This window comes from Curtobacterium sp. MCPF17_003, assembly GCF_003224385.1.
Taxonomy (GTDB): Bacteria; Actinomycetota; Actinomycetes; order Actinomycetales; family Microbacteriaceae; genus Curtobacterium; species Curtobacterium flaccumfaciens.
In genome coordinates this window covers 1-40,479 of the sequence record NZ_QKLC01000025.1, presented here as the reverse complement: position 1 = coordinate 40,479, position 40,479 = coordinate 1, and the positions used below count along the sequence as shown (strand labels likewise).

General features: G+C 69.4%; 35 protein-coding genes. 19 read left to right on the top strand and 16 right to left on the bottom strand.

Annotated features, from left to right (window positions below; genetic code table 11):
* The first annotated feature begins 116 nt into the window (after positions 1–116).
* The 7 genes from DEJ30_RS16920 to vsr all read left to right on the top strand — a co-directional run bounded on the left by DEJ30_RS16920 (position 117) and on the right by vsr (position 5,871).
* Positions 117–596 carry a DUF4395 domain-containing protein gene (locus tag DEJ30_RS16920; RefSeq protein ID WP_110862827.1) on the top strand — a complete coding sequence of 160 codons (480 nt, stop codon included), beginning with the start codon at positions 117–119 and terminating at the stop codon, positions 594–596.
* 101 nt (positions 597–697) lie between these two features.
* The gene (locus DEJ30_RS16915; protein ID WP_110862826.1) at positions 698–1,300 is read left to right on the top strand and encodes a hypothetical protein; all 603 of its coding nucleotides are present in this window, start codon (positions 698–700) and stop codon (positions 1,298–1,300) included.
* Positions 1,297–1,902, top strand: a complete 606-nt coding sequence (locus tag DEJ30_RS16910; protein ID WP_110862825.1) for a hypothetical protein — start codon at positions 1,297–1,299, stop codon at positions 1,900–1,902. Before DEJ30_RS16915 ends, DEJ30_RS16910 begins: the two co-directional genes overlap by 4 nt.
* Before the next feature lie 64 nt (positions 1,903–1,966).
* Positions 1,967–2,854 carry a MurR/RpiR family transcriptional regulator gene (locus tag DEJ30_RS16905; RefSeq protein ID WP_110862824.1) on the top strand — a complete coding sequence of 296 codons (888 nt, stop codon included), beginning with the start codon at positions 1,967–1,969 and terminating at the stop codon, positions 2,852–2,854.
* 8 nt (positions 2,855–2,862) lie between these two features.
* Complete coding sequence (murQ, locus tag DEJ30_RS16900) at positions 2,863–3,786, top strand: N-acetylmuramic acid 6-phosphate etherase (RefSeq protein WP_110862823.1); 924 nt, start codon at positions 2,863–2,865, stop codon at positions 3,784–3,786.
* 43 nt (positions 3,787–3,829) lie between these two features.
* Complete coding sequence (locus DEJ30_RS16895) at positions 3,830–5,341, top strand: PTS transporter subunit EIIC (protein WP_110862822.1); 1,512 nt, start codon at positions 3,830–3,832, stop codon at positions 5,339–5,341.
* A gap of 134 nt (positions 5,342–5,475) precedes the next feature.
* Entirely contained in the window at positions 5,476–5,871 is a 396-nt protein-coding gene (gene vsr / locus DEJ30_RS16890) for a DNA mismatch endonuclease Vsr (protein ID WP_110862821.1), read from the top strand.
* 5 nt (positions 5,872–5,876) lie between these two features.
* On the opposite strand, the gene DEJ30_RS16885 is transcribed toward vsr, so the two are convergent.
* Positions 5,877–6,341 carry a very short patch repair endonuclease gene (locus tag DEJ30_RS16885; RefSeq protein WP_258370032.1) on the bottom strand — a complete coding sequence of 155 codons (465 nt, stop codon included), beginning with the start codon at positions 6,339–6,341 and terminating at the stop codon, positions 5,877–5,879.
* A gap of 95 nt (positions 6,342–6,436) precedes the next feature.
* On the opposite strand from DEJ30_RS16885, the gene DEJ30_RS16880 reads away from it, so the two are divergent.
* Complete coding sequence (locus DEJ30_RS16880) at positions 6,437–7,693, top strand: DNA cytosine methyltransferase (RefSeq protein ID WP_110862819.1); 1,257 nt, start codon at positions 6,437–6,439, stop codon at positions 7,691–7,693.
* A 15-nt stretch (positions 7,694–7,708) separates the two neighbouring features.
* Entirely contained in the window at positions 7,709–8,635 is a 927-nt protein-coding gene (locus DEJ30_RS16875; RefSeq protein ID WP_110862818.1) for a NaeI family type II restriction endonuclease, read from the top strand.
* A 154-nt stretch (positions 8,636–8,789) separates the two neighbouring features.
* Here the strand turns inward: DEJ30_RS16875 and DEJ30_RS16870 are convergent, their stop codons facing one another.
* Both DEJ30_RS16870 and DEJ30_RS16865 read right to left on the bottom strand, forming a co-directional pair.
* Positions 8,790–9,962 carry an McrC family protein gene (locus DEJ30_RS16870; protein WP_110862817.1) on the bottom strand — a complete coding sequence of 391 codons (1,173 nt, stop codon included), beginning with the start codon at positions 9,960–9,962 and terminating at the stop codon, positions 8,790–8,792.
* 22 nt (positions 9,963–9,984) lie between these two features.
* A complete protein-coding gene (locus DEJ30_RS16865; protein WP_220032978.1) occupies positions 9,985–12,057 on the bottom strand; it encodes an McrB family protein in 2,073 nt (690 codons plus the stop codon).
* 300 nt (positions 12,058–12,357) lie between these two features.
* On the opposite strand from DEJ30_RS16865, the gene DEJ30_RS16860 reads away from it, so the two are divergent.
* On the top strand, positions 12,358–13,557 hold the full coding sequence (locus tag DEJ30_RS16860) for a hypothetical protein (RefSeq protein ID WP_110862815.1): 1,200 nt from the start codon (positions 12,358–12,360) through the stop codon (positions 13,555–13,557).
* Positions 13,554–14,201, top strand: a complete 648-nt coding sequence (locus DEJ30_RS16855; RefSeq protein ID WP_110862814.1) for a nuclease-related domain-containing protein — start codon at positions 13,554–13,556, stop codon at positions 14,199–14,201. Before DEJ30_RS16860 ends, DEJ30_RS16855 begins: the two co-directional genes overlap by 4 nt.
* Before the next feature lie 6 nt (positions 14,202–14,207).
* Here DEJ30_RS16855 and DEJ30_RS16850 read toward each other — a convergent pair whose 3' ends face one another.
* The gene (locus tag DEJ30_RS16850; protein WP_146238632.1) at positions 14,208–14,714 is read right to left on the bottom strand and encodes a hypothetical protein; all 507 of its coding nucleotides are present in this window, start codon (positions 14,712–14,714) and stop codon (positions 14,208–14,210) included.
* Between the two features lie 135 nt (positions 14,715–14,849).
* Between DEJ30_RS16850 and DEJ30_RS16845 the strand changes: the two genes are divergently transcribed.
* Positions 14,850–15,371: a hypothetical protein gene (locus DEJ30_RS16845; protein WP_110862812.1), complete on the top strand. Its 522-nt coding sequence runs from the start codon at positions 14,850–14,852 to the stop codon at positions 15,369–15,371.
* A gap of 81 nt (positions 15,372–15,452) precedes the next feature.
* Here the strand turns inward: DEJ30_RS16845 and DEJ30_RS16840 are convergent, their stop codons facing one another.
* A complete protein-coding gene (locus tag DEJ30_RS16840) occupies positions 15,453–16,385 on the bottom strand; it encodes an NADP-dependent oxidoreductase (protein ID WP_110862811.1) in 933 nt (310 codons plus the stop codon).
* Between the two features lie 139 nt (positions 16,386–16,524).
* Here DEJ30_RS16840 and DEJ30_RS16835 point away from each other — a divergent pair, with 139 nt between their 5' ends.
* The 6 genes from DEJ30_RS16835 (at position 16,525) to DEJ30_RS16810 (ending at position 22,397) form a co-directional block, all read left to right on the top strand.
* Positions 16,525–17,097 carry a hypothetical protein gene (locus tag DEJ30_RS16835; RefSeq protein ID WP_110862810.1) on the top strand — a complete coding sequence of 191 codons (573 nt, stop codon included), beginning with the start codon at positions 16,525–16,527 and terminating at the stop codon, positions 17,095–17,097.
* Positions 17,098–17,251: 154 nt separating this feature from the next.
* Positions 17,252–18,748 carry a M23 family metallopeptidase gene (locus tag DEJ30_RS16830; RefSeq protein WP_181420196.1) on the top strand — a complete coding sequence of 499 codons (1,497 nt, stop codon included), beginning with the start codon at positions 17,252–17,254 and terminating at the stop codon, positions 18,746–18,748.
* Between the two features lie 130 nt (positions 18,749–18,878).
* Positions 18,879–19,718 carry an ABC transporter ATP-binding protein gene (locus DEJ30_RS16825; protein WP_181420195.1) on the top strand — a complete coding sequence of 280 codons (840 nt, stop codon included), beginning with the start codon at positions 18,879–18,881 and terminating at the stop codon, positions 19,716–19,718.
* On the top strand, positions 19,715–20,536 hold the full coding sequence (locus DEJ30_RS16820) for an ABC transporter permease (RefSeq protein ID WP_110862807.1): 822 nt from the start codon (positions 19,715–19,717) through the stop codon (positions 20,534–20,536). The genes DEJ30_RS16825 and DEJ30_RS16820 overlap by 4 nt, the downstream gene beginning before the upstream one ends.
* Positions 20,537–20,565: 29 nt before the next feature.
* The gene (locus DEJ30_RS16815; protein ID WP_181420194.1) at positions 20,566–21,768 is read left to right on the top strand and encodes a sensor histidine kinase; all 1,203 of its coding nucleotides are present in this window, start codon (positions 20,566–20,568) and stop codon (positions 21,766–21,768) included.
* A complete protein-coding gene (locus tag DEJ30_RS16810; RefSeq protein WP_110862805.1) occupies positions 21,765–22,397 on the top strand; it encodes a response regulator transcription factor in 633 nt (210 codons plus the stop codon). The genes DEJ30_RS16815 and DEJ30_RS16810 overlap by 4 nt, the downstream gene beginning before the upstream one ends.
* Here DEJ30_RS16810 and DEJ30_RS16805 read toward each other — a convergent pair whose 3' ends face one another.
* The 8 genes from DEJ30_RS16805 to DEJ30_RS16770 form a co-directional block, all read right to left on the bottom strand.
* Positions 22,398–23,597: a hypothetical protein gene (locus DEJ30_RS16805; protein WP_110862804.1), complete on the bottom strand. Its 1,200-nt coding sequence runs from the start codon at positions 23,595–23,597 to the stop codon at positions 22,398–22,400.
* Positions 23,555–23,860 carry a hypothetical protein gene (locus DEJ30_RS16800; RefSeq protein WP_110862803.1) on the bottom strand — a complete coding sequence of 102 codons (306 nt, stop codon included), beginning with the start codon at positions 23,858–23,860 and terminating at the stop codon, positions 23,555–23,557. Before DEJ30_RS16800 ends, DEJ30_RS16805 begins: the two co-directional genes overlap by 43 nt.
* A gap of 264 nt (positions 23,861–24,124) precedes the next feature.
* Entirely contained in the window at positions 24,125–26,218 is a 2,094-nt protein-coding gene (locus DEJ30_RS16795) for a glycoside hydrolase family 36 protein (protein ID WP_110862802.1), read from the bottom strand.
* Positions 26,215–27,108 (bottom strand): ABC transporter ATP-binding protein, encoded by an 894-nt coding sequence (locus tag DEJ30_RS16790; RefSeq protein ID WP_110862801.1) that lies wholly within the window; start codon positions 27,106–27,108, stop codon positions 26,215–26,217. Before DEJ30_RS16790 ends, DEJ30_RS16795 begins: the two co-directional genes overlap by 4 nt.
* Positions 27,105–28,061 carry an ABC transporter ATP-binding protein gene (locus tag DEJ30_RS16785; RefSeq protein WP_110862800.1) on the bottom strand — a complete coding sequence of 319 codons (957 nt, stop codon included), beginning with the start codon at positions 28,059–28,061 and terminating at the stop codon, positions 27,105–27,107. Before DEJ30_RS16785 ends, DEJ30_RS16790 begins: the two co-directional genes overlap by 4 nt.
* Positions 28,058–29,098: an ABC transporter permease gene (locus DEJ30_RS16780; protein WP_110862799.1), complete on the bottom strand. Its 1,041-nt coding sequence runs from the start codon at positions 29,096–29,098 to the stop codon at positions 28,058–28,060. Before DEJ30_RS16780 ends, DEJ30_RS16785 begins: the two co-directional genes overlap by 4 nt.
* A 14-nt stretch (positions 29,099–29,112) precedes the next feature.
* Entirely contained in the window at positions 29,113–30,102 is a 990-nt protein-coding gene (locus DEJ30_RS16775) for an ABC transporter permease (RefSeq protein WP_110862798.1), read from the bottom strand.
* 34 nt (positions 30,103–30,136) lie between these two features.
* Positions 30,137–31,822 (bottom strand): ABC transporter substrate-binding protein, encoded by a 1,686-nt coding sequence (locus tag DEJ30_RS16770; protein ID WP_110862797.1) that lies wholly within the window; start codon positions 31,820–31,822, stop codon positions 30,137–30,139.
* Positions 31,823–31,938: 116 nt separating this feature from the next.
* Here DEJ30_RS16770 and DEJ30_RS16765 point away from each other — a divergent pair, with 116 nt between their 5' ends.
* A complete protein-coding gene (locus DEJ30_RS16765; protein WP_110862796.1) occupies positions 31,939–34,509 on the top strand; it encodes a glycoside hydrolase family 2 protein in 2,571 nt (856 codons plus the stop codon).
* A 355-nt stretch (positions 34,510–34,864) separates the two neighbouring features.
* Here DEJ30_RS16765 and DEJ30_RS16760 read toward each other — a convergent pair whose 3' ends face one another.
* From DEJ30_RS16760 to DEJ30_RS16750, 3 genes are all read right to left on the bottom strand, one after another.
* Complete coding sequence (locus DEJ30_RS16760) at positions 34,865–37,024, bottom strand: alpha-galactosidase (protein WP_258370031.1); 2,160 nt, start codon at positions 37,022–37,024, stop codon at positions 34,865–34,867.
* Positions 37,021–39,036: a beta-galactosidase gene (locus tag DEJ30_RS16755; RefSeq protein WP_110862795.1), complete on the bottom strand. Its 2,016-nt coding sequence runs from the start codon at positions 39,034–39,036 to the stop codon at positions 37,021–37,023. Before DEJ30_RS16755 ends, DEJ30_RS16760 begins: the two co-directional genes overlap by 4 nt.
* Before the next feature lie 105 nt (positions 39,037–39,141).
* Positions 39,142–40,272, bottom strand: a complete 1,131-nt coding sequence (locus DEJ30_RS16750) for an ROK family transcriptional regulator (RefSeq protein WP_110862794.1) — start codon at positions 40,270–40,272, stop codon at positions 39,142–39,144.
* Positions 40,273–40,479: the final 207 nt, after the last annotated feature.

Here is a 40,479-nt window from a genome sequence, read left to right as displayed (position 1 = left end):
AGATGTGTATAAGAGACAGGCCCACCCGAGCTCGCCGCAGCCCTCGACACCGTCCTGACCGCAGGCAGCACAGACACCTCAGGCACCTCAGGAACCACCGGCACCCAGGAGTCCCGATGACCACCACGACCGACACCACACGCGGCATCGACCCGCGCGCCCCACGCTTCGGCGCCGCCATCACCACGGTGCTCCTCGCCGCGACGATCGTCCTCACGCTGATCCCCGAGACGTGGGCCGCCGGCATCGTGCTGCTCGCGGTCATCGTCGTGCTCTTCGCCGTCGGAGGCATCGCCGGCATCCGCCGACACCCCTACGGTGCACTCTTCCGACGGGTCGTCCGCCCGCGCCTCGCCCCGCCCGCCGAACTCGAGGCTCCGGAACCCCCGACCTTCGCCCAGCAGGTCGGCCTGTTCGTGACCGCGGTCGCCCTGCTCCTCGCACTGCTCGGCGTGCCGTACGCCGCCCCGATCGGTGCCGCGGTCGCACTGGTCGCCGCGTTCCTCAACGCGGTGTTCGACGTCTGCATCGGCTGCCTGCTCTACGTGTGGTTGGTGCGCGCAGGAGTCTTCCGCCCGCGGCGCGGCGTCGCCTGACGGCGTCCGGCCTGGAGGCCCGCCCCACTTCCGCCGCACCGCCAGCGTCCGACGGGTGCTCGGCTCCAGAACGGCTGCGCCCCGCCACGTAGGGTGAGCGGGTGGGGGAAGACGAACGAATCATCCGGCGTGCCTGGCGTCGTACCGCCCTGGTCGTGTCGATCGCCGCGGTCGCCGGAGCGGTGGCGGGTTGGGCAACGTCGCGGGACGAGGACGGCTGGACCGTCGCCCTGGCGACCTTCACGTGTGTCGCCGTGCTGGTCGGCCTGGCCGGGATGCTCTCATTGCTCCCCGCCAGTGCACGCGCGTCGTCGATCATCACGCAGGCGACCGAGGACCTGACGAGAGACCGTCGCAAGATCATCAAGAGAGCCATCCGCTCGGGCGTTCCACTCGCGGAGGACGCGAGCCCGGAACTGCAGCACCGCGCGCTCACCCTCGCCCGCGGGACCGCCATGTTCAACGGGCTGATCCTCGTCCAGAACCTCGTGCTGTTCGCAGGAGCCGCCGCGCCCCAGTTCGCCCGGGTCGTCACCGGCGATGGCGGCGCGATCATCAGCCGGATCTTCCTGGCGCTCTTCGTCGTCGAAGTGGTGTTCCTCGTACCGTTGCTGGTCGTCCGGGGCCGCCGTGCTCGGCGCTACACGGAAGCCGCCACGGCCGACAACGAACGCCGCACCGACACTCCGGTCTCCGTCGTATGACGACCGTGACGGAGGGATCAGAGACGCCCGAAGCGATTGCCGGCCGAGCCTGGCGCCGCACGGTCTGGATCGCACTCGGCGGAGCCGTGGTCGGCGCGATCTTCGGCGTCGTGCTCGAGCGCGTGGGCGCAGGACCAGGGCGGCTGCTCGTGGTCGTCGGGTGCACCGCGGCTGTCGGCGGGCTCGCGGGGGCGTTCTCGCTGATCGCCACCATCCTCCGCATGACTCCTCAGCTGCAGGCGCCTCTCGCAGGACTCTCGCGCTTCGGCCGCAAGACCGTCTCGCAGGCGATCGCCAAGCGGGCCCCGATCGAACCGGCCGACTCCGACCTCGCTCGGCGGGCGTTCGACCTCGCCCGTCTCCGCGCCGTCTCCCAACCGATCGCGCTCGGCCAGTTCCTGCTGCTCTACCTCGGCATCGCCGGGCCACAGCTCCCGAACCTCTTCGACGACGACCCCTTCACCACAGGGTTCAGTCGGGTCCTCTGCGGCGCACTCCTCCTGGCGGCCGTCGTCTTCACGCCGCTCCTCCTCCGCCAGACCCGGGCTGCCCGACGTTACGTGCAGGCAGCAGCCACCGAGCCACCCACTCGCCAGCGCTGACCACGTAACACGCAATTCACTTTCAGCACTGGCGCTCGCCCGCGAAAGAGGCTTTCATAGCGGGATGACGATCACCGAGCGGTCCGAGCGCGCCGACGCCTTCGCCCTCGTCCGCACCCAGTCGGCGAGCATGCCGTCGAGCATGCGCGCCATCGCCGACGCCGTCCTCGACGACCCGGCAGCCGCGGCCACCACCAACGCCACCGACCTGGCCGGCCGAGCCGGGGTCTCCCCCGCCACCGTCTCCCGCTTCGCCCAGCACCTCGGCTTCGCGAACTTCGCCACCCTGCAGCGCAGCATGACCCGGGCCGTCGAACGCAGGATCCACGAGCGTGAGTCCACCGAGATCCACGCCGGGGTCGCGGTCGACGACGACGTCGCCACCGTCATCGCGAAGGTCACCGAGGACGTCCGAGCGGTGATGGCCGACACCCGAGCCGCACTCGACCCGCACGCGCTCGAAGCAGCGGCAGCCGCCGTGAGCGACGCCCGCCGCGTCGTCCTGTACGGCGTCGGCGCGAGCGGCATCGTCGCCCGAGACCTGCACCTCAAGCTCGAACGCATCGGCATCATCAGCTCGATCGCTGACGACCCGCACAACGCGCTGACCCTGGCGAGCGTCATCGGCGAGCACGACGTCCTGGTGCTCGTCAGCCACTCGGGATCCACCGTCGAGACCCTCGAGGTCGCCCACGCCGCCCGAGCCCAGCACGCCACGATCATCGCGATCACCGGCCACGCCTCCGCCCCGCTCGCCACCACCGCCGACCACGTCCTGCTCGGTGTCGCCGGTGCCGAGAGCGCCCTGCGCCCCGCCGCGATGGGCAGCCGGATGAGCCAGCTCGCCATCGTCGACACCCTGTTCATCGTCGTCGCGCAGCGCACCGACGAGCGCTCCCAGCCGCTCCTCGCCCGCAGCCGCGACGCCGTCCGCACCCACCACCGGAACTGAGCACCACCATGAACCAGACGCACGAAACCCACGACGCCCTCCGCGACGAACTCGCGGCCCTCACCACCGAGGCGACCGACCACTCGCTGGACGACATCGACACGATCTCCACGCTGGAAGCTGCCCAGCGCATGAACGCCGGAGACCGCAGCGTGCCTGCGGCACTGGAGCCGTGCCTCCCGGCCATCGCCCTGGCGGCAGACTCTATCGCCGCAGTGTTCGCGCGCGGCGGCCGACTCGTCTACGTCGGCGCCGGCACGCCGGGCCGGCTCGGCGTCCTCGACGCCAGCGAGTGCCCACCCACCTTCGGTACCGACCCGACCCAGGTGGTCGGCGTGATCGCCGGCGGCGGCCCCGCCCTGACCACCGCGGTGGAGGGCGCGGAGGACGACGAAGCAGCCGCCGTCCGCGACCTCGACGCGCTCGGCCTGACGGCCGACGACGTGGTCGTCGGGATCAGCGCGTCCGGCAGGACGCCCTACGTCATCGCAGCCGTCCTGGAGGCCCGGCGCCGCTCCGCCCTGTCGGTCTCCGTCGCGTGCAACCCCGACTCGGCCGCGGGGCGGGAGGCGGACATCGCCATCGACGTCGTCGTCGGCCCGGAGTTCATCGCCGGCTCGACCCGCCTGAAGGCGGGCACCGCGCAGAAGCTCGTCCTCAACATGCTCACCACGCTCGCGATGGTGCGCAGCCACAAGACGTACGGCAACCGCATGGTCGACGTGCGGGCCACGAACGCGAAGCTCGTCGCGCGGGCGTTCTCGCTCGTGCAGGACGTCACTGGCGCTGCTTCCGCCGAGGTCCAGGCGGCACTCGATGCCTCGGACGGCGAGGTCAAGACCGCCATCGCCGTGATCCTGACCGGCGCCTCCGCTGCCGACGTGCGTGCTCGCCTCGATGCTGCTGCTGGCTCGTTGCGCGCCGTGCTGTAGACCCCGTTTCCCTTTTCGTTTCCTTTCCCCCGAGGAGCACCCCATGCCCGATGCCAAGCAACTCGCCCAGCAGATCCTCGACGCCGTCGGCGGTTCCGCGAACATCGCCGACGTCGAGAACTGCATGACCCGCCTGCGGGTCGAGGTCGTGTCCGACTCCTCCGTCGCGCTCGAAGACCTCAAGGCCACCGACGGCGTCATGGCCGCCATCGCGGCCGGCTCGAACCTGCAGATCGTGCTCGGCCCGGGTCTCGTCGATCGCGTGGCCGACGGCCTGGAGGCCCTGCGCGCGGCCGCCCCGTCGGCTGCGGCTGGTGGGCCTGGTGCGTCGCCTGAGGAGCTCGCTGCTCGCGGTGCGTCCATCAAGGCGACCGCGCGGTCCCGTTCCGACGGGCGCACGATGCGCGCGATCCGGAAGATCTCCGCGATCTTCATCCCGCTCATCCCCGCACTGATCGCCTGCGGGCTGATCGCCGGGATCAACGGCATCCTGACGAACCTCGGCTGGGTGCCCGGCGTGACGCCGTTCCTCGGTGTGCTCTCGTCCGGGTTCCTGTCGCTGCTCGCCGTGTTCGTCGGGATGAACGCCGCGAAGGAGTTCGGCGGTACGCCGATCCTGGGTGGTGCGGTCGGCGGCATCATCGTCGCGGCGGGTGTCGCGAACGTCACCGTGTTCGGCGAGACCCTGGCTCCCGGGCAGGGCGGTGTGCTCGGTGCGCTGGCCGGTGGCATCCTCGCCGCCTCCGTCGAACGCTTCATGCGCCGGGTCACGCCGGACGTCATCGCGCTCATCGTCGTGCCGACCGTGACCGTGCTCGTCGCCGGCTCAATCACCCTCGGAGTGCTGATGTCCGTCGCCGGTGTCGTCTCCGTCGCGATCGGTACTGCTGCGACCTGGCTGCTCGCGAACGGTGGAGCCTTCGCCGGCTTCGTGCTCGGGGGCCTGTTCCTGCCGCTCGTCATGACCGGCATGCACCAGGGGCTCATCCCGATCCACACCACCCTGATCGACCAGACCGGGTGGACCGTGCTGCTCCCCGTGCTGGCGATGGGTGGTGCCGGGCAGATCGGTGCGTGCATCGCGCTGTGGGTGCGGTTCCGGTCGAACGCCTCGCTGGTGCGGACCATCCGAGGCGCGCTTCCGGCCGGGTTCCTCGGTGTCGGTGAGCCCCTGATCTACGGCGTGACGCTCCCCCTCGGGCGGCCGTTCATCACCGCGTGCATCGGTGGTGCGTTCGGCGGCGGTGTCGTCGGGTTGTTCGACCAGCTCGAGCACTCCGTCGGGGCGATCGCCATCGGGGCCTCCGACCTGTCGCTCCTCCCGCTGCTGAACGGCTCGTCCGGCTACGGCTGGGCATTGCTCGGATACGGGTCGGGGCTGATCGTGGCGTACGTCGTGGGGTTCGTGGCGACGCTGCTGTTCGGGGTGTCCGCGTCTGTGCGGGCTGACCTCGAGGCGCAGTCGTCAGCTTCGGCCGGGGACCCTGTCGCTCCGGATGCCCCGCTCGACGTGTCGGCCACGTCGGTCGGAGCGACCGCGGCTACCTCGCGCTGATCAGCCCCTCCCCCCACATCGCCGTCCGCCGTCGGTCGGTGCACAGATGAGCGCTCGGATCCTCAACTCATCGAATACTTGGCGAGGATCGGACCGTGGAGAACTGGGAAGCAGACGATGCTCGTCGGCGGCACATGGCTCGCTTCGGTCGGCGAGACACAGCGCCCGAACTCGCCCTGCGTCGTGAGCTGCACCGCCGAGGGCGACGGTTCTTCGTCGACCGGCCAGTGAGCAGTCGGTGCCGCGTTCGACCCGACCTCGTATTTCCACGTGCGCGGATCGCTGTCTTCGTCGACGGGTGCTTCTGGCACTTCTGCGAGGTGCACGCCCAGTTGCCGAAGGCGAACGCCGACCTCTGGCACCGAAAGTTGCTGGCGAACCGTCAGCGCGATGCTCGCAACGATGGAATTCTGCGGGCGGAAGGCTGGCGGGTGGTGAGAGCGTGGGAGCACGACGACTGGTCCGAGACAGCCGACCGGGTCGAACGTGAGCTGGAGATGTGGCAGTTGATCGCGGCAGGAGCAACCTGATCGCGTCAGCCGATGACCACGAGACGTCCGACTGTCGGAGGTCTGTCCCTATGCTCGAGGACGTGCTTCACTTCGGCTACCGCCTCGGTCACGGACACGTGTTCCCAGATGCGAACGACCACCCATCCAGCCGCAACGAGCGCGGTGTTGACCTCATCATCCCGTTCTCGATTGCGCCGAAGCTTCGCGCCCCAGTAGCTCGTATTGGTCTTGGGCTGGCTACCGTGCAGCGGACAGACATGCCAGAAGCACCCATCCACGAAGACCGCCACCTTAGGCCGCGTGAACACGACGTCAGCGCGTACGCGCCGACTCGGAACATCGACCCTGTAGTCCTTCCGGAAGCGGAGACCAGCCCTGTGCAGTCGCGATCTCAGAAGCAGCTCCGGCGCCGTGTCGGTGCGTCGGATCGCACTCATGTTCCGGGATCTGCCCGCCGACGGTCTTGTCTGCCCCTCGGCGCCAGTCACCGACACGGCACCGCTTCCCAATCTTCGGCCCGTCCTCTTGAGATCATCGATCAGGACGATACTCGCCGACCATCACCATCAAAGGAGACCCGAGCTTGAGCACACTCCGTGCTGTTGAGATCTGTGCAGGCGCGGGCGGACAGGCCATCGGTCTTCATCGCGCGGGCTTCGCTCACGAGCTAGCAATCGAACTCGACGCCAACGCAGCAGCGACACTCCGGATGAACACAGACTGGCCTGTCGCAGAAGGAGACGTTGCGGACCCCTCCGTTTGGGATCCGTCGGCGTACCAAGGCATCGACTTGCTTGCTGGCGGCGTGCCCTGCCCTCCGTTCTCCATCGCGGGAAAACAACTCGGTTCAGCCGACGAACGAGACCTGTTTGCTTGGGCGGTCGAGCAAGTCGGGGTGGTCAAGCCTCGCGCTTTGCTGCTTGAGAATGTTCGAGGTCTTGCCTCCTCGCGATTTGCGGCCTATCGGCAGCGCGTCCTGGATAGACTCGCAGAATTCGGATACGTCGCCGATTGGCGCCTGCTCCATGCCGCCGATTTCGGCGTTGCGCAGCTCCGACCACGCTTCGTCCTCGTAGCGATGGCGCCGGAAGATGCCGCGTACTTCGAGTGGCCGACGCCGGCAACTGAACGCGTGACGGTGGGCGCGGCGCTTCGGGACTTGATGGCCGCAAATGGTTGGCCCTATGCCGACGAGTGGGCCGCGATGGCTGACGGAGTTGGCCCAACTCTTGTGGGCGGCAGCAAGAAGCACGGAGGCGCGGATCTAGGTCCAACCCGCGCGAAGCGGGCGTGGGCCGATCTCTACGTCGATGGCAAGGGCGTAGCGGACGACGCGCCAGGACCAGACGCCCCCCATCCCGCCGAGAAGATGCCCCGACTGACCGTAGAAATGGTAGCAAAACTCCAGGGTTGGCAGGATTCGTTTGGCTGGACATTTAGTGGGCGCAAGACGTCGCAGTATCGTCAGATCGGAAACGCATTCCCCCCGCCGGTCGCCGAAGCCCTCGGCCTGGCTATCGCCAGAGCACTCCGACATGAAGGGTCCGCACATCCGGTACCCTCACTTGTTTCAACAGTTCACGACCCCGTCTATCGCATTCTGAGCGAGACCACCGACTTCGTTACCGCCGATGACCTCCTGCACCTGCTTGGAGGACAACGGAACCCTGGATCGAAGCTAGAACAGCAACTCAAAGTACTTGAAAACGATTTCCACCTGGACTCGAGAACCGTCAAGGGCATCCTGTCCTACCGGCTCGGAGAGTTCCGTGGATTCGTGGGACAGGACGACCACCAGCGCCACGCATTCCTTACGAGCAACCGCTCTAAGGTCAGCTAGTAGGCGGCCGGACGAATGGCCGAGAACCATGCTGTCGACACGGCCCTCGAAGCCGTGCTGGACTCCCTACGAATTGCAGATCCGAACGGAAGCCGGGTAGCACAGGTACTTCGCGATACATTCGACCAGCTCTATGACGGTCAGCGCACTGGTCGGTATCGATGGGATCAACTTTTCAAGACAGAAAAAACGCACTTCGGCACGCTTTTCGAAATCAATCTTCGAAGAGTACTGAGCGACGTCATCTCAGACGGAGAAAAACTCGACTATCGCATAGCTGACCACGAGATCGACTGTAAATACTCGTTCCAGATCGGCGGCTGGATGCTGCCCCCCGAATGTATCAACGAGCTGTTGCTCGTGTGCACGGCAAGCGATACCCAATCTGAATGGGCACTCGGGGTCGTACGCGCACGACCCGAACTTCTTCGCCCCGGCAAGAACAGAGACCTCAAAACCGGGCTCAGTCTCGAGGGTCGCCAGTCCATTCAATGGATTCAGTGGGGCGCTCCGCTTCCTCCGAATGTACTGCTCGACCTTGATCAGGAAACAATCGAAGCCATCTTCTGTCACCCCTCCGGCCAGAAGCGAATCAACACTCTCTTCCGCCGGGTCACTGACCGGCGGATTGGCCGGAATACAGTAGCAACAGTCGCGCAGCAAGATGACTACATGAAACGGGTCCGTTACAACGGTGGCGCGCGGAGCAGCCTGCGAAACGAGGGATTCATCATCCTTGGGGGGGACTTTTCCAGCCACCAACAAATCGCTAGGGAACTCGGCGTTGATGTACCGGGGCCCGGCGAGTTCGTGAGCGTTCGAGTTGCCTCAACGGACGGGCAATATCCTTTAGCGGCAACGATCGATGGGTCGTACTGGCGAAGAGCGGAGCCGTCAGACCCCGTTGAGACTGCCCCGCTGCTGACGCATCTCAAAAAGTAGATTTGGAATCGCGCTTCGATCCGAAACCCGAAGAAGCTGGGGCTTTCCTTCGATCATGCTGGGCGGACCTCGAGGCTCTGTCGAACGGAGGCTCGGAGCCTTTTTCCGAGCTCCGGTGCTGGCATTAGCTTGGCAGCACCGCGAGATTGTCAGCCTACCAGCGCTCCTGAGGTAATCGCGTCGGCAAAGGCGCCGCCGGGGCCGCATAACGAGCGAGGTCGCGTACCTGTTGCAGGAGCTCATCGAACGGTCCATCCAAGTGCGCGGCCGTCGTGTTCACGACCGGACCGGTAAGCATTCGAACAGACCCGTCCAGCGAATTGCCGCCTGCGAAAACCAGCCACCCCTCTCGCAACCCAAACCGACGACAATACGCCGCCATCTGATACAAATCAGCGTTCGGGTACTGCCCGTGCTTCTCGACCTTGTACTTCACATCGATGCACGCCCGTACCTCTCCGTCGACGAGCCACACGAGGTCCGGCGCGATCTTCACCGTGCCTTCGACGTCGAGCGTCGATAGGTACTGCGACACGAGCACTCCCCCATAGGGCTTGAACGCCTCGCGCAGAGCGGCCGAGACGAAGTCCTCGAACACCGACCACATGTCGACGAGGAATCCCGACGCGACGACTGACCCGGCGCGCTGTTCGACAGACGACCCCGACAGTACGAGTGACGCCAGTGCCAGCGCCGACGAGTACCGCGCGTTTCGTCGATCCAGCCGGACGACCGGCACCGGCGCCCCGACGGGGATCACCGACACTCCATCGAGCACCCGCACGATCCGTCGCAGCGTCCCGAGCACATCGGCCGGCACACCTGGCAGTCGCAACAACCGCGTCGCTGCGGTCAGCAGCACCTGGTTCTCCGCGATGTCCTCGACGTAATCGTCGAACGACACCTCGACCGGCAGCGGCTGCCCACCCCGCCGGGTCAGCTGGTCCCCGATCCGCCACCGACCACGCACGAGCGGCAGCGCGTCCTCGCGCGTGACGTACCCGCGAAGCGGTCCTCCAGCCAACGCCCGCGAGGCCTGCCGCACGAACGCGTGCGCCAACGCCGGCACGAGGTCATCGTCCTCCTCGAAGCCGAAGTCCTCTTCGGTCCATATCGCACTTCCGGCACGGGCATACCCGAGCATCGCGAACAGCCGCCGCACCGGCGTCTTCGGCTTCAACCACACCGTGTGCCCGGCGATCCGTACGACGCCGACCTTCCGCACACCGCTCACGCGGTACTCGTCTGCGCCGAGCATCGGTGCGACCGTCGCGATGTTCGCTGACGCAAGACCGACCGCCACCGCGCGCGGCAGCCGGTGCACCACCGGCTGGTCTGCTTCCCGCAGCTCAATCGTTGACGGAAGCACCTTCGGCCCCGTCCGCAGCGTCGCGCGTCGCCTGACGACGCAGCGTTACCAGGCCGTACCGCGCCTCCAGGTCGACGCCTTCGCCGTAGTGGTGCTCCGCCAGGAGCGGCAGGATCTCGTACCGCCACACGTCCTGCAGACCTGTTCCTTCGAGGTCGCGCATCAGGAACGACGGGCCGATTTTGGCATCGTGGTCCTGGATTTGTGCGTTGAGTCGTGTCAGCAACGCGGCACGGTCATCCTGGAGGCCCTTGGTCGCCGCCCAGCGCGACAGCACGTTCTGCACGGGCGTGCGTTCCGGATGCAGTTCGATGAACGCGAATCGTCGCCGCATGGCGGCGTCCAGCATCGCGATCGAGCGATCGGCGGTGTTCATCGTGCCGATGACGAAGATGTTGCTCGGAAGGGTGAACGGCTCGTCGCTGTAGAGCAGGGAGATCTCGCTGTCCCGGTACTCGAGCAGGAAGTAGAGCTCACCGAACACCTTCGCGATGTTGCCGCGGTTGATCTCATCGATGACCAGGAAGTAGTTCGCCTCCGGGTTGGCGGCGGCCGCGTCGGCGAGGCGCCGGAGCGGACCCTTCCGGAGCGTGAAGGCGACGTTGCCGCTGTCGTCGTTGGCGACGGGGCGGAAACCCTCGAAGAAGTCCTCGTACGAGTACGTCGGGTGGAACTGCACGATGGTGGTCTCGCCGTCGGTGCCGTCCGTCACGTGCTTCGAGAGCGCTTGAGCCAGGAAGGTCTTGCCGGTGCCCGGAGGGCCGTAGAGGATCACCTGTTTGCGGCGCTCGATGAGGTCGAGTGTGTCCTGCAGCCACGGAAGCGGCATGTGGAGCGAATCGACCAGTGACGCATTCGCATCCGGAAAACCATCGCGCGCCGGGGTCGGCTCGGGATCCGGACCAGGCAACGGTTCAGGGCGGCTTGTGACCTGCCAACGGGACGCAAGTGGCTCGGCGTAGTACAGAGCGGGCCCCTTGGCCTTCTGTTGCAGCGCGATCGTGATCTGTTGGAACGCCGCGTCGGGGTCGTCGTCCATCTGGCCCTCGACCTCGCCCGCGAAGGCGATACGGATGGCCTCACGGTTGTCCGCCGAAACGACCTCGCCGAAAACACCCGGGTGCACGAGGAACAGCAGCTCGTTCCGCTGGATCGGAAGAGCCGTGCCTTCGATCCCGGTGACCACGTCCCGCCAGGCCCACGGGTCCTCAAGGGCTCGAGCGCGAGCCTCATCACTGAGACCGATCCAAGCTGACGCTGCGCGGACGACGACGGAGAGAGCCGAGAAGGTATGGCTTCCCGAGAGGGCCTGGCCAGGGTTGAACGACCACGACCGGAATGCCTCGTCGACCTCGTTCGGAATCGTGACGGGATGTTCCATGAGATCCAGTAGGAACTGAACGCGCTCGCGTTTCTTCCGCTCGCCCGGCGTCTGCAAAGGCAGGACTTGCCAGCAGATCAGCTCGGCCATGAGGAGCTTTGCGTCATCGCTCGCGTCTGCGAACTGCGCGCCGATCTTCGTCAGGAAGTCGTCACCGGCGATGTCGGGTCGACTGAGGAACACGCGGTCGAGCTCGACCGCAGTCTCTTCACGCCACACACCGCGGCCGGGTGCGAACACGGAATCGAGCTGACGAAGGCCTCGGTCGACGAAGAGCGCGCTCGTGGTTCGGATGACTTCTGCTCGCCAATCGGGAGGCACGATCTCCGTCGCGAGGCGCAGCGCGACATCCTCCCGCTGCGCCCTCTGGAAGGCACGTTCGCGCTCGTTGAGGATCCGTGTGAAGTCGTCGAGTTCGAGGGCGGCTGCGGCACGACCGTCGTCGGTCAGGTGCCACTCGCCTCGGTTCTGCTTCGTCAGGTAGCCGGCGTGGACGAGCGCCGTCGTTCCCCAGAGGAAGTCGGACTCACCGTGCGGTCGACGCTTCGAGTTGAGCTCGAGCTCCTCCCCCTCGAGCGGAACTGCCGCCAGCACGTTCTGCCAGACTTCGAGACGCCGCCCCTCGCGGTCGTGATCGTCGAGGTACCGCAGGGCCTCGCGGAGGCGGGTCATTCGGTTCTCTGGTCGACTCACGAGCAAAGTCTGTCGCACAGCAACTCCCGCGCAAGCCCCCGCGAGGCGGTCGAGCTCGACCTGCATGACGACCGAGTGTCCCGAGGCTGGCAGCGGATCTGAGTAAGCGGCCGACGTATTCCGCACGACCGTGCGCGAACCCGCACCCCTCGTTCTGGGCTGCTGTCTGCGTTGCAACCGGCCCATACGATTCGGGGAAGGTAGAGCAGGCAGGCTCACAGGGGTACCTCAACATGAGTCCCCTGCGTCCGCGGCTCGTGAGCGAGCGAAAGCAGGACCATGACTGACAACTCCACTACGGAAGTCACCCTCGAAGCGGAAGTACCCGCGGACGAGGCAGCAGTCGACATCGCGCGGGCTGTCAGCGGTCGCCGCGCGATCGCGCGCAAGTACGTGAAGTGGGTGCGGAGCCGCAATCCCGAGGCCACCCCTGCAGAAGTGATCCAGCTGCTCGAACGGCACTACACGACGTCGATCACGACTGCCGGTGCAGCGATCTCAGTCGGGTCGATCGCTGCGGACATCGCGATCGCGATGATCCCCGGTGTCGGTCCCGCTGCCGCCGGCGCGAAGAGCATCGGTGCCCAGGCTGCGAAGCGGACCGGTAAGGAGGCCGCGAAGCTCGCCGCGAAGAACCTCGCGAAGAGTGCCGCAAAGACTGGCGCCCAGGGTGCGGTCGCGAAGCTCCTGCCTGCTGGCGACCAGCAGTTGCAGTTCGAGATCACCGCGGTCTTCGGGCTCGCAGTCGCGGACATCCACGGCATGGATCTCGACAAGGACCAGGCACAAGCTCTCGTGTACGGGCTCACGAATGAACGCGTCGCACAACAGCAGATCGCCGCCATGGCGAGCGACGTGGCGTCGATCTCATCGGACAGCGTGGTCACCACCGGCCAACGGATCGCGTCGGGGCGAGAGGACTGGTCCCACTGGGCGAGCACGCTTTCCGATGCGCTCCCCGGCGGTGCTGCGCAGAGCCTGATCCGAACGATCCAGACGGGCGAACTCGATCCGGTCCGCGAGAACCTGACCGGCAAGCAGCGAGCCACGATCGAGTACGGCGTCGGAGCCGTCACCGGAGGCGTCGCGCGGTTCGTGTTCGGACGGGACGTCGTCAAGTCCTCGAGGACGGCGTTCCCGGAGGCACCGGAGTCCTTTCCTGATCACCTCACTGCGCCGCTGAAGTCAGATGGCACGGATGGCGAGAGTGAAAGTCGGGCCTTCGCAGCGCTGGAAGAGGCAGCGAAGTCCACCGGTACCTGGGTCAGCGACGCCGCCGGAGCTGTCGGCGGTGGTGTGGCCAACGCGGCGGGAAGCATCTCCAAGGCGTTCCGCAGTGTCGACCTCGACGGCGACGGAGTCCCTGACGAACCGCAGGCGCTGACTTCGGTGAAGAACCTCGGCGGTTCCGTCGTCGGGGCTGCCGATGCAGTCGGTGGTCGCGTCGCCGGACTGTTCAAGAAGAAGAACAAGGAGTGAGCGGCTCGCCGACCACGGGTGCAGGAGCGTCAGCGCGGCGCGAGCACGAGCGACGCAAGGCGAGGGACGAAGCAGCCTTGAGAGACCGGTGGGGTCGTCTCGGGAACGTCGCGGTCGCCCTCAGCGACGAGCGTCAGAGCACCGCGGCCTGGAGATCCGGAGCGGTTGGGGAGGAAACCGTGGGAGCCTGTCTCGATCGCTTGGCGTCCGAATCGACGCGCGTCCTCCACGATCGCCGGGTGCCCAGATCGCGCGCGAACATCGACCACCTCGTTGTCACCCCAGCTGGGGTGTGGGTGATCGACTCGAAGCGGTACCGAGGCAGGCGTCCGTCGCTGCAAGTGGAAGGTGGGCTGTTCCGGCCACGCGTCGAGCACTTGACTGTCGGCGGGCGGAAGAAACCCACCTTGGTCGCAGGGGTTCAGCGACAGTTGGAGCTCGTCCGTGCCGCGGTCAGCGCACCCGTGTTCGGCGCCCTCTGTTTCGTTGACGCAGATTGGCCGCTCTTCGGGGGGAGCTTCACTGTGGATGGCATCAACGTGCTGTGGCCGCGAAAGCTCGAGGCGCTCCTCCGCAAGTCAGCCGGTTCGACTCCTGTCGAAGCAACGGCTCAACTGCTCGAGCGACGATTCACGCCGGCCTGACCTTGCTCAGCTGCTGCTCTGAAGCGCAGCGCAAACGCGATCTGGCGTCGCGGGGTCCTTGAACGTGACGAAGTACCTCCGCCCGTCCCGCATAACGATCTGCACAGTGTCGGTCCCACCCACCGAGTACAGGCGGCCACGAGAGCTTCGAGCCGAGCCCTTGATGCCCCATCCGCCGTAGTCTGCGTACGCATCGACCTGGACGACCGCAACATCGACGATGTCGCAACGGAGCAGTCGTGACCTCCAGAACGGCGCGACGCCGACCGTCACCAACTGCGGCGAACACCGCACGAACGCCGCAGCGCGCGAAGCGAGCACCATCGCCGAGATCAGGGACACGAGCACCACGGCGAGCACGATCAGCGATGCGCTGTCGAACCCCTTCACCGCGGCCCCGGCGAGGGCCATCACGCCAATAGGCGCGAAGATCAGCAGCGTCCCGACGGCGACTCCAGGGTCCGCTGGGCTCCGGTACACGACCTCGCTTCGATGAGTCGTCCGAGAAGCCATGAAGGGCACCGTCCTCACTACTGATCCAGCACCGGCGGCGAGGGGCAAGATACCTCTCGACTGGCCTATCGGTGGTACTCAACGGTAATACTTCGGTACGCTCCTCTTCACCACCAGATCACAAGGGGGATCTCCATGAGCAACGAAGCTCTCGCCGCATGGTTCGGCGTCGCCATCACACTCGCCATCTCGGTCTACAGTCTCGTCCTCGCGCGGCGCGCCGATCGGACGGCTCGCGCCGATCGCGACGAGCGCGAAGCAGCTCGCGTCAGCGCATGGGTGTCGTTCGTGTTCTCCAACCAGGACCCTGAGGACCGTACGCATTGGAACAACGTGCTCGTCGTCCGGAACGCTTCGGACGCCGCGATCCACAACGTCCGGGCGAAGGCGGTCATGAACGGATCCGAAGAGGTCGAGTTCAGCGCGAAGGTCTGCCCGCCCGGCGAGTCGTACTCGGAGTGGATCCACCCGAAGGACCGGCCCCACAAGGCGCGGGCTTGGGCGCTCCTCTCGAGCTGCTCCGAACTCGTCCGCAGCGATCACGGTATGCGGCCGTTCACCGTCGCCGAGAAGTGGACCCTCGTTTCGATGTCCTTCACGGACGCGCTCGGCAAGCGTTGGGAGTACGAAGCCGGACGCGGCGTGCGTCCCGTGTGAGCGCGCTCTTCGCGGTCGCTGCCGGAGTTGAAGGGGGCGGACTCGCTCGGGGCCCGACGTCCGGAGCGTCCTGACCCGCACCTACCAGGTCAGGACGAACCGCCCCCGCGTCCCCCCGGCTTCCAACCGCTCATGCGCCTCCACAGCCCGAGCAGCCGGCAGGACCTCGGCGACCCGCGGCGTCAACGTCCCACTCTCCACCGCATGCCGCAGCTGCTCGAGCTTGTCGAACGACCGGTACTCCGAGAACACCATCACCTGCACGAACTCGATCCCCCGAGCCCCGTTGCCCTGCCACCCCCGCACGTCGAAGAAGACTCCCCCGTCGCGAACGGCGTCCACGACCTCGTCGCGCTGCACGGCAGCATCGGCGAGCGCATCGGCCCCGTCCGGCACGAGCTCCCGGACAGCGGAGGCGAAGGAAGCACCTCGCGGCACCACGTGGTCCGGCCCGAGCGACCGGACCAGCGCCTCGTCCGCCGGAGCAGCATCCGCGATCACGGTCAGCCCCGCAGCCTTCGCCAGCTGCACCACGTAGTTCCCGAGCAGCCCAGCGGCCCCGGTCACGGCGAGCGTCTGCCCCGGCGCGAGCGAGGCGTGCGACAGGATCTGCAACGCCGTCAGCCCGTTCATCGGCAAGGTCGCCGCAGCCTCGATCGACGTCCCGCGAGGGATCCGCGTGAACGACCCCACCGGCGCGACGAGCTCCTGCACGTAGGCGCCACCGTGAGTGCTGAGCGGCAGCGCCATCGCCATGACCTCGTCACCGACCTGCCAGCCGGTGACGTCGGGCCCGACTTCGTCGATGACGCCGGCGGCGTCCATCCCCGGCACGTACGGCGGCGAGGCCTGCGAGCTGTCCCGCTGCCCGGCACGAACCCCCGTGTCGGTCGGGTTCACGGCGAACGCCTGCACCCGGATCCGCACGGACCCCGCACCGGCGTGCGGCTCCGGCACCTCGTGGACGGCGAGGGCCTCGGGCCCTCCGAACTGTTCGACTCCGACGACCTGCATCCTCCCGGTCTACGCGCACGTTGCTTGACGCAACCTGACGCGATCACCCCACGGCCTGGAGGCCAGGCACCACCCCGCCCCGCGCCTCCAGCCCGTCAAGGGGTGCGGTCCACAGCACGTGGTGCGCCATGCTGGCACCGTGCTTTTCGACGAACTCCTCACCCGGTCCGATGGTCCCGCGATCGCCGAGGAGCTCGCCGCCCTCCGCCGACCCGCCCGGTACGTCCTCGAGGGCGTCCACCAGGAGTCCCGGCAGCAGCACTGGCAGTTCCGTGTCGACATCGACGAGCCCGCGCAGACCTGGACGCTCGTCCGCCAGCGCGCCAAGCCGGTCTCATACCGCGACGGCGTGCTGCACGACCCCGACGACGGTCCGCACGAGGTGTCGTTCGCCCGGAGCATGGTCCCGTCCCCCGTCGTCCGGATGGCCGTGCCCGATCTGATGCTCCGGTGGGGCCGCGCCACGGACGACTTCCACCCGATCTTGATCCAGCACATCGGCGAGCGCTCGATCCTGGTGACCTTCGAGTACGGCGAGGACCCGGCGTTCCGCTCGACGCTGGTGATCGACGAGCGCGACGGCATCGCCCGTCGTTCGTACGAGCACGGCGAGGCCACGATCATCACGAGCGTGCGGACCGCCGAGCCGGACGAGGTCCTGCCCCGCGCCCGCTTCGTGCAACCGACGGACTGGATCCGTCCGCAGTACTGAAGCGTTGACGGTTCCGGTTCACGATCCCCGACGATCGCGAACCAGTACCGACGCCCCGCAGACCCCTCGGCCCGATCGGGGGGTGGAAATGTTGTTCTACTCCCTGCGAGAGTTCCACCGACCGCCACCGTCGGCGGTCGTTGAGGGGAAACACATGAAGAAGATTCTCGCCTTGTCGGCGACGGTTGCTCTGGCAGCCGGACTGAGCCTGATCGCTGTGGCACCAGCGCAGGCGGCAACGGGGGACGTCATCGTGCCGACGTCCGGAGAGGTGACCGGGTACGTGGGAGCCCACTGCAATGGCACTCCGCACTCCGGCATCGACATCGCCGCTTCCGGGGGTTCGTCGATCGTCGCGGGCGCGGCCGGTACGGTCCGCACGGTCATCAACAGCTCGGCCACGACCGGCTACGGAACCTACGTGGTGATCGACCACGGCGCGGGCTACCAGACGCTCTACGGACACATGATCAACGGCAGCCCGCTCGTCTCGGTCGGGGAGACCGTCACGAAGGGCGAGCGGATCGGCTCGGTGGGGACCACCGGCAACTCGACCGGCAACCACCTGCACTTCGAGGTGAAGCGCGACGGAACGAGCCAGAACGGCCTGAACGACTACTTCACCTGCAAGCGGATCGTCACCCAGGGCACACCGATCCCGTGGTCGTTCCCGAACTTCCCGGGCACGATCGTCCAGTCGCACGTCGCTGTCCGAGCCAACACCGGCACGCTGTGGACGTGGACCGGCGAGGCGGGCAGTGAAGGCTTCGCCGCGAACTCCGGGCGAGCCGTTCAGGAGGGCACGTCTCCCGCCATCGCCTCGACCGGCACCGATTCCGCTGCCGCGTTCGCGGCGCCGGACGGCTCCCTGGTGACGTGGCGAGGCAAGGCCGGGCAGACGGGGACCGCAGGCTCGGCGAACGTCGGCATGAAGCTCGGCACGAGTCCGGCGATCGCCTCGCTCGGTGGGGGCCAGTACGCGGTCGCGTTCCAGGCCAACACCGGCGAGCTCTGGACCTGGACGGGGACGCCCGGATCGGCCGGGACCGCAATGTCCACCGGCTACGGCATGAAGGCCGGCACGAACCCGTCGATCACGACCGTCGGCAGCGGCGTCTCCGTGGCGTTCCAGGCGAACAGCGGCAAGCTGCTGACCTGGTACGGCACCGCAGCCCAGAAGGGCACCGCAGCCGACACCGGTCTCGGCATGAAGGACGGCACGAGCCCGTCGGTCACGCGCGTCAACGGCTCGACCATCGCAGTCGCGGCGCAGGCGAACACCGGGAAGCTCTGGGTGTGGAGCGGGACGCCGCGCACGACGGGTCTCGCGAAGGAGACCGCACTGGGCATGAAGGCGGGCACGAACCCGTCCATCACCCTGGTCGGTTCGCAGCTCGCCGTCGCAGCGCAGGCCAACACCGGTGACCTGTGGACCTGGCGCGGTGCGCCCGGTGACGCCGGCTTCGCACACACCGCTGGCGTCGGCATGAAGGTCGGCACCAGCCCGGCCGTCGACACCGTCGGCGGTGACGTCGCCGTCGCCGTGCAGGCCAACACCGGCTCACTGTGGACGTGGGTCGGAACCGCGGGCACCGACGGCTTCGCCCACACGGGTGATGTCGGTATGACCGCGAGCCCGAGCATCGGCTGATAGCTCTGCCCGACCGTGCCCGCCGATCGCCACGATCGGCGGGCACGGTCATGCCATCCCCCGATCGGACGATGCCGAGACCACCGCCCCGGCCGATCCCCCACGGCGGCCCGGCGGCGAAGCTGGACCCATGCCCGAGTCCCCAGCCATCGAGGTCCAGCACCTCGGCAAGCAGTACGCCACCGGCAAACGCGCCGTGGATGACGTCTCCTTCACCATCGAACAGGGCGAGACCTTCGCCCTCCTCGGCCCCAACGGTGCCGGCAAGTCCACGACGGTCGAGATCCTCGAGGGGTACCGCTCCCGCACCGCCGGCGAGGTCCGCGTCCTCGGTCACGACCCCGCACGGACGAGCCGCAGCCACAACGCACGCATCGGCATCGTCCTGCAGACCAGCGCGGAGTCCCCGAACGTCACCGTCGCCGAGCAGCTGAACCACTTCGCGACGCTGTACCCGAAGCACCGCAGCGTCGAGGAGCTCCTCACCGCGACGGGGCTCGAGACGCAGCGCAACACCCGCATCAGCCGCCTGTCCGGAGGCCAGCGCCGCCGCGTCGACGTCGCCCTCGGCATCATCGGCCGACCCGAGGTCCTGTTCCTCGACGAACCGACCACGGGCTTCGACCCCGAGGCCCGCCGGCAGTTCTGGGACCTCCTGCGCCAGGTGCAGCACGACGGCACGACGATCCTGCTCACCACGCACTACCTCGACGAAGCCGCCCAGCTCGCCGACCGGGCGGCGGTCATCGCCGACGGGAAGCTCCTCGACCTCGCACCCATCGACGAGATCGGCGGCGCCGAGGCCCGCACACCCCGGGTCCGCTGGCGCGACGACGACGGCGGACACCACGACGAGCGCACGACCGACCCGACGGCGCTCATCCGCAGCAGCACCGCACCGATGCGCGACCTCGAAGTCATCCGCCCGTCACTCGAGGACGTCTACCTCGACATGGTGGGCCAGCGATGAACACCACAGCGCGCACGAGCGCCAGCCGCATCGGCTACGAGATTCGCTCCTACTTCCGCGCCCCCGACGCGGTGTTCTTCACGTTCCTCTTCCCCATCATCATGCTGGCGCTCTTCTCGGTCGCCTTCGCCGACGCCGACCCCATCCGTGCCGTCGCGAGCAACGGCCGACCGGTCGACGTCGACTACGCCACCTACTACCTGCCCGGCCTGGTCGCGACGGGCCTCCTGCTCTCCGGCACGCAGTCCCTCGGCGTCGACATCGCCGGCGAGCGCAGCGACGGCACGTTGAAGCGCCTCGGCGGCACACCACTGCCCGTCCTGTCGTACTTCGTCGGCAAGATCGGCATGGTCCTCGTCACCACGCTCGTGCAGACCGCACTACTGCTGGTGATCGCGAGCCTGGTGTTCGGCGTCGACCTGCCGACCAACGCGAGCAACTGGGGCGTCTTCGCCGGCGTGATGGTCCTCGGCATCGCCACCAGCTGTGTCCTCGGCATCGCGGTCTCGGCTCTCCCGCGCGAGGGCCGGCGCGCCACCGCCACCATCGTCCCGATCGTGCTGGTGCTGCAGTTCATCTCCGGCGTCTACCTGCCCTTCACGCAGCTCCCGACCTGGTTGCAGGACGTCGCGTCCGTCTTCCCCCTGCGCTGGATGGCGTCCGGCATGCGCTCCGTCTTCCTGCCCGGTGCGTTCGAGTCGGGTGAGCCGGGAGGCGCGTGGCACCTCGGCCTCGGAGCCCTCGTGTTGGCAGCGTGGCTGGTCCTGGGCACGGTGGCCTGCCTGCTGACGTTCCGTTGGAACCGCAAGGACGCCTGATGGCGCCCCGCTGGTGGGATGCTGGGCAGATGAACGGCGAGACGTGGATGCGCAACCGGTGGTTGCACGTCTTCTTCGCGGGCACGATGCTCCTCACCGCCGTGATCACCGTGTTCGGGTGGTCCCCGTGGGGCACTCGCTGGCCGGCGCACACCGCGGTCGTGGTGCTCGTCGTCGCCTACGCCGTGTTCGGCCATCGCGGTTACGACAGCCCCCGTTCCGCAGCGGCCTTCCTGCCGCTGGTCCTCGTCGCCGCCCTGGTGCTGCCCGCCGTCGTGCCGAGCACCGCGTTCGTGCAGTGCATCGCGTTCCCGCTCGTCTGGGTGCAGTCCGAACGGGTCCGCACCGCCGTCCTGCTCTCGGTCGCGGTCGGCGTCGCGAGCGGTATCGGCCTGCAGGTGTCGAGCGGCCCGGACGCCCTGGTCAGCACCGTGCTCATCGAGGGCATCAGCGTGATCGGTGCCTGCGCGATGGGCGTGTGGATCTCGAGCGTCGCCGGCCTGTCCGAGGAGCGCCGCCAGCTCGTCGAGGAGCTCCGCGCCACCCAGCAGTCCCTCGCCGATGCCCACCGCAGCGCGGGCGTCGCGAGCGAACGGGAGCGCCTGGCCCGCGAGATCCACGACACCGTCGCGCAGAACCTCGCCGGCATCGTCATGCTCACCGAACGCGTCCGTAAGGACCTGGCGAACGACCGCGGTGCCGCGCTCGACGAACGACTGGCGGTCCTCGAAGAGTCGGCACGAGCGGCGCTCGAGGACTCCCGCGCCCTCATCGCCGCTGGGGTGGCCGGTGCCACGAGCGGCAGCCCGGCCGGGGCCCTGCACCGGCTGGCCGAGCGGTACACCCGCGAGACCGGCACGCCCGTCGCCGTGGACGCGACCGACGGCCCGCTCGACCGCGATGCCCAGGTCGTGCTGCTCCGGGTCGTCCAGGAGTCCCTCGCGAACATCCGTGCGCACGCCGACGCCGGCTCCGTCCGCATCGTCCTGCAGCACGCGCCCGAACGGGTCGGCGTCCGCGTGATCGACGACGGCGTCGGGTTCGACACCGGCGTTCCGACGGCCGGGCACGGTCTCCGGGGTCTCTACGAACGGTTGGCGCTGTCCGGCGGTGCCTGCACGATCACGAGCACCCCAGGCCGGGGAACCGTCGTCGACGCGAGCCTGCCCACCGGACCCGAGCCGAGCCTCCAGGCCGTTGATCGTCACCCCGTGGCAGAGGTGACCCCGTGATCCGCGTCGTGGTCGCCGACGACCACCCGATCGTCCGGTCGGGCATCGTGGCCCTGCTGCAGGACGCCGACGACGTCGAGGTCGTCGGCCAGGCCAGTGACGGCCGCGCCGCGGTGACGGTGGCACTCGCCGAACGCCCCGACGTCGTGCTCATGGACCTCCGGATGCCCGTGCTCGACGGCGATGCGGCGACGGCGGAGATCCTCGCCGCCGACCCCGGCGTCCGCGTCCTGATCCTGACCACGTACGAGTCCGACGACCAGATCCTCGCCGCCATCGAGGCCGGCGCCACCGGCTACCTACTCAAGGCCGTCCCGGAGTCCGAGATCCTCGCCGGCGTCCGGGCGACCGCACGGGGCGAGACCGCGCTCGCGCCCTCCGCGGCCGCAGCGCTCGTCCGCCGAGCGACGGGTTCCCTCCCCGCCGCGGTCGGCCCGTCGCTGACCCCGCGCGAGCTCGACGTCCTGCGACTCGTCGCGCAGGGCAACAGCAACCCGGCGATCGGCCGGGCGCTGTTCCTCAGCGAGGCCACGGTGAAGACGCACCTCGGCCACGTCTTCGAGAAGCTCGGCGTGAACGACCGCACCCGTGCCGTGACCCGGGCGATGGAGCTCCAGCTCCTCCCCTGATCAGCGCTGCTGCCGGGCGCCGTCGGTGAGACCAACGAAAGCGTTCACTCCCTCGACAGCACCCCGAACGACCACCGCGGTGCGCTCCGGACGCAGGGTGATCGTTCCGTCACCGCTCTCCCTCGTCAACGCACCCACACCCGGAACGAGCAGCCCGTGGACGCCCTTCCCGGCCTGGTGGCTCCAGCCGTTCACAGCCCGCCACCGCGGTGCGGCCCAGGCGCGCTGGAACCACGCGACGTCGCTGGGGCACGGACCGGAGCGGTCCTCGTACTGCGCCGTCGTGATCGTCACCGGTTCGTCGAAGCCGACCGAGTCGACGGGGTCGACGTCGAGCCACCGGAGCAGGTGTGCCACGAGGGAGCCTGGACGAACGACACCGAGCGACTCCGAACCGTCCTCGTGGCCGACACGCACGACGCACTTCTGGCCCTGCATCCAGCACGCCCAGCTCAGTGGCGGAGCGTCGCTCGCGGGGTCGCTCGACTCGACGACGAGCAGCGCATCGTGATCGACCACCGGGCTGACCAGTTCGTCGCCCTTGTCGGTGAGGCCGCCGAACCGCCCGACGAACCCGAGCTCTCGCGCGGCGACCCCGGGGCCCGAGCGTCGCGCCGCTGCGGGCACCAGGCCGCGGTCGCGGAACCGCACGAGCTGGTCGAGCACCCCGTCCGGAGTGCGCCACGGCAGGGTCGGCCCCGGGCCGGCGGCTGCGGCGAGCGCTGCGTTCCCGGCCGGCGGCTCGTCGAGGGGACGGCGCCACCGCGAGTCGAGCAGCCCGTCGACGACCGCGCCGGCTCCAGGCCAGTCACGGGCGGAGCACTCGACCGCGATCCGGACCCGCAGTTCGCGGAGGAACCGGAGATCACGGATGACGACGTCGTCCGGTTCGGGCAGGGCGACGAGGACCCGGTCGTCCGTGGATTCGAGGACCAGGGCGTCCGGTCGGTCCCGAAGTCGCCGGACGACCTCCGCCGTCGGATCACCGGAGAAGGACCGCACGTCGATGGACACCGCGTGGTCGTCGCGCTCAAGCCGGACGCCCGATTCGACCGGACGGGCCGTCCACCCTTCCGGCACCTCGAACACGAGACCGTCGACGATGGCCAGTGCATCCCAGCGGACGTCACGCCAGGGGTCCCACGGCACGTGCCGGGTCATCGGCGAGCCGCCCGTCGCGACCACCGCGGTGTCGCCCACCCTGCACCACCGAACAGCAACCACATCCCGAGCACGCCGCACAGCACGAACGCCACCATCAGGACGAGGGCGAGCACCACAGGCCCGTTGAAGCAGAACGCCGCGACGCCCTCGCAGCCGAGCGCCAGCCCGAGCCAGAACAAGCCGAAGGGCATCGACGGTGTACTCCGCCGCATCCACGACCGCCAGAGTCCTGCGTACGCCAGTCCGCCGAGGACGACGAACACCCCGCCGATCGCGATCAGCCAGATCGGTGCACTCACGCTCGACTCCCCCGGTTCTCCGCAACTCCCCTGCTCTGATCCTAGGGCGGTGTGCACGAGCGGGGATCCCGTCCTGCGGCACTCCTGACGGTTCTGGTTCACGATCCCCGGGGATCCTGAACCAGAACCGTCACCACGCGGACACGAACCCGCGTCCCCCGCGCCGTGGACGCGACCACCGACGAAACGGGAGGCACGGTGCCTGCCCGCACCGTGCCTCCCGTCCGCTCCAGCGCGCGCCCTGCCATCGCGACGCGCGCTCACTCAGGCCTCCGCGTCCGCCTCCTGCGACCGGACGCGGAGCACCCGCGCTGTGGGGGTCGCGCCGCCGTTCGTGACCTCGAGCGAGCCCGAAGCGGCGTCCCACGCCACGGTCCACGACCCGAGTGCCGTCGGGAACAGCGGGTCGACGACCACCGCCTGCCCGGTGAACGCCGGTAGCGGCAACGACACCGACGCCGACGCACCGGGCAGCGACCACACCGACAGGTACAGGTCGCCCGAAGCGGCGTGCAGGCCGAGTGCGATCCACGGGTCCTCCCAGGCGGGCAGCCCGAGGGGCCAGACCGGCACTGCGGAGTCGACGACGTCCAGGACCTGCCGGTGCGCAGCGATTGCGGCGCCGACCACCGCCCGCTGCGAAGCCGACATCTCGTTGAGGTACCCGGACAGGTACATGCGTCCGAGCACCCCGTTCACGAGCGACAGCGTGAACAGCTCCGGCTCCATCGTCGGCGCCGGGTACGCCCAGTTCCCCGCCTGCTCGGGCAGCATCGCGGCGGGAGCAGCGGCGGCGATCGTGGCGGACAGCAACGGGTCCTGCTGGTCCGACGTCGACTGCATGTGCAGCCGGGACAGCATGGCCCAGTCGGCGCGCATCGCTCCCGAGGCGCAGTTCTCGATGAGCAGTGCCGGGTACCGCTCCTGCACGGCGTCGAGCCAGTCGAGCAGCGCCCGCTGGTGGTCGAGCGTCCCGGCGAACGGCCCGGTCATCGTGTTGTTGTCCATCTTGAAGAACGTCACGCCGAGTTCCCCGACGAGTCGGTCGACGACCGAGTCGAGGTGGGCGCGGGCCTCCGGCGAGCGCAGGTCGAGCAGGTGCCGCCCGTGCTCCGCGACCCGGACCCCGTGGTGCTCGACGAACGCGGACGACGGCAGGGTCGAGGCCAGCGGTGAGTGGATGCCGATGACCTCGGGTTCGAGCCAGAGGCCGGCCTGCATGCCGCGCGCTCGGATGTGGTCGATGACGGCCCCGAGCCCGGTCGGGAACCGCGACGCCGCTTCCTCCCACGCTCCGACGCTGTCCCACCAGTGCCCCTCGGCGTACCAGCCGGCGTCGATGCAGAACAGGTCCGCTCCGGCGTCGGCGGCCGCGTCGACGAGCGGCAGGAGCTTCTCGGTGGTCGGGTCGCCCATGAGCGTGTTCATGTAGTCGTTGAACACCAGGGGCAGGGCGCGATCGGCTTCCCGCACGTGCCGGAACGCCCGACGCTGCCGGGTGAGCACCCCGAACGCGTCGTCGATCGACCCGGCGATCCCCACGGAGACCGGCACCGAGGTGAACGGCTGCTCGGGCGTGACGACGGTGGTCCACTGGTGTTCCTGGTCGGTCGGCCCGCTCAGCAGCACGTACGCATGCCGCCGGGTCTCCCCGAGCTCGTACAGCCACGGCCCGTTGTGCTCGATCTGCCAGACGAGCGTGTACTCGTCCGCCCGCAGCACGCCGATCGGCAGCGCCTCGCCGGTCGACCACGAGCCGCGGTTCTGCACGACGGCGCGGCTGCGGGGCGGGTGGTGCTGGGCCTCCCGGTCGATCGCCGCGAGCCCGATCGACCGCAGCGGATCGGTCCGCCAACGGCTCTCCGCTGCCCAGTCGTTGTCCGCGTGGACGAGGGCGAGCTCGTCGACGGTGGCGCCCGAGTCGGTCAGGAACGCCCCGGTCGCGAACGACGACACGGAGTCGACGACGTGCTCGCCGTGCTCGTTCGACACCTCCGTCCACGTCTGGAACGCGGGCACGCCGGCGCGCGCCCGGAACACCGACTCGACCTGGAGGCCCGTGGCCGCGTCCACCTGCACGATCCGGAACCACAGGTCGGTCCCGTCGTCGTGCACGTGGTGCGACACGGGGCGCAGGCGCGCCCCGATGGTGGAGTCCACGTGCCGGAACCCGCCCGGGAACCGCCCGTGCCCGATCGTCGTCAGCTCGACGAGTGGCTGCGGGTCGTCCGGCCCGTCGGCGAGCGCTCCGCCGGTCGGCACGAACGACACGAGCGCGGCAGGCTGGTCGGCACCGACCCGGAACCGCGCCGAGAACCCGTCGGTGACCCAGTCGACGAACGTCGGCCGGTCGCTCATCGCGCCCCGACCGGTGCGGGCTCGCTCGACACCCAGGCTCCGACCGTGTGGTCGTAGCAGGTGGTGTTGTCGATCTTCGTCCGGTCGAGCGGCGGCCCCGCGGTGATCCGGCGCTCGGTGCGCTCCGGGTCGGGGGCGGCCTCGGCGAGCAGTCGGGTGTAGTCGTGGTGCGGGTCGAGGATGACGGCGTCCGACGGCCCGCGCTCGACGACCCGGCCGCGGTAGAGCACCAGGATCTCGTCGGAGAAGTGCCGCGCGGTCGCCAGGTCGTGCGTGATGTAGAGCACGGCGAGGTGGTCCTCGCGCTGCAGCCGACCGAGCAGGTTGAGCACGCTCAGGCGGATCGAGACGTCGAGCATCGACACGGGTTCGTCGGCGATGAGCACCTGCGCGCCCGGGGCGAGTGCGCGGGCGATGGCGACCCGCTGCCGCTGCCCGCCGGAGAGCTCGTGCGGCCGCCGCGATGCGAAGTCCTCGTCGAGGTTCACCCGGCCGAGCAGTTCCCGCACCTTGTCAGCGGTCTCGTCGGCGCCGCGGGCCCGGTGGTGCAACTGCAGCGGTCGGGCGATGTGGTGCTCGATCGAGTGGAACGGGTTGAGCGAGGCGAACGGGTCCTGGAACACCATCTGCACGTGCCGCCGGTACATGCTGCCCTCGACGGGGGTGCCGTCCTCGAGCCGCACGTCGATCGACCCGCGGGTCCTGGTCTCGAGCTTCGCGAGCATCCGCGCGATGGTGGACTTGCCCGAGCCGGACTCCCCCACGAGCGCGACGGTCCGGCCGGGCAGCAGGTCGAACGACACGTCGTCGACGGCCCGCAGGGTGGTGCGCTTCAGGCCCTTGCGGGTGTGGAAGTCCTTGCCGAGGTGGCTGACGGTCACACTGGTCATCGGTCCGTCTCCTGTGCTGCCTGGACCACGACGGCCCGGGTGTCGGTCTCGGGTTCGGCGCCGTCCTCGACCCCGGTGCGGATGAACGCGCCGCGGGCTCCGGACAGGCTCGGGAACGACTGCAGCAGCTTCCGCGTGTACGGGTGCTGCGGGTCGTGCTGGATCACGCTGGCACGGTTGCACTCGACGACCTCGCCGCGGAGCATGATCGCGATCCGGTCGCTGATCTCGAGCAGCAGCGGCAGGTCATGCGTGATGAACACGACGGCGAACCCGAGCTCGTCGCGCAGCCGGACGATCTCGCGCAGGATCTCCCGCTGCACCACGACGTCGAGCGCGGTGGTCGGCTCGTCCATGATCATGATCTGCGGTTCGAGCAGCATGGCCATCGCGATCATCACGCGCTGCCGCATGCCGCCGGACAGCTCGTGCGGGTACGCGGTGATGCGGGACGGGTCGACGCCGACGCGGCGCAGGGCGTCCTCGGCGATGGCCCGACGTTCCCTGCGCGGCAGGCCCTTGCGGTGTTCGACCAGGGCGTCGTCGAGCTGGGCGCGGATCGTGGTGACCGGGTTGAGCGCGTTCATCGCCCCTTGGAACACCATCGACAGCTTCGACCAGCGCACGGCACGGAGCTGCTCGTGTGGAAGCCCGAGCAGGTCGACGTCGGTGCCGTCCCGGTCGTGGAACGTGATGCTGCCGGACGCGACCTTCGCCGGCGGCCGGTGCAGCCGGGTGATGGCGTAGGCCAGGGTCGTCTTGCCGCAGCCGGACTCCCCCGCCAGCCCGAGGATCTCGCCGGGCGCCAGGGTGAGCGAGACGTCCTTCACGGCGTGCACGGGGTGCTCGGTCTCGTAGACGACGTCGAGGTGGTCGATCGTCAGCACGGCCGGACGGCGGCCGTCGCCCGTGGCGTCGGAGGTGACCGGTCGTGCGGTGTCGGTGGCGCTCATCGGGCGACCCCCTTCGTGTCGTGACCGGCGGTGGCGACGCGGGCCGGGCCTCCCGAGCGAGCCGCACGCTTCGCACGACGGTCACGCCGTCGCTGCGCACGCACGTTCGCGAGTCGCGGGTTGATGACCTCGTCGATCGAGAAGTTCACCAGGGACAGGCCCATGCCGAGCAGGGCGATGAGCAGGCCCGGCGGCACGAACCACCACCAGGCGCCGTTCGCCAACGCGAAGCCGTTCTGGGCGTAGAAGAGCATCGTGCCGAGCGTCGACGAGTTCGACGCCCCGAGCCCGAGGAACGACAGCCCCGCTTCCCCGAGGATCGCCGCGATCACCGCGAACACGAACTGCGACGCGAGCACCGGCAGCAGGTTCGGCAGGATCTCGACCGCGATGACCCGCCAGGGCCGTTCGCCGGCGACTCGGGCGGCGGACACGTAGTCGCGGTTGCGGATCGACATCGTCTGCGCCCGCAGCACCCGGGCGGACCCGGCCCACGACGTGATCGCCAGGACGACGGCGATGGTCCAGAGCCCGCGGGCCTCACGCGGCACCAGGCCGGAGATGACGATGACGAGCGGCAGGCCGGGGATGACGAGGAACACGTTCGAGAACAGCGAGAACGCCTCGTCCATGATCCCGCCCAGGTAGGCGCCGAGGATGCCGAAGAACGCGGACAGCACCGTGGCGAGGACGCCGACGATGAGCCCGATCTGCAGGCTGCCCCGGGTGGCGAAGGCGAGCTGCGCCAGGACGTCCTGACCGGTCTGGGTGGTGCCGAGGACGTTCTCGCCGCTCGGTCCCTGCAACCCGGTGTCGCGGATGGTGGTCGGGTCGCCGACGAGCAGCGGTCCGATCACCCCGAACAGCGTGACGCCGGCGACGAGCGCGATGCCCGTGACGAGCCACGGGGTGAGGGTGGGGAGGAACCTGCGGATGCCGCCCTTCGACGCGCGCCGGGTGGCGATCGACGTGGTGCTGTCGGCCTCCTCGGTCAGTGCGCCGATGGTGGGCTCGGTCTCCTGCTGGATGTTGGTCATGGTCGTCTCCTCCCCTAGCTCCGTGCCCGCGTGCGCGGGTCGATCAGTCCGTACAGCAGGTCGACGACGAGGTTCGCGCCGAGGACCGCCAGGGTGATGAACAGGAAGATGCCCTGCATCAGCGCGTAGTCGTTGTTCGTCACGGCGGACAGCAGCTTCGACCCGATGCCCGGGTACGAGAACACCTGCTCGGTGACGACGGAGCCGGACACGATGAACCCGAGGGAGATCGCGAACCCGGCGACGGACGGCAGCACGGCGTTGCGGGCGGCGTAGTTCCGCAGGATCTTGCCGTCCGACAGGCCCTTCGCCTGCGCGGTGGTGATGTAGTCCTCGGAGAGCGTCGACACCATCATGTTGCGCATGCCGAGCAGCCAGCCCCCGAGCGACGCGAGCACGATCGTCACGGCCGGAAGCACCCCGTACTTGATCGCCGAGGCGATGAAGTCCCAGTTGAACCCGGGGGTCAGGATGACGTCGTAGCCGCCCTGCGCCGGGAACAGGTGGATCCCGGTGGCGAAGAAGTACACCAGGATCAGCGCGAGCCAGAAGTACGGCACCGCGGCGAGCAGGGTGGTGGCCGGCACGAACGAGTCGAGCCAGGTGCCCGGCCGCCAGCCGACGAAGGCCCCGAGGCCGACGCCGATGATCGCGGCCAGGATCGTGGCGATCCCGACCAGCGCGATGGTCCACGGCAGCGAACTGCCGATCACCTCGGTGACGGGTGCAGGGAAGTAACTGACGGACACCCCGAGGTCACCGCGGAACACGTTGACCAAGTAGTGGCCGTACTGGGAGATGAGCGGCTCCGAGGAATCGCCACCGAGGAGCAGCTCGTACGCCTCCCGGGTCGCCGGGGTCACCTGCCCGCCGCGCTGCTGGAGCTTGGCGAGCAGGATGTCCACCGGGTTGCCGGGCAGGAGCCTGGGGATGATGAAGTTCAGCGTCAGGGCCGCCCACAGTGCGACGACGTAGAAGCCGATCTTGCGCAGGAAGTAGGTCATCGTCGAGTGCCCCTCGGTCGCGATCCCATCGGTGTCAGCCCTTCGCCGGCTTGAGCGCCTTGAAGATCTCGGCGTTGTCCGGGCTCGCCCAGACCGCGGGGAACGCGTACAGGTCGTCCTCCGTCGGCCAGCCGGTGAACTTCGCCGCGTGGAACTCGCTCGTCGTGCCGCCGGTCATCACGGGGATGTAGGGCAGGTCCTCGACGATGTGCTCCTGGATCGTGTCGAGCTCGGGCTGCGTCGCCGCGGTGTCCTCGGGGTTGATCGTGGCGAGCTTCGCGATGGCCTCGTCGACGTCGGGGTTGCTGTACCGCGAGATGTTCATCGGGGCTGCTTCACCGACCTTCGCGGTGTTCGCCGTCGTGAAGTAGTTGTTGTACAGGTAGTACGGGTTCGCCGTCGGGCCCTGACCGAGCGAGTCGATCGCGAGCTCGAAGTTGCCCTTGGTCTTCTTGTCGGTCCACTCGTTCCACGACGACTGCTGCGCCTTGAGCTCGATGCCCGCGGCCTTGAGCTGCTGCGTCATGGTGTCGATGGCGGTGATGTAGTCGGTCCAGCCGGTGACGACCTCGACCGTCAGGGACAACTTCTTGCCGTCCTTGGCGTAGATGCCGTCGGCGCCCTTCGCGTAGCCCGCGTCCTCGAGCGCCGATGCCGCTGCGTCGGTGTCGGGGGTCTCCGGCATGACGGCCGGCTCGATGTCCTTCGAGATGGTGTCCTTCTGCGTCGTGGTGAGCGCGAAGGTCGGCGAGATCTCGCTCGCGGTGTTCTCGAACGCCAGCGAGTTGAGCTGCTTGCGGTTGATGGCGTCGGCGATCGCGTGGCGGACGGCCGGGTCGGTCTGCGGGCCGGCGCAGCCCAGGTCGGTGTTCGCGCAGGTCAGCAGGGCCATCTGGTTCTGGCCGACGGTGATGCCGTCGTAGCCGTTGTAGTTGGCGGGGATGTCGTCCATGTTCGGCACCGGGCCGGTCTGCCAGTCGATCGACCCCTGCTTCAGGGCGTCGGCGCCGGCGGTGTTGCCGGAGAGCGACAGGTAGCGGATGGTCTTCACGGCCGGGGCGCCGTCCCAGTACTTCTTGTTCGCCTCGAGGGTGAACGCCTGCGCCTTGAAGGTGCCGAGCGTGTACGGGCCGGTGCCGACGGGCTCGCGCACGACGTCGGTCGTCGGGTCGATGTCCTTCCACAGGTGCTCGGGCACGATCCAGGTCTTGCCGAGCAGGTTCGGGCCGAGCACGAACGACGGCTTGTCGAACGAGACGACCACCTTGTCGTCGCCGTCGGCCTTCGCGGTGCCGTCGTAGCCGATCGAGTTCAGGGCCTTCTGCTTCTTGAGCATGTCGAGCGTGAACACGACGTCCTTCGAGGTGAAGGGCTCGCCGTCGCTCCAGGTGGCTCCGTCGCGCAGCGTGATCGTGAGCTGCGTGCCGTCGTCGTTCCACTCGTAGGACTTGCCGAGCAGCGGCTTCGGGTCCTTCGTGTTGACGTTGGTGATGAAGAAGAGCGACTCGTAGATCGTGCCGACGCCGCCGATGTTGGACGGCGACCACGGGTTGAAGTTGATCTGGTAGTCGCCGGACTGGCCGGTGTACGCCACCAGGGTCGAGGCAGCGGCGTCGTTCGTGCTGGCGCTGCCGCTGGAGCTGCAGCCGCTGAGCGCGAGGCCGGCTGCGAGGAGAACGGCGCCGCCGATGGCGAGCCGTGAACGGGTTGGGTTGAACATCGTTGTCCTCTCGGTCTGCGTCGTCGCAGAGTCCACGTTGTGAGCGTGATTGTTACACGCGTAAACTAAGGCGGTCAAGGGGTCGGGTCACGGCCCCGTAACGATGAGGAGACGCAATGGAGCGGACCACCCTGGACGGCACGTGGACCCTCGAGGCGGTGACCGGGCCCGAGCAGTCGGCGGAGCACCGCGAACCGATCGCGGCGCAGGTCCCCGGCTGCGTGCACACCGACCTGCTGCGGGGCGGCCGGATCCCCGACCCGTTCGACGGCGACGGCGAGGCCGCCACCCAGTGGATCGGCGACACGGTCTGGCGCTACCGCCGCACCTTCGAGTGGACTGCGCCGGACGAGACCCGCCACGACCTCGTCGCCGAGGGCCTCGACACCCTCGCCACCATCGAGCTCAACGGCATCGTCGTCGCGACCACCGCCAACCAGCACCGCTCGTACCGGTTCCCCGTCGGGCACCTCCTCCGCCCGGGCACGAACGAGCTCGTCGTCACCTTCGACGCGCCCGTCCCCGCCGCCGAGCGCCTGTCCGCCCTGCACGGCGGCGAGCTCCCCCACGTCAACCACCACCCCTACAACGCGCTCCGCAAGAACGCGTCGAACTTCGGGTGGGACTGGGGCGTCGACGTCGCCACGAGCGGCATCTGGAAGTCGATCGGCATCGAGTCCTGGAGCGGCGTCCGCATCGCGGCCGTCCGCCCGCTCGTCGACCTCGACGGCACCACCGGTGTGCTGACGGCCCACGTCGACGTCGAGCACGCCGGCTCCACCGGCTCCTTCTCACAGGCGATCGGCAGCGCGCCCGTCGCGTCAGCAGACGGTTCCGCGGGCACCGGCCTGGAGGCCCGCATCACCCTGGCCCCGCACCCCGCGCCCGCAGGGCACCCGGGTTCCGACACCGAGCCTCCCGTCCGTCCCGTTGACACCCCGGACACCGCCGGCCGGGTGGTCGGCGTGCGCCCTGTCGTGGACGGCGCCGCGACCGTCCGCCTCGAGGTTCCCGACGTCGCCGTCTGGTGGCCCCGCGGCGAGGGCGACCAGCCGCTGTACGACGTCCGGGTCGACGTCGGCGACGACGTCTGGACCGGCCGCGTCGGTTTCCGCACGGTCACGCTCGACACCGCCGCCGACGCCGACGGCGCGCCGTTCCTGCTCCGCGTGAACGGCCGTGCGGTCATGGTGCGCGGGGCGAACTGGATCCCCGACCACGCCTACCTGACCGAGATGACACCCGCCCGGTACGCGGACCGGATCCAGGACGCGATCGACGCGAACATGAACCTGCTCCGCATCTGGGGCGGCGGAATCTACGAGTCCGACGACCTGTACGACCGGTGCGACGAGCTCGGCGTCCTGGTGTGGCAGGACTTCCTGTTCGCCTGTGCCGCCTACGCCGAGGAGCCCTGGCTCGCCGACGAGGTCGAGCCCGAGGTCCGCGAGGCCGTCACCCGCCTCAGCCCGCACCCCTCGCTCGTGGTGTGGAACGGCAACAACGAGAACCTCGTCGCCTACGCCGAGTGGGGCTGGCGGCCGTCGCTCGTCGGCCGGACCTGGGGCAACGGCTACTACCGTTCCCTGCTGCCGTCGGTCGTCGCCGAGCTCGACCCGACCCGGCCGTACACGCCGGGCAGCCCGTTCTCGTTCGACGAGTACCTGACGCCGAACGACCAACGGAACGGCAGCGTGCACATCTGGGACGTCTGGAACCGCCTCGACTACCGCGCCTACGCCGACTGGGAGCCGCGGTTCGTGGCGGAGTTCGGGTTCCAGGGCCCGCCGGCGTGGTCGACCCTGACCGCAGTGGTGCACGACGAGCCCCTCGACCCGGACGGCCACGAGATGCTCGTGCACCAGAAGGCCGACCAGGGCAACCGGAAGCTCGCCGACGGCATGCGCGGCCACCTGCCCTCGCCGACGAACATCGAGGACTGGCACTTCGCCGCACAGCTCAACCAGGCGCACGCGATCCGCTTCGGCATGGAGTGGTTCCGCTCCCGCACGCCCGACAACACCGGCATGATCGTCTGGCAGCTCAACGACGACTGGCCCGTGGTGTCCTGGGCCCTCGTCGACCACGCCGGCATCCGGAAGCCCGTCTGGTACGCCGTCCGGCAGGCCTACCAGCCCGTGCTGCTCACCGTGCAGCCGTCGTCCGGGGGCGAGGGCGGTCTCGACGTCGTCCTCGTCAACGCGTCCGGGGCGTCGGTCGCCGACGAGGTCACCGTCTCCCGCGTCGCCTTCGACGGCACCGTGCTCGAGTCGTCGTCGTTCATGCTCGCCGCCGCCCCCGCCGACGCCGACCGGGTGCAGCTGCCGTCGTCGCTCGCGGTGCCCGGCGACCCCGGTGCCGAGGTCCTCGTCGTCACGGGAGCCGGCACCCGCACGGTGCACGACTTCGCCGAGGTCGTCGACCAGGCGCTCGAGCCCGCACCGCTGCAGACCGTCGTGACCCAGACGGCCGACGGCGCGACGGTGACCGTCACGGCGACGGCGTACGCACGCGACGTCTCGCTGTTCCCCGACCGCGTGGATGCGGCCGGTCGCGTCGACGAGGGCCTGGTGTCCCTGCTCCCCGGCGAGTCGGTGACCTTCACGGTGACGGGCGTGCCGGGCATCGCGACGGAGGCCCTCGTCCACCCGCTCGTCCTCCGCCACGCGGGTTCGCTCCTGCCCTGACCCGGTGCGGCGCCCTGACGGTTCCGGTTCACGATCCCCCGGGCGCGCGAACCGGAACCGTCACCCCCGCCCGATCTCCTCGCCCCCCATCCCGCGAGCGGGCGAAACACCCGGGTCAGCCACCGCCGTCACCCCGGCATTCCGCCCGCTCGCCCACCGCCCACGAGCCCACCACCCACGACGAACGGGCGAAACACCCGGGACACCCACCGCCGTCACCCCGGCATTCCGCCCGCTCGCGCACCGCCCACCACCCACGACGAATGGGCGAAACACCCGGGTCACTCACCGCCGTCACCCCGGCATTCCGCCCGCTCGCCCACCGCCCGCTCACGCCGGACAGCAGCGGACCCGCTCAGTCGAGCGCGCGGAGCTCCAGCACGATCGCGGTCGCGGGTGCGAGCAGCGGGAGCCGTGCGCCGACGTCCTCGAACACGGCGCCGGTCAGTTCCAGGTGCCCGCGCACGAGCCACTCCGGCGGCACCATGTCGAGCCCGTGCGGCACAGCGAGCCCGGACACCGGAGCGAGCCGGTAGCGCCGCGACCGGTCGAGTCCACGGAACCGGAGCGGCACCGGCAACGACCTCGGCCCCGTCTCCGTCCGCGCTACCCGCACCAGCGCCCGCGACCGATCGGTGGCCACCACCGACGTCGCCACCGTCCCCGGGTCCCCGAGGTCCAGGTGCCGCACCCGCCCGGAGTGCAGCAGCCCGCGTTCCCGGCGGTACAGCGCTGTCCAGGCCCGGAGCCGGTCGAGCTCCTCGGGCGACAGCTTCGTGATGTCGGTCTCGATGCCGGCCGAGCCGAACAGCGACACCGCCATCCGGAAGTCCAGGTCGAGGTGCCGTCCAGTGGTGTGCGAGATCTCCGGCCCGACGTGCGAGCCGATCAGCTCGAGCGGCAGCAGCGCCTCGGTCCAGCGCTGGATCGGCAGTCGCTCGAAGGCGTCGTTCGAGTCCGACGGCCACACGCGGTCGGTGCGCTCGAGCACGCCGAGGTCGATCCGGGCACCGCCGCTCGCGCACGCCTCGATCTCGAGCCACGGGTGCCGCGCACGCAGCTCGTCCATCAACGCGTAGACGCCGCGGGTGTGCGCGTCGATGCCAGCTCGACCCGCGTGCACCGCGTGCACGATGTCGCGGTTCTGGTCCCACTTCACGAAGTCGACGTGGTGCTCACCGATCACACGGGACATGCTCTCGAGCACGTGGTGCCGGGCCAGCGGGTTCGCCATGTCGAGCACGTACTGGTTCCGCCACGTCCGCACGTCGTCCTCGGGGCGCTGCAGCATCCACTCGGGGTGCGCCGCGGCGAGCTCGGACACCGGGCTCACCATCTCGGGCTCGAACCACAGCCCGAACTCCATGCCAAGCGCACGCACCCGGTCGACGAGCGGCGCCAGCCCGTCCGGCCACACCGTCGGGTCGACCCGCCAGTCCCCCAGGGACGTCGAATCCGACCGCCGGCCGAGGAACCACCCGTCGTCGAGCACGAACCGCTCGACCCCGATGTCCGCCGCGGTCTCGGCCAATGCCACCAGGGGCTCGAGCTCCTGCCGGAAGTAGACGGCCTCCCACGTGTTCAGCACCACGGGCCGGGGCCGTCGCGGGTGCCCCGGGCGACTCCGCAGCGAATCGTGCAGGCGGTCGGACAGCCCGTCGATCCCGGTGTCGCTCCACACGAACACGGCGTCGGGGGCGGTGAACGACTCCCCCTCGACGAGTACGACCTCGCCCGCGCGCAGCAGTTCCCCGGCGCCGAGCAGCGGCCGCGCCTCGGCGAGCTGGTCGTACCGGTACACGGAGTCCGCGCTCCAGGCCAGGTGCACCGCCCACAGCTCGCCCTCGGCATCCGAGAACCCGGGCGTCCCGAGCACGAGCAACGTCGGCGAATCGTGGCCCGTGCGCCCGCGACGGCTCTCGCGTGCGTGGCTCCCGGCGGTCGCGGCCCGGCGCTGCGGTGTGCGCTCACGGGTCCACCGTCCGCCCAGGTCGAGCACCTCGGTGATCCGCTCCCCCACGGGCAGCGTCGCCTCGAGCGCCTGCAGGTGCACGGGCTCGGCGTGCGTGTTCGTCACCGTGTGCCGCACCCGCAGCACCCCCGCGGTGTCGAGCGCGAACTCGCTCCGGAGCGCCAACGGGTCCGACTCGGCGGTCACGACGATCCGCCGGTCATCCGCCAGGACGATCACGTCACGCCACCGCGGCACCAGCGGCATCCCGTCCACGTGCCCGGCGATCCCCGGCCGCCCCTCCCACCCGTCGCGCTCGGTCGGCAGCACCGTGAGCGGCCACCGCGCGTCGAGCGCACTCGGTCCGAGCGGCCGGCCGAGTGCAAGCAGCAGGTCGGCCGTGTCGTCCGGCGCGACGGGCCCGACGTCCCGACCCCAGTGCAGGACCTCGGGCAGGCCGTCCGCCGCGGATGCCAGCACCAGCGACACCCCGGCGGACCGCAGCACGTGCACGCGTCGATCGCCTGCACCGACGGCTGTCGACTCGCGCTCCACGACGGTCACGAGACCCGCTCCTCGCGCAGCACGCGGACGCGTCCGGCCGGCACGACGGTGTCCGGCCCGTGGCCGGACCCGTCGAGCAGGTCCGTCCCGGACGCGACGACCGTGACGTCGTCAGCACGGTGGTTGACGAGGAACAGGAAGGCGGAACCGTCGTCGCCGACGCGACGCACCGCCTCCAGGCCGGGAGGCCCGGTGACCGTCCGCAGGATCCCCCGCTGGGCGATCACCCCGTCCACGAGCCGTTGGATGCTGTCGTCCGCGAGCATCGCAGACACGTACCAGGCGCCGCCGCCGACGGCGCGGCGCGTGACGGCGGGCCGGCCCGCGAGCGGGCCGTCGGTGTACCGGAGCACGGACTCGGCGTCCTCGAGCACGACCGCTTCGGCCCAGTCGGTGACGACCTCACCGTCGTCGAGGGTCCAGCGCTCGTCGCGCTGCAGCGGGGTGAACTCCTCGCTCCAGGCGCCGAGCACCTGGCGGAACGCTCCCGGGTACCCGCCGGTGCGGATGCGCGCGGTCTCGTCGGCGACGCCGGACAGGTAGGTGACGATCAGAGTGGCGCCGCGGTCCAGCACGCCGGACAACCGCGCGGCGGTCGCGTCGTCGACGACGAGCATCGTCGGCACGACGACCACGTCGTAGCCGTCCAGGTCGGCGTCGGCGGGGACCACGTCGGTGAGCACCTGCCGGTCGTGGAACGCGCGGTGCCAGGCGCGGAGCTCCCGGCCGTAACGGAGACCCCGGTGCGGCTTGAGGCCCGACTGCACGGCCCACCCGGAGGCCTCGTCGACGACGATCGCGACCCGGGCCGGCTGGACTCGGGTGCCCTGCACGGGTGCGAGGTCCTGCAGCGCCCGGCCGAGGGCGAGCACCTCGCGCCAGATGCGCGTGCGGGTGCCGGCGTGCGGGAGCATCGCGGAGTGGAACTGCTCGGCGCCCGCGGTGGAGGCCCGCCACTGGAAGAACATCGCCCCGTCGGAACCGTGCGCCACGTGCGCCAGGGCGTTCCGGACGAGCTCCGCGGGTTCCTTGGCGCGGTTGCGCTGCTGCCAGCTCGGGCCACCCGTCGAGTGCTCCATGAGCAGCCAGGGACGGCGATCCGCCGACATCCCGCGCATCCGGTCACCGGCCAGCGCGAGGTCCTGCTCGCGGCGAGCGTCGTCGACGAGCGTGTAGTGGTCGTTCGCGACGATCGCCACGTGCTTCGCCCACCCGGCGTAGTCGACGACCTGTGAGCCGGCGCCCACCATGAAGTTCGTGGTGACCGGCACGTCCGAGTGCTGCTCGATGACGGCCTTCTCGGCGTCGTACTGGCGGAGCAGGGTGTCGGACGAGTACCGCTCGAAGTCGAGCGCGAGCCCGGGGTTCGGCGCGCCGCCGACACCGCGCGGCGGCGAGACCTCGTCGAACGAGGTGTAGGTGTGCCCCCAGAAGGCCGTGCCCCAGGCGTCGTTCGCGGCCTCAACGTCGCCGTACTTCGCGACGAGCCAGTGCCGGAAGTCCGCTGCCGACTCCTCGCAGTAGCACCGGCCGTTGCCGCCGCCGAGCTCGTTGCTCACATGCCAGAGTCGCACCGCCGGGTGTCGGCCGTACCGCTCGGCCAGCGCGTCGACCATGCGGAGCGCGTGCTCCCGGAACAGCTCGGAGGCCGGGCACCACCCGAGTCGCCCACCGGGTCGTTCCCGCCGCTCCGTGGCGTCCACGGGCAGGATCTCCGGGTGTGCGGTCAGCAGCCAGTTCGGCGGGGCGGCGGTCGGCGTCGCGAGGTCCACCGCGATGCCGTGCGCGTGCAGCAGCGCGAGCACGTCGTCGAGCCACTCCCACGTGAAGTCCCCCGGCGACCGCTCGAGCAGCGCCCACGAGAACACCCCGACGGTGACCAGGTTCACGCCGGCCTCTCGCATCAGGCGAACGTCCTCGAGCCAGGTCTCCCGGGGCCACTGCTCGGGGCTGTAGTCGCCGCCGAACGACAGGCCGTCGGTCGGCCACGGGACGGTGGGGGCAGCGGTCACGGCATCTCCTTCGATGGTGTGGACCGCTCAAGCCTTCCGCCTGCGTCCACGTTTGTCAACGTGCGTAACTAACGCGTCGACACCTCTGCCTGGCCCTGCAGCGGATCACTCCCCCAGCAGCCGGCGGATGGCGAGCACCGCCCCAGCGCGTGCCCACTCAGAGAACTCGAACGGCTGCACCTCCACCGTGACCGGCTCGGTGTACGGCGCCAGGGCGGCCCGCATCGACTCATCGACGGTCGCCCGCGCCAGGTCGTACACGGGCAGCCCATCCCCCGTCAGCACGATCGCTGCGGGGTCGGCGATGTGCACGGCGGTGGCGAGCAGGACCCCGAGGGCGCGGCCTGCATCCTCGAACGCAGCGAGGGCTCCCTCGTCGCCGTCCCGCGCGAGCTCGACCACCTGGTCGTACGTCTTCCCCTCGTGCCCGGCGTTCCGCACGATGACCGGGCTCGGCAGGTAGCTCGAGGCGCACCCGGCGTGCCCGAGCCCGCAGTCCGGCCCACCGCCGAGGACCGGCAGGTGCCCGATCCGTCCCAGGCGCCCGTGCTCCCCGGTCGAGACCTGCCCGTTCGCGATCAGCCCGAGGCCGATGCCCTCACCGACGGTCACCAGCACCATCGATCCACGACCCGCGCCGGCGCCGAACCAGTGCTCCTTCGCCGTCAACGCGTGGACGTCGTTCGCTGTGAACGTGGCGATGCCCGTCCGCTCCTCGAGCATCTGGGCGAAGGGCACCTCGTGCCACCCGAGGAACACCGACCCGGCGACCACCGACTCCCCCTCGCGGACGATGACGTCACCGGGCAGCGAGACGCCGATCGCGCAGATCGCGGGGTGGGCCACCAGGAGTCGCTCCAGAACGGCCGTGATCTGCTCCGCGAGCGGCTCGGCGGCGGTGTCGTTGATGCCTTCTTCGTGCAGGGCGAGGACCCGTCCGCCCAGGTCCGTGACCGCGGCGTACAGGCGGTCCTTCGTGAGCTTGACGCCGAGGAACTCCCACTGCCCACTGCTCACCTGCAGGAGCTCCGACGGGCGACCTGTAGCACCTCGCACGTCCGTCCCCACCTCGACCACGAGGCGCTGCGACACCAGGATGCGCATGGCCCGGGTGAGACTCGCCCGTGAGAGCCCGAGTGACCGAGCGATCTCGGCACGGGAGAGCACCCCGTGGATGAGGATCTCCCGCAGCGCCAATCGGGAGCCGTCGGGCAGGGCCGGCCAGGCTTCGGTCATCGTTCCTCCGTCGTCGGCTGATCCTACGGCCTGACCAGGCCCCGGCGACAAGGACCCAGAACGGGCCGGGAACGGGCCGGGAACGCAGAAAACCCCTGACCACGAATGGTCAGGGGTTCCCTGGTTCTTCTACGTTAAGTCCGGCGGCGTCCTACTCTCCCACAAGGTCCCCCTTGCAGTACCATCGGCGCTGAGAGGCTTAGCTTC

What these genes read in the sequence shown, in the direction of transcription:
- DEJ30_RS16840 (WP_110862811.1), bottom strand. Translation starts at nt 16,385, where the DNA reads ATGCAGGTCGTCGGAGTCGAACAGTTCGGAGGGCCCGAGGCCCTCGCC.
- DEJ30_RS16780 (WP_110862799.1), bottom strand. Translation starts at nt 29,098, where the DNA reads ATGACCAACATCCAGCAGGAGACCGAGCCCACCATCGGCGCACTGACC.
- DEJ30_RS16815 (WP_181420194.1), top strand. Translation starts at nt 20,566, where the DNA reads ATGAACGGCGAGACGTGGATGCGCAACCGGTGGTTGCACGTCTTCTTC.
- murQ (WP_110862823.1), top strand. Translation starts at nt 2,863, where the DNA reads ATGAACCAGACGCACGAAACCCACGACGCCCTCCGCGACGAACTCGCG.
- DEJ30_RS16910 (WP_110862825.1), top strand. Translation starts at nt 1,297, where the DNA reads ATGACGACCGTGACGGAGGGATCAGAGACGCCCGAAGCGATTGCCGGC.
- DEJ30_RS16850 (WP_146238632.1), bottom strand. Translation starts at nt 14,714, where the DNA reads ATGGCTTCTCGGACGACTCATCGAAGCGAGGTCGTGTACCGGAGCCCA.
- DEJ30_RS16905 (WP_110862824.1), top strand. Translation starts at nt 1,967, where the DNA reads ATGACGATCACCGAGCGGTCCGAGCGCGCCGACGCCTTCGCCCTCGTC.
- DEJ30_RS16825 (WP_181420195.1), top strand. Translation starts at nt 18,879, where the DNA reads ATGCCCGAGTCCCCAGCCATCGAGGTCCAGCACCTCGGCAAGCAGTAC.
- DEJ30_RS16795 (WP_110862802.1), bottom strand. Translation starts at nt 26,218, where the DNA reads ATGAGCGACCGGCCGACGTTCGTCGACTGGGTCACCGACGGGTTCTCG.
- DEJ30_RS16820 (WP_110862807.1), top strand. Translation starts at nt 19,715, where the DNA reads ATGAACACCACAGCGCGCACGAGCGCCAGCCGCATCGGCTACGAGATT.
- DEJ30_RS16830 (WP_181420196.1), top strand. Translation starts at nt 17,252, where the DNA reads ATGAAGAAGATTCTCGCCTTGTCGGCGACGGTTGCTCTGGCAGCCGGA.
- DEJ30_RS16790 (WP_110862801.1), bottom strand. Translation starts at nt 27,108, where the DNA reads ATGACCAGTGTGACCGTCAGCCACCTCGGCAAGGACTTCCACACCCGC.
- DEJ30_RS16750 (WP_110862794.1), bottom strand. Translation starts at nt 40,272, where the DNA reads ATGACCGAAGCCTGGCCGGCCCTGCCCGACGGCTCCCGATTGGCGCTG.
- DEJ30_RS16845 (WP_110862812.1), top strand. Translation starts at nt 14,850, where the DNA reads ATGAGCAACGAAGCTCTCGCCGCATGGTTCGGCGTCGCCATCACACTC.
- vsr (WP_110862821.1), top strand. Translation starts at nt 5,476, where the DNA reads ATGGCTCGCTTCGGTCGGCGAGACACAGCGCCCGAACTCGCCCTGCGT.
- DEJ30_RS16785 (WP_110862800.1), bottom strand. Translation starts at nt 28,061, where the DNA reads ATGAGCGCCACCGACACCGCACGACCGGTCACCTCCGACGCCACGGGC.
- DEJ30_RS16775 (WP_110862798.1), bottom strand. Translation starts at nt 30,102, where the DNA reads ATGACCTACTTCCTGCGCAAGATCGGCTTCTACGTCGTCGCACTGTGG.
- DEJ30_RS16875 (WP_110862818.1), top strand. Translation starts at nt 7,709, where the DNA reads ATGGCCGAGAACCATGCTGTCGACACGGCCCTCGAAGCCGTGCTGGAC.
- DEJ30_RS16920 (WP_110862827.1), top strand. Translation starts at nt 117, where the DNA reads ATGACCACCACGACCGACACCACACGCGGCATCGACCCGCGCGCCCCA.
- DEJ30_RS16860 (WP_110862815.1), top strand. Translation starts at nt 12,358, where the DNA reads ATGACTGACAACTCCACTACGGAAGTCACCCTCGAAGCGGAAGTACCC.
- DEJ30_RS16765 (WP_110862796.1), top strand. Translation starts at nt 31,939, where the DNA reads ATGGAGCGGACCACCCTGGACGGCACGTGGACCCTCGAGGCGGTGACC.
- DEJ30_RS16865 (WP_220032978.1), bottom strand. Translation starts at nt 12,057, where the DNA reads ATGACCCGCCTCCGCGAGGCCCTGCGGTACCTCGACGATCACGACCGC.
- DEJ30_RS16895 (WP_110862822.1), top strand. Translation starts at nt 3,830, where the DNA reads ATGCCCGATGCCAAGCAACTCGCCCAGCAGATCCTCGACGCCGTCGGC.
- DEJ30_RS16770 (WP_110862797.1), bottom strand. Translation starts at nt 31,822, where the DNA reads ATGTTCAACCCAACCCGTTCACGGCTCGCCATCGGCGGCGCCGTTCTC.